Consider the following 57,671-nt stretch of genomic DNA (forward strand, 5'->3'; position numbering starts at 1 on the left):
TTCTCGAACCAGGCTCGCTCGTCTGCCCGCTCTTCTTCAGCCATCTCGCTCGCGCAATGACTATAACGCGTGCCAGGTTACCAGGTTTCGTGGCTGAAATGTGGGTAATCACAAGGTGGGTTGGCCGATTACTAGATGTCGCCGAAGGGCCGTTGATCGTCGGCAACGCAGAGATCATTCAGATCTTCAATCCGATTCTCGCGACGGTAAACAGCCAGCCGCAATGATCCGCTGTAGCAAAGGGTAAGTCGGTCGTCATTGTGATGCGGTAAAACGTGAGGCCCTTGCTAACGATATTGCGCTTTAATGAACACATGTTCGATCACTGACTTCACTTCAATTCTTCCGCGCTTGCGCGCCTCGCTGAGCGTGAATGGGCGGCCGTGTATGCACCATTCGGCCTGACGCAGCGCAAGGATTTGTCCTGCGGGTGGTGCTTGCATCGCCCGGTTGCCTGAGCAGTCAGGTCGCGGAGACATTAGGCATCGCCCGTTCCACCGCCACCAGACTTATCGACAATCTCTCTGAAAAGCGATTAGTCGAACGCCGTCAAGCTGAATCGGATGGCAGGGAGTGGTGCGTTTACCCAACGCGTTCAGGCAAAGCGCTTGGCCGACCGATAAATGACGCCAGTGCAGAGATCGCTAAAGCGCTGCGCGCGAAAGTTGGGCCGGAACTATTCGAATCAGCTGTCTCCAGCATGCACGGAATCAGGAAGGCGCGTACATAAGGCTCGGCTTTTCATCTCCAATGATTGTTTTGCTAATTAATGCAGAAAAAATAATGAGAAACGTACAGACACAAGTTCCTGCTATCCGGCGCTCGTTGCAGCGAGGACGGCCGAAGCCCGGGGATGGAGTGCGATCGACGGTGGGTATCGCGATAGCAGTAGCGGCGATCGCATTGCTGCTCGCTTGAACGCGGTCTTCGTACGAGTACATGGACGACGCCCAAGTAGTCCAACATTTCGTCCGTACCCCCCGCGGGTCAGGATTTCGTGCAATCAACAAGCAAATTCATTGCTGACGCCATCAGCCCACCGGATGTCGGGAATCATTCGCCCGAGCGACCAGCAACCATTCGCTGAACAACTGCGCTACTCCGCTGGAAACGATTGGACGGCGCTCAACGTCTCCCCTCCCGCCACGAAAAGTTTGCGTAGGCCTTCGTCCAGCAGCCTGAGCGACAGCCGCGAGCCCGGTTTCGACAAGATGCCCCGCCTGTTCAACGCCCAACCCCCGTCGCACCGCGTCCACTGATAGATGAACAGTGTCGGCAGCGGCGGGATGATCGCCGTCGTTCAAGAGCGCTTGCAGCACGACGACCGGCGCACATCGTTTTCATTTTAGGTCATGCCGGCGCGCGCATCCTCGGTCTGTCGTTCAACGCTGCTGCAAGAGCTGCCTTACGTGTCCACCCGCCTTTTAACAGCCGACACGTCCCGCATTCATTGCGTTCGTCGGAAATGCGGGGACCACGCCCTGCAATCCAGCCAGTTTTCATTAACTATCCTTCACGTTCGGGATGCGTAAGCGCGGCGATCGGCTAGATATCGTGATGGCACGCACTCACGTCGTCGCACACCGGTTTCTTACGGTCAACAACGGCGGTTTGTGATTTCTTCAAATCTCTCAAACCAGGAGCCCACATGAAAGGTCGATTCAAGATGGCCTCGGTCATCGCCTTGATGATAGTTAGCGTATCCGTTAACGCTGCGGAGAAATTGTCGGCAAAGGAATGTCAGTCGTATCCCTTTGTAGCGGCCAATGGCGGGATCACACATGGCGACCTCATTCGGGAATTGTCGGAGCTTGAATCGGTGGGGTATGAGCCGGCCCGGAACGATCCGCAATATCCGGCGGGTCTTAGGCGGGCGGAGAAGCGCCTGCATGCAAAGTTCATTACCGATTGCGGGCCGACATCGCAAGAGTCCGCGAAGGGTAGCGCAGATGCCCGGGTCAGTTCCTAACCGGTTGGCACCGCCTACGCCCGCGTGAACTGCTCGGGGCATCAGGGCTCCGCATATCACAGCGTCGTCGCCTGCCGTCATGTTCGACGGGCTCATTAACCCAGATCTGAAAGGAGCATCGAATTGGTAACCCAGGAAAAAAAATTTGACGTCACCGCGGATGATCCCGATCGCTCCCGAAGGAAGCTACTAGTTAGCGGCGGCGCGGCCACGGCTGCTGTACTGCTATCAGGCGTCGCGCAGGCCCGGAAGTCGCCCAGCGGTGCGCCGACTATGGATGGGCTGCCGGTGCCAGTGCCGCCGCCTGGCAAGACGGCGGGACCGATCATCGCTGGCCGGGATTCCAAGCTGGAGGGACGCGTTGCGGTCGTTACCGGGGCAGCTCGCGGAATCGGCCGCGCCATTGCGGTCGAGTTGGCAGCAAATGGAGCGGACGTCATTGCGCTCGACATTTCAGGACCGGTCAGCACAGCCTCTGATGCAGCGGCCGCCACGCCGCAAGAGCTTGCCAAGACAGTCAGCATGATCGAGGCGTATGGGCGCCGCGCCGAAGGTATTCGCGCGGACATCCGGGACATCGGCGCCTTGCGCGCCGCGGCCAATCGCATCGAACAGCGTTACGGAAAAATCGACATCGTCGTCGCCAACGCAGCCATTCAGTACTGGAAGCCACTTCTGGACCTTCAGGACACAGAGTGGACGGACGTCATCGACAATAACCTGAACGGTACCGCAAATACTATTCGAGCATTTGCACCAATGATGGTGACCCGCAACTATGGCCGCATCATCGTGGTTTCTTCGATGCAGGGACGGCACGGTACCAAGGACGCTGCAAGTTATGCGGCGTCCAAGTGGGGCATCTTTGGTCTGATGAAGTCGGCGGCACTCGAACTCGGTCGCTACAACATTACAGTCAACGCCATAGTACCAGGGCTCGTCGCCACCGCTTTGACGCTGTATGAAAAGCGACTGACGGAAAGCGTCGGTGAAACCGGCTACCACAAACCGAACGGCCTGCTGACGCCGCAGGAAGCGTGGGACCGCCGCGCGGCAACGATGCCGCTTGGCGTCGGATGGGTGCAGCCGGAAGACGTCTCGCCTGCGGCGGTGTTTCTCGCTTCGGATGCCGCTGCAATGATCACCGGCTCGGAAATCGAAGTGACGGGCGGCGATAGCGCGAAAAGTCTATAGAGGCCTTTTCCCAGATTCAATAGAGTGGCACGCGCCAGTCACAGTCTACGGTGCCAGTCGCTGCACTGCGATGCAGAGCCACAACAATCATCAACCACGATGACGGCGGCATCAGATTTTGCGACGCAATCGTCATGGACAGCGCGTCAGGCTGCATCACGACCAATGACCACATTCAAGGAATTAGCGTGGGGAACGGTAGAACTCAGACAAGTGCTGATCGCCCATCTAAAGGCGCGAGTGCTTGATGTAACCCGGAGGAAAATCCGGGTTACATCTGAGAGATCCTCGATGTCAGTGCTGCCACGCTCGCCATTCGGCCGAGGCGGCCGACGCGTTTGACGTTTCCGTTGGAGCCACGCACCGATATCGGCGCAGTCTGAAGAGTGAGATGAAATCTAGAATTGCGAGACATAGAACAATTCAAGCTCCGTTCCCATGTCAAACAATTGCCAAAGAAAACTCCTCTCGAATAATGGAATGCAGGAGATGAATAAACACTTTTGTTTTTCTTGCAATCGCCCTCTCGACTATGTCCACAGCGTATGCACAAGGAACCGTCATTAAAGGAATGGATTTCGGTCCCTTAGCCAAGCTCGCCGGCACCTGGAAAACCATCGCGACCGGTGGCGTGGATGTGGCGCCCGGACAGGTAGGATCCAAAGTAGGCACAGGCAATCCCGCGATAGAACCTTATTACGAGCAGTTAACCTTTGAACCCGCAGCGGACGCGACGAACGCCAGTGATCAATACCTGGTGGCAATGGCCTACACGCTTCAGGTCTTCAGTAAAAGGGACAACAAACAGTTCCATGACCAACGCGGCTATCTGATTTACGACAAGAAGAAACAGATTGTCTATGACTCGTTTTGTATTCCCAGGGCTGTCTGTGTCGTGGCGGAAGGAAAAGCCGGGGATAAGATGACCTTAACGTCACAATCCAAAGGCATAGCTGAATCTCAGTACATGGCAAAAAACGACGCAACAAGCGTTTTCTCGATCACGTTCGAGCTGACGGGAGATACATTGAGATACGCGCAAAAAACGCAACTACATGTCTACGGCAAGTCGTTCGCGCACATTGACTCAAGCGCCCTCAGCAAGGCAAGCTAGCAGCTTGAGGTGCGCGCCCTCGCCACGCACTCGCCGCGACCTTCCGCAGCATCGCGATCCGGCCCATTGCATTGTCAGTGTACATAAAGATAACTTCATGTCCGGCAGCTGAATATTTAGGCTGTACGCGCTACATTGGCTCATCCGCGAACCTTGTTCGGCTGCGAACGACGGCGACAGGGTGTGGGCAAGAGAGGCGATTGGTCGGAAGCTTCTTTCCCGATCTGCCCGCCTTCAACATCACTCCGATCCCCTCCCCGGCTAGTGATCGATTGCGTCTGCCTGGCTCGGTCAGACAAATGGCATGCCGTTTCGATCGTGTTCCCAGCTCCAGGGCGGCTTGAACGACTGCCCACCGGAGTCACACTGCGGCGCATCGAAATCATGAAAAACATCAGACTAAGCTATCTGCTTTTGCTGACAGGGCTCACCTTGCTCTGGCTAGTTGCCGAGAGCTCATCGCCCGGCTCGCGTGGATTCCGCGCGTTGCAACTGTCGATGATCAATTTGACCGGCATTCTTGCGATCGGATGCATGAGCGCGGCACTCTTTATGGCAATCCGCCCGAACAGCATCGAGCGCTTTCTCGGCGGCCTCGACAAGATGTACCGTCTTCACAAATGGCTGGGTATAAGCGCACTGGTGCTTTCGACCGTTCACTGGCTGTGCGCAAAATCTCCAAACTGGCTGATCGGCCTGGGGTGGATGCAAAGGCCGTTGCGCGAGCGCGGCTCGTCAGGCGCGGTCGGCCCTTCAGCGCTCGTCCGGATTCTAGCCGCGCAGCATGGGCTCGCGAAAGGGATTGGCGAGTGGGCATTCTACGCAACGGTCGCAATCGTTGTCATTGCGCTGCTAAAAGCCTTCCCCTACCGCCAATTCTTTAAGATACATCGACTGCTAGCAGTTGTGTATCCGTTGTTGGCGTTCCATGCAGTGGTGCTCATGAACCGTAGTTACTGGACCACAGCACTTGGTCCGACAATAGCACTGCTCATTTTCATGGCCATGCTGGCTACGGCCGTCTCGCTGTTGCGCCGCGTTGGCCGAACGCGACGAGCAGTCGGACATATCGAGAAACTCGTGCATTACCAGGACATGCAGGTACTAAGCATCGTCATCAAACTGAAGAACCGCTGGTTGGGCCATGCCGCCGGGCAATTTGCCTTCGTTACGTTCGACAAGGACGAGGGTGCGCATCCCTTCACAATTTCCTCGGCATGGCACGACGACGGCAAGATACGCTTTCATATCAAGAACATTGGCGATTACACAAGGCAGTTGCCGGCCGTTCTAAAAGCCGGCGACCAGGCCAGCGTTGAAGGGCCGTATGGCCGCTTCGACTTTCGTAGCGACAAACAAAGACAGATATGGATCGCTGGCGGCATCGGGATAACCCCGTTTCTCGCGCGAATGCAGGCGCGAGAGCGGCATTTCGATCTGCGCGCGGTAGACCTGTTTCTCTGCACTAACGCAATGGACGAAGAGTTCGTTCGTGAGGTCGGTCAACTAGCAATCGGCGCGAGCGTACGCCTCCACCTGCTGATTAGCGGCAGGGATGACCGTCTGACAGGTCAGCGCCTCCGTGAGATCGTACCAGACTGGACGTCCTCCGACGTGTGGTTCTGCGGGCCGGCAAGTTTTGGCCGAAGCTTGCGGCAGGATCTGATTGCGCATGGATTAGCGCATCAAGACTTCCATCAGGAACTGTTCGACATGCGGTAATCCAGATCCGCCACCACATGGGAAAGCGACTGTGAGACTAGGGTCACTGAACAGACTGGGATTCGCCCGCTGAAGACAGACGCACAGACGCCGGTTTATGCCGGCACAAAGCCAAGGTGCCGACAAATGAGCACGCCGCCGCAAGGCTCAACCACCACGCTGGTGCCGCATTGTCGTGGGTTATATGGATGATTGCTGTGGAAATTGCCGGCGTGAAGCCGCCGAATAGCGCAGTGGCAACACTGTAAGCGAGCGAGAAACCCGCAACACGCACCTCTGGTGGCATCACTTCCTCAAGGGACACGACCATGGCACCGTTGTACATGCTGTAGAGAAAGGAAAGCCAAAGAAGCACCGCTAGCATTTTGCCGAAGGTCGGCGCGTCGGCCAGAAATGAAAGCGCGGGGTACGCGGTGACAACCGCTAGCACAGTCGTCGACAGTAGCAGCGGGCGACGCCCTATCCTGTCTGACAATGCGCCGCTAACCGGCAGCCAGAAAAAGTTGGAAAGGCCGACATAGACGGTCACGAGCAGGCTGTCCGCCGTGCCCAGGCGCAAGGCAGTTTTGCCGAAGGTTGGCGCATAGACCGTAATGAGGTAAAAGCTGGTCGTGGTCATGGCTACCTGCATGGCTCCAGCCACGACAATCTTCCAGTTGACGGCCAGCGTGCGGATCACGTCGCGCATTGCCGGTCGATTCTGTCGGCTCTTGAATTGCTTTGTTTCCTCGAGCTTGTATCGGAGCTTGAATACCAACGGCACAGCCAGGCAACCGACGAAGAATGGAACACGCCATCCCCATGCTGCGACTGATGCGGCATCCATCAGCCCATTTAGCGCGAACCCGAGACTCGCCGCGACGACGATCGACAACTGCTGACTGGCTGATTGCCAACTGGTAAAGAACCCTTTCCTTCCTGGCGACGCCAATTCCGCCAGGTAAACAGAAACCCCGCCGAGTTCTGCGCCCGCCGCGAAGCCTTGCAGCAAGCGGCCAATCAGCACGAGAGCAGGCGCCAGCAGCCCAATTGTCGAGTACCGAGGCACGAAGGTTATCAATAAGGTACCGCTGGCCATGAGCCCGAGCGTCATGATAAGGCCCTTGCGTCGACCGACATCATCGATATAGGCGCCCAGAAATACCGCGCCAAGCGGGCGCATGAGGAACCCGGCGCCAAACACGGCAAAAGTGGAGATTAGGGAAGCAAACTCGTTATGCAGAGGAAAGAAGGCGGCGGCGATCTGCGTGGCGTAAAAGCCGAAGAGAAAAAAATCGAACTGCTCAAGAAAATTGCCGGCTGTCACGCGGAAGACGGCAATAATCGGCGAGCGCCGGCGGTGGGAGTCTGTTGAACTGGGCAGCATGGATTGTCTCCAAGGAATTGCGATCTCCTGTTTGTTGGCGTTTTTCAGATGCCGGCTATCATCGTTCGGGCACCGAACAAAGGCAGCGAATCGCCGTAGTTGCGATATGACGATCACGACGTTCATCCTGACTTGCCGGGCAAGGCAGTTAGCCGACCGCTTGGGTACTAAACGCGCAAAGAGGCTGCTAACCAGCGTAGTCTGCTGCCCGTATCAGTTCGCTACCCAAACGATGAAGATTAGTTAATCTCTTTGCACGTCGAATCTGTCGCGGGCCGCTGGTCGGTGATAGCGTGCCGTCGTTAACGCAAGAGGCGCGTCAACCGCGCGCGCCTGTCGTGCGCGGCCCGGATTACATGCAGCCTTGACCTCATGCATCAGACGTTCACTATCGTCGAGCGTACGGTTGACGACGGTCACCGGCGGTCACCGGCGTCGTTTCTAGAAGATGGCAGACGGCCCGACATATCGCCTCCGGGGCCAGCACGTTGAAACATGCGCGTGGTAAGCCGCCACCGTGGTCGGCGCCGCATTAAATTTATTTAATGTCGGGGAGAAGGCCCCGAAATGCCACCGCGACTAAGCTGGCGACAAGCCTTTTGCACGACGGAAATTATGGGATCGTCTCGTGCTTAAACAAAGTTTCATCAAAGCAGTGCGCTCCTTCAGATTACTGGGTTTTCTGCGCGCAATAATGGCCACGGACAATCTATCCGAGGAGCACGCAATGCCGCAAGCAATGAGCCTGGAAGTCGTCAACGAATACGGGAAACCTGCGATACGCATGGCTATTGAAAATGCAGCCGTGCTGCTCGACGCAGAGGACATCGACGAATTGATTCACCATCTGAGTTACCTGCGTGCAGGGATGCGCCCCGACGTTCCCATGCAGCCACCCGCGCGGCAGCAGTTTGTACTCGAGATGGACCCGTGCTGGCATACCGAAAAGCATCCGTTGTATGACGGTGTGGTACTGATCCTTCGGCATAGCGGGTTGGGATGGGCCGGATTCGCGCTGCCAACGCACAGCCTTGCAGAACTTCGCGAAGCGATAAACCAGCATCTGGCGGCCCTCGACCATGAGCATTGCATGCCGAACTAGCGCATAGCGCGCGATCGCCCTGTCGACCCAGATCCAAACGCAGATCCAGGAAAAATGATGTCAAGAGTCTTGACCATAGAAGACGATGAGACGACCGCACGCGAAATCGTGCGAGAGCTAAACGATCGCGGCTTCACCGTCGATTGGGTTGCGGACGGCCGCGAGGGAATGGCGCGCGCTTTCAGCGACGAGTACGATGTAATTACGCTCGATCGCATGCTACCGGGCGCTGACGGCCTGACGATACTGAGGACAATGCGAGGTATCGGCATTCAGACGCCGGTGCTCATGTTGAGCGCGCTGGGCGATGTCGACGAACGCATTCGCGGCTTGCGCGCCGGCGGCGACGACTACCTCACAAAACCATTCGACGCCGACGAGATGGCAGCACGCCTGGAAGTATTGTTGCGCCGCCGGCAGGTGCAACCGGCACAATCCGAGGTGGCTTTGCGAGTCGGTCCTCTCGAGCTCGATCTGGTCGCACGCACGGTCAAACGCGACGGCAAAGAGATCGTGCTGCTACCTACCGAATACCGTGTGCTCCAATACATGATGCGCCATGCAGGTCAGACAATCACCCGCACGATGCTGTTCGAAGCAGTATGGGGTTATCACTTCGACCCGGGCACCAACCTGATAGACGTCCATATGGGACGCCTGCGCAAGAAAATCGATCCGCCGGACATGCAACCCTTAATCCAGACCGTACGCGGGTCAGGATATTTACTTGGCTAGCGGCGTCGTGACTGACCACGCGTTTCCATCGCGGCCGGTGCCGGGCGGCAGTTGGCATTCAACGACCTTGCGCATAGTGACGGTCTACGCTGTGATCTTCTCCGTCTCACTTATGCTGCTTTTAGTGCTGGTCGAGCGTTCGGTCACGTTCGTAATGAACCGTGAAACGGATGCCGTCCTGCACTGGCAATTGATCTATTTCGATACTACTTCCGTCGACCGTCTCGCCGACGCCGTTCGCCGGCGTTCTGAACACGAACGCATGCACCCCAACTTTTACGGCCTGTTCTCTTCCGACGGACAGCACCTAGCTGGTGACATACTCGTCCGTCCACCTGGTGTTACCGTTGATCGCGTGGGTATCACACTCGAAGATAAGCTCGTACTCGGAGGCAATGAAACAGCCCCTGTAGTTCGCATCATGGCCGCCCAGCGCGCAAACGGTGACACACTGGTGATCGCGAGAGATCTCACCCATGTCTTACGCATACGGGCCGCCACGATCACCGCGCTGATCGGCGGTGGCCTTTTGTGTCTTAGTGCAGGCGTCATTGCCGGACTGGCACTCAGTGTCAGACAGCTTCGCCGCCTGAAAGCAATTCGGCGGGTGACCCAGTGTATTGCGCAACGCGGCGACCTCACACAACGCCTGCCGACTGAGGGCCACGATGAAATCGGTATGCTTGCTCAACTCGTCAACCACATGCTTGCCGAAGTCGAGAGGCTGATGAACGAGGTTAAGGGGACCTGTGATGGAATCGCTCACGATCTCAGAACGCCCCTCGGCCATATACGTACATCTCTGCTGCACATTGACGAGCGAATAGCCGAGCCACCGGACAGAGAACTGAAGAAGCTAGTCAATGACGCGCGGCGCGACACTGATGCGCTATTGGAGCGCTTTCGTGCAATGCTGCGCATCTCGGAAATTGGAAGCCTGCAACGTCGCGGCGGCTTCGAGGAGATGCAACTGGCACCGCTTCTAACGGAAGTGGGCGAGCTCTTTGAACCGCTGGCCGAGAGCCGGTCGATCCGCCTCCTTACGCAAATTGCCAGTGTGGGCACGACGCATGCCGACCGCGCGCTTATCTTCGAAGCTCTCACCAACCTTCTTGACAACGCCGTCAAGTTCACGCCGGACGGAGGCACCGTCATGCTCAAACTCACACGTACACCGCGGGGCCCGCAAATCGACATCACCGATAGCGGTCCCGGCATTCCGGTCGATGAGCGAAAGGCGGTCCTGCAGCGCTTCTATCGCAGCGACCGGACACGGCATTTGCCCGGGTCGGGTCTCGGGCTGAGCATCGTGTCGGCAGTCGTGAATGTGCACGACTACTCAATGCAGATCAGCGATGGAAACCCGGGCACGCGCGTGACGATTCAGTGCTGGACAAAAACATTGATATGACTGATTTCCTCAATCAGCCTTTTTGGCCCAACAGATCATGCGTGTACTACTAGTTACCGGTACGCAACCCGAGGCGGCCTGGCTTCAGAATGCCTTGATCGAGAGTGCACACAGCCTTGAGCGCGTCCACGATTTGAAGGATGCGATCTTCCTGGCAGGGCAAGAGCTCTTTGACGCAGTAATCGTCATGGCGACGGAGACTCCGCCGCATGCCTGCCTGCTAGCTGCGCTGCCCAAGCTCGCGAGCGAAAGCCGAGGCGCACCTATTATCGTAACGCTGGGTGCAGCTCACGCGAAAGAAAGGACGCAGGTGTTGCGAGCCGGTGGTGACGCCTGTTTTTGCCAGCCGTGGTCCTTCATTGAATTGCACGAGCGCATGCAAGCATTGCGGCGTTTTAACCCTGTGGCGGTCCAACGCATAGGACAGGTGTCCGTTTTTCCGGGATTGGAGAGTGGGACGCGGGAGTTGGTCTGCGGAGAGAGGCGACTGCAGTTAACGCGGCGGGAATACATGCTACTCGAGCGTCTGCTGCGCCAGCCGAACGCGCCTGTTTCGCGATCGGACCTGATTCGCTATGCGTGGCCTGATCATGATGACGTAGCTGCGTCGAGCGTCAACCTTGTTATATCGCGTCTGCGTCGCAAGCTCGCGCCGAATTGCCCGGACGTGAACATCGACACATTAAAACGCTACGGCTATCAGCTCACACTGACGAACGCTTGAGACAATCGGGGTAGTCTGCGGCTAGACGCTCTCTGCTCTTCGCATTCGCATCTGGCTCACCGCACGCTTCCCGATCAAGGGAAGCGTGCCATTTATGATCCACCAAAATATACGTTGCAATAGCTTGGTGGGCCCACACATTGATCTGCAGTCTTCGTCGCGTCCGACGCACAGCCGGACAGAAGACCGCTAGCGATGGCCGCCAGGATCAAGGCCATGTGAAACTTCGCGAATCGGCTTGTCTTCATCTCGTTTCCAAATTGCGAGTGCCTATAGGCACCGGTGCCGGCCGGCGACGTCCTAACGCCGCCGGTAGCCGCGGCGATTGAATATCTCAGGGATGCGCATAGATCGTCGAGTTCAGATAAGCGAGCTGCCCATCCTGTTCGGCGTGCACCAGTTCCTGATAGACCTGTGCGCGCGTCTTTGGCGCCACTGGTTGACCATATGGCGGCACCCACTGGCCGCCGGTCGGGCCTGCTGATGTGGCGCCTGATGCGACCTGAGTCGCGTCGGTGGTCCGCTGCGTGCCAGAAGGGGAAGCTGCGGGAGCCGACTGCGCAAAGGCTGACGCGGCCGACAGCGTTCCAGCGAAAATGAGTGCAATTGCCATCCGTTTCATATTCTCGTCCTCAACATTCAGGTTAAATTTGCCGGCCCTGGAGCGTCACGCTTTGCGAGGGCCGGTTATGGAGAGAATAGCGAGCCACCTTTATCGGATGGCTACCGCGACGGTGAAAATTAGTTTATCGAATTAAGTCGCTGTCTTGCCACCGATTGCGTGACGGAAGCAGTTCGGCAGATCAAAAATTCTTCATCTGACCGATGACTATTTTTCATCTGCAGCCGATGGTGTCCGAATACATTCGCGCCAGTCACTCGCCTCGAGGCACGAACTCGTGCCCGAAAGCGTGGCAGACAAACCTATCTCTCAGGAAAAACACATGAATAAAGCATTGGTAACAGCCTGCGCCGCGCTGACCGCGACGCTCGCGTCAGTCGCACACGCGCAAAGCAATGTCACTCTGTACGGAACGCTTGATACGGGTATCGACTATGTCAGTAACCAGAAGACAGCCAACGGTCAGGGACACAACAACTGGATGATGGAAAGCGGCAACCTGAACGGGGACCGTTGGGGGTTGCGTGGCACCGAAGACCTAGGCGGGGGCTTGCACACGGTGTTCGATGTCGAAAACGGATTTAACATTGCCAACGGCAAACTGGCTAATGGTGGAGACGTCTTCGGTCGGCAGGCGTGGGTGGGATTGTCGAGTAGCGCATGGGGCACAGTGACCATGGGGCGCCAATACGACTTCCTCGTCGACTTTGTCGCGCCCTTGTCGGCAACCGGATCGGGCTTCGGCGGAAATATCGCGGATCACCCGTTCGACAATGACAACCTTGCTAACGACTTCCGCATGAACAACGCGGTCAAGTACCGGAGCCCGGACTACCACGGGTTCAAATTCGGCTGGGCTTACGCATTCAGCAATGCGGCTGGCGGCTTCAGCAACAACAACGCATTCAGCGCCGGCGCAGCATGGTCGGGCGGCCCGGCTAGCCTGGCAGTCGGATACTTTCAGGGCAATCATCCGGGCGGCGTCGACGCGCCCTCAAATACAGGTGGTGCTATCAGTAGCAGTGACGGCGACGCGATGCTGACCGGCGCGCGTCAACGCATCCTCGGCGCAGCGGGCCGTTATGCCTTCGGGCCCGCCACTGTCGGCCTGGTAGTCACTCGGACCATCATGGACGACCCAGCTCAAGTCGCGCAAGGCGGTACGTACGTCGCTCTGAAAGGGGACCTCTTGACGTTCACCAACTACGAACTGAACGCGCGATATGCGCTTACGCCGGCACTGAGTCTAGGCGGCTCTTATACCTTCACCGACGGTCACTTTAGCAGCGCGAGTGGCGTCGCATCGCCGAAATGGAATCAGGTGATGCTGCAAGCCGACTATGCGCTGTCGCACCGTACGGATGTCTACCTCGAAGGGGTCTATCAGCATGTGTCCGGCGCCAGCGGTATATCGGCGCTCGGAAACGCCTCCATCTTTACGCTCGCGCCGTCAGCAGGCAATCAGCAGACCGTGGTCGCAATGGGCTTGCGCCACCGCTTCTAGACGTCACCCTAAGCTCACGCTTTAAACGACGAGCAGGACGCCTGGCGTTGAACCGCTGCGAGGCATCCTGCTCTCCGAAACCCGACCGTTCACTTCGTGGTTATAGACATGGCTGCGTCGGCAGGTTCGTTGGTCCACCCACCTCCTAACGCCTCTATCAGCGCAGCGGAGGCGATCAACTTGCGAGTTTGCAAATCCAGCAGCAAGGTTTGCGTTTCGAGTTCCATTGTCTGCGCAGTGACGACATCCAGATAGCTCACGACGCCATCGCGGTAACGCGACATGGATAGCTCGAGCGTACGCTGAGCGGCCGCGAGCGCGAGTCCCTCCTTCGTAGACTCGTTGCCGAGGTAATGCAGTTGCGAAAGCTGATCTTCGACCTGCTGTACTGCCAGCAGCACCGCCGCCTTGTACTTCTCGCCGTTTTCCGCCAGCTTTGCCTGCGCCTGCCTCGTGACAGCCGCTCGCCGGCCGCCGTCGAACAAGGTCATCAGCAGGTTCGGACCGATCGCCCACATCTCGTTCGGTGCCGCCAGCCAAGGCGACAAAGTGGTGCTTTGATAACCGCCGTCAAGACCTAGCGAGACATCCGGAAAAAATGCCGCTTTGGCGACGCCAATCTGTGCGTTCGCCTGCGCGACGCGGCGCTCGGCAGCCGCAACATCCGCTCGACGTTGCAGCAGCGCGAGAGGCATTCCCGCCGGAATCGATGGCAGGTACGTCGCGTCGACGGTCGGCGCAAGCGAAAACTTCGACGCCGGTTTGCCCGTAATGGTCGCGATCGCATGTTCGTACAATGCCCTTCGCGCCGATACGTCTTCGACCGACGCGCGTGCCGATTCGAGCTGGGTCTGAGCACGCGACACATCCAGATCGGATGCAATGCCGCCGACGTGCCGGCTTTCAGTCAACTGCAATGCATGCTCATAGGCATGAACGGTATCCGCCAGCAATTGGTGCTGTTGATCGAGGCCACGCAGACGGAAATACGCCTCGGCGAGCTTTGCCTGCAAACTCAATCGCAATGACTCGATGTCGTACTGGCTCGCCTGCTCCGCCGCCTTGCCCGCGACAACCTCGTTGCGCACCTTTCCCCAGAGATCGAGGTCGTAGTTGAAGCCGGCGTCGACAGTCGCCGAATTATAGAGCGCCGGTTGATTCGCGCCCCGCAATGGCCGGTTGTCGGACTGACGCGAGCGTGACAACTGCGCGTAAGCGCCGATGGTGGGAAAGAGGCCAGCGCGAGCCTGGTCCAGATATGCTTGCGCTTCGTCGTGGCGGGCAATCGCCGCGGCCACGTCGGGGTTGGCGCTCGCCACCCGGCTTTCCAGTTCGTCGAGAACCGGATCGCGATAAACGGTCCACCATGCACCGCGCGGCATACGGTCGGCAGGCTGCGCGAGTTCCCATCCCCGTGCCTCCTTGAACGTGCTCGGCATGGCCGACGACGGTACCTTATACGGCGGCGCGAACGAACAGGCGCTAACGAGCGCAGCGGCAGTCAGGACCGTGCATACGCCACGCCTAACCATGACTGGGCTCCACTTCATTGTGCTGTGTCAGCGCTGTCGTCGCGGATGTCGAAGTAAATTGCACTGGATCGCCGTTTGCCAGTGAGTCAGGTGGGTTGTCGATCACGCGGTCGGTGGCAGTCAAACCCGATGCAATTACAACCTTCGTACCGAGGTCGGTAGCGACGCTCACCTGCTTCAGCACTGCGCGATTGCCAGGACCGACCACCGCCACTTGCAAACCGCTTTCCCGGAACATCAGCGCACTAGCAGGAATTGTCATTGCATGGTTGTCCGTGGGCAGATCGAAATGAACTTCGGTGTATTCGCCCGGAATCAGCACGCCGCCAGAATTGTCGACGGCCAATTGCACCAACAGCGTCCCGGAAGAAGGCGTGATGGAGTCGTCAGTATCGACGAGCTTTGCGGAGAACTGCATGCCGGGGCGTTCGGGCACGGTCAGACTCGCGATCAGTCCGGGCCGGATTACGGCAGCTTCGTTTTGCGGCACGCTGACGTACACGCGCAGCCGCCGCGCGTCCGAGACGGTGAACAACTCCGGTCCACTGCCGCCGCCCGCGCTGATCAGCGCGCCGACGTCGGTCTTACGCGCTGTCACGACGCCATCAAAAGGTGCGGTGATCCGTTTGAACGATTCAAGGGCCTCAAGCCGCGCAACATTCGCCTGGTTCGCTGCGACCATTGCCCGCTTTGCCGCAAGGTCGCCGGTCTTTTCGTCTGTTTCCTGCTGTGATACGGAGTCCTGCTGCAGCATCTCGGTCCACCGGCGCGACGTGGATGCCGCGAGCGTTTCGTTCGCCTGCGAGGTACGCAGATCCGCACGTGCCTGGGCGAGTTGCTGATCGAGATCGGGTGTATCGATTTCGCCTAGCAACTGTCCGGCCTTTACGTGCGCGCCAATGTCCGCATACCACGCATGCAGATACCCGGAGACGCGCGCATAGATCGGCGCCTTCACATAGGCGGACAATTGACCTGGCAAGACCAGAGCCTGCGCAGAGCTGTCATGCAACGGTGGGTTGGCGACGACCGTCGGTATCGCCCGCGCGGCCGACCAGCTGGCCATCTGCTCCTTCGCATGGATGCGCGTCGCGATACCCGTTGCTGCAACGCCTGCCGCAGCCAGCAGAGCGACGATACCTGCGAGTTTGAGGGGCCGTAGCCGCCGCGGCGCTGCTACTTCGATGTCAGTTGACATGGATGACTCCAGGTTCGGAAGATGAATGATCGTGTGAGTCGTGTTCAGGTTCGCCCGGCCCAGCGTGAGGTGGGGCGGCATCGCGCCGATGCACGAGACTGAAGACGACCGGAACGAACAGCAAGGTGGCGCAGGTTGCGCAGATCAGGCCGCCGATAACGGCTCGTCCGAGCGGCGCGTTCTGCTCACCGCCGTCGCCGAGACCCAGCGCCATCGGAGCCATGCCGATGATCATCGAGAGTGCCGTCATTAACACAGGACGAAACCGTGAGAAGCCCGCTTCGAAGGCCGCCCGCAGGGCGTCGTGAGTCACCGCGAGCCGTTCGCGTGCAAAGCTGACAACTAGTACGCTATTTGCAGTTGCCACACCCATGCAAAGAATCGCGCCAGTGAGAGCCGGCACCGACAGCGGCGTGTGCGTCGCAAACAGCATCCACACGATGCCAGCCAGCGCCGCAGGCAACGCTGAGACGATCACAAAGGCGTCGCCCCACGAATGGAAGTTGACGACGATCAGCAGATAGATGAGCGCGATCGCACCGACGAGGCCAAACAGCAGCCCGGTGAATGCGCTATTCATGGTCTGCACCTGACCTCGCAGCGTTACCGTCGAGCCTTTGGGTACATCTTTCGCTGTTGCATGCACGATACCGTCGATGTCGCTCGCGACCGCACCCAGATCGCGGCCCTGCGGAGTGGCGTAAATATCAAACAGCGGCTCGATGTTGTAGTGCGATACCACCGCGCTGCCGACGCCGCGCGTGATACTGGCGACACCGCCGAGCAATTGCGAGCGGCCACTTGCGTCTGTTACCGGGAGATTCTCGAGACTGGACAGCGATGCCATCCAGTATTCGGGGGTTTGCGCGACGATCGGGTACGAAACCCCGTTCGTTGGATTGAGCCAGTACGCGGGCGCCACCTGGCTCGTACCGGCGAGCGTTGCTACGACGGAGTTCGTCACATCCTCCTCGCTAATGCCCAGTCGTCCCGCGTGAGAGCGGTTCACCGCGATGGTGAACTGCGGATAAGTGACCGCCTGCTGGATACGGCTATCGGCAATACCGGAGACCATCCGCACACGTCGCAACAGTTCGTTCGCGTACCGATGATTCCCGGCCTGGTCCGGCCCCGCGACTTGCAGATCGATCGGTGCCGGTGCGCCGAAATTCAGGATCTGGCTAACGATGTCCGCGGGCAGGAAAGAGAAGGTCGTACCTGGAAACTCTACGGGTAGCACTTCGCGCAGCCTTTTCACATATCGCGCCGTTGGCTCGTGATTCTCACGAAGCGAGATCATGATGTCGCCATCCTGTGAGCCGATGGTGCCGCTGTTGTTGTATGTCAGGTTGATACCGCTGACTGGCAGGCCAATATTGTCCACCACGCTGCCAAGTTGACCCGGCGGAATAACCTGGCGAATGGTGTTTTCAACGTGATCGAAAATAGTTGCCGTATTTTCGATGCGTGTCCCAACCGGCGCGCGCACATGCAAGGCGATCTCACCCGCGTCGATGTCGGGAAAGAAGTTCCGTCCGAGCCACGGTGAAAGTAGGAAAGACACGCATACGACGGCCAGTACGCCGACCACAAAGCGCTTCGGGTGCGTCAGCACAAGGCCGAGAAGCACACGGTACACACCTCGCACGCGTTCAAAGCATTGCTCGAAGCCGCGCTGGAAGCGCACGAACGGATTGCGCGACGTTGGACGTGTGGACATGCTGCCGTGAGAGTCGATTATCGCCGCGAGTTCACCGCTTGCATGCCCACCCGACGCATGCGGCGCGAGCAGGTACTGCGCCATCATCGGCACAAACGTTCGCGACAGAATGAACGAAGCGATCATCGCAAACATCACGGCTTCGGCCATCGGCACGAAAAGGAACCGCGCAATGCCGTCGAGCAACAGCATCGGAACGAACACGATGCAGATGCACAGCAATGAAACCAGTGCTGGCGTGACGATCTGCTGCGCGCCGTCCATGATCGCCCGCTGCACATCTTTCCCCTGTTCCAGGTGCCAGTTGATGTTCTCAATGGTGACCGTGGCGTCGTCGACAAGTATTCCTACTGCGAGCGCGAGCCCGCCTAGCGTCATCACGTTCAGCGTCTCGCCCATCGCGGAAAGCGCCGCCACTGCCGCGAGCAAGGCTAGCGGAATCGACGCCGCGATGATAAGCGTGGAGCGCCAACTGCCGAGGAAGAGCAGGATCATGGCGGACGTGAGGGCCGCTGCAATGACGCCTTCACGCACCACGCCGCTCACGGCACCCTTGACGAACTTTGACTGGTCGCCCATCGTGACCAGCTTCAATTGCGGGGGAAGCGAAGCTTCGACGAGCGGCAGTTTCGCCTTGACGCCAGAAATGATGTCGAGTGTCGAAGCGGACCCGTTCTTCAGGATACTCATTAGCACCGCGCGGCGGCCGTCCACCCGGACAATATTGGTTTGCGGCGGATATCCGTCCCGTACATGCGCGACATCGCGAATGTAGATTGTCGCGTCGCCGTCCACTTTCACAGGTAGCGCATTCAACTCGTCGAGGTCTACTGGACTATTATTCAGCTTGACGTTGTACTGGAATGCGCCAACCTTCTGCGTGCCGGCAGGGATGATCTGGTTCTGCCGGGCAAGCGCCGCGGCGACGTCTTCTGCCGACAGCTTTCTCGCCTGCAACGCTTTGGGATCGAGGTCAATCTGCACCTCTCGCGTCTTTCCGCCGTATGGCGTCGGAATAGCGACCCCCGGCACACTCAGCAATTGCGGGCGAATCGCGTTTGTCGCATAGTCAGCCAGTTGCTGCTCGTCGAGTGTGTCGCTTGTCAACGCTAACTGCAATACCGGAACAGTCGATGCGTTGTAGTTGAGAATCTGCGGCGGAGTCGTGCCGGGTGGCATCTGCTTGAGCACAGTCTGCGAGATCGATGTGACCTGGGCCGTCGCGGTACGGATGTCGACCGTTGGCTGAAAAAATATCTTGACGATGCCGTATCCCGTGAACGACTGCGATTCAATATGCGCAACATCGTTCACTGTCGTACCGAGCGTGCGCTCGTAGTAAGTAACGATTCGACCCGCCATGTCGTCAGGCTGTAGCCCCGTATAGCTCCATACGACGCTGATCACCGGAATGCGGATGTCGGGAAAAATGTCCGTCGGTGTGCGCAATGCCGATAAAGGGCCCAAAAGTAAAATCAGCATCGCGAGCACGATGAATGTATAGGGCCGCGTCAACGCCAGCCTGACCAGTTTCAACATCGGAACAGCTCCATTCAGGAAAGCGCATGGTCATCGCGCGCATGCATCGGTATACGATCGAGGCATGAAACGCCTGTTTATGAGGGGATTCTGAACGCGGAGCGCTAACAGAGTCCTACCTCGAACATTAAGGAAGTTTTAGTTCACGAGACTCGTATGAACCGGAGCTGGAGATAAAGCTTAGAGGTCTGGGACGCTTCTATGCATTGCCGCCGCTGGAGAGCGTGCGACTGCCGCTCTCCAGCCGCCCCATGTACAGTGTTCGGCGTGGTGGCACTACGAACAGACAGCCGCGTAGCGCTTAAAGCGCGGCTCGGCGACATCCGAATTGCCGCGAAGAACTGATGCCCGTTACGCACCAGGCTACGTCAGCAGCTATCAGGTGCTGCACGGAGGGTGCGACGAAGCCCCATCAAAACGACGGCCTCCAGTTCACGCGACGGCCTTAAGGAACGACGCACCATCGATAATGCGATAGTGGTCCACCGCAAAGTCTACGAAACTCCGCACCCTTCTTGACAATAGCCCGGGCGACGAATACAACGCGCACAGATTTCTCGCGCCGCTGCCGACATTGAATTCTTTAAACAGCTTGACCAGTGCCCCGCTTTGCAATTCCGGTTCAACTATCGAACTTGGTAACAAAGCGATTCCCAGGTCGTGCATGCATGCGGACTTCAGCATCGCATAGCTGGAAGACGCGATCCCGGCAGATGCGGTGACGCGTGAGACCCGGTTGCGATCCAGGAATTCCCAGCAACGAGCCCCGGTCCCTGACCGGTATAACAGCGTGTGCCGGGTGAGATCCGATGGGAGATTCGGCGTGTCGTGGCTGGACAGGTACTGGGGCGACGCGACGACAACTTGCGGAATGCGCAGCAGTGGACGGCAGACGAGCGCTGAACTGAATCGCCCAGGATCGTCCGAGAAGCAGACGTCAAAACCACCTTCGACCATATCGATATGGACATCGAAAGTAGTCACCTCGAAAGAGACGCCGGGATGCAAGTCCCGGTAGGACGCAACCAGTCGTACGAGCCCGCCGTCAGCGAACGTTGCGACGCTCGCAATCCGCAGTGCCCCGCGCAACTCCCGGGTCGACTGAACCAGGGACGTCTCCATTTCGTCCAACTGTTCGATGATTGCGCGACAACCCTCAAGGTAATCGCGACCGGCCTCCGTTAGCGAGAGCGTGCGGGTGGTCCGGTTGATCAAGCGGGTGTGCAGATGAGCTTCCAGTAAACCAATGCTGCGTGTGACCGATGCAGCTGATAGGCCCAGTTGTCTCGCGGCCAGATTGAAGCTGCCGAGGCCGACCACCCGGGTGAAGACACGCATCGCCTGAAGCTGATTCATGATGCAATGGTCCATGGTTGAACAATGGATACATCATTGCTTACTCCCCTTAAAGTGCTCGCTCCACGTTTGTGAAGCCTTTTTTAGTTTTGCCTCGCCATCACCAACAAAAATAGTAAGTCAAGCGGGGGGTAGCCAAATACAACGGCTCGCGCTGCCGCATCACGCCTGGATCCGGGCACTTTCCGCGCCTGGAAAAGTTCACGCGCTTTGTTCGACTTTCCTGAATGCTCGGTTTCATTTTCTTGTGAACGACAGTCAATTCTCGCTACCTAGACTTGCTTGCCTTTCAAGGCGAGTGGCCGAAATTGCGTAGGCAATTTTTCGGTCGATCGTCTGCGGCTCCCTGGCAAATATCATACGGACAACTCTTAAATTGCGAGCGAAAATGAAAAAGACGAACTTGACGTGGGCAGCTTTGGCCTCCTTGATGCTGGTCACCGGCGTAGCGCACGCACAATCAAGTGTGACGCTCTATGGGCTTCTTGATGAGGGTCTCAACTTCACGAGCAACGCAAACGGACACGGCACCTATCAAATGAAAAGCGGTGACACGTACGGCAGCCGTTGGGGCTTGCGAGGCAATGAAGATCTCGGTGGGGGCCTGAAGGCGGTATTCAAGCTGGAAAGCGGCTTCGATACGAACAGTGGACAGGCGAGCCAGGGTGGCCGTCTGTTCGGCCGCCAGGCATACGTCGGATTGTCGTCCGATCAGTACGGTACCCTCACCTTCGGTCGTCAGTACGATACCAGCGTCGATGACCTCGGCTTCGCCGGGCTTACCGCAGCCGGAAATTATGCTGGCGATGTCAACTCGCATCCGTTCGACAACGACAACGCAGACTGGGATTTCCGCGTGAACAACGTTGTCAAGTATGTGAGCCCGACATACCGTGGCCTGACTGGCGAAGCGATGTACGGTTTTAGCAACCAGGCGGGCGGGTTCGCGAACAATCGCACATGGGGCGCGACGTTGAATTACAAGAACGGTGGTTTGACGATGGCGGCGTCCTATCTCAAGCTCGACAACCCCGGCGCGAACTCAAACTCAAGCGGTTCCGTTACCACCGACGCGGTGTTTGCCGGTTCGTCGCAGCAGGATATCGGCGTGGCTGCTTCTTACCGCTTTGCCCATTCGCTGGCCGCACTCGCCTATTCGCATGTCGACGTGTATGACCCGACTTCCAACCCTTATATCGGGTCATCAAGTGGGCCCTCGGGCGGCACATGGAACTCGTGGAAATTCGACAACTTCGAAGCGAATGAGCAGTACTTCTTCCGACCGGACCTGTGGCTCGGCGCAGCATACACGTTCACGGTCGCCCACCTTCACTCGACGAGCGGTTCCTTTACCCCCAAATGGCACCAGGTCGGTCTCACGCTTGACTACGATCTGAGCAAGAGCACGTCAGTCTATGTGCAAGGCGCCTACCAACACGTCGTCAGCGCGCACACCGGCACTAACTTTGACTATGCTTTTATCCCCGCCGCGGCCGCCATGTCTACCAGTGAGAACCAGATGGTCTATCGCGTCGCCATGATTCATCGCTTCTGACGTGGTACGCCACCGCGTGCTCTGCGAATGATGAAGTTCGGCCCAGCGCTCCACGGAGCGCTGGGCCGAGTATCGTGCCCGCAGTTCGCTGCCGGTAAGCGGGGATCGACCGCCTGGGCCCCGTCCAGTTCGACCGGCGCGTCCGCATCATGCGGATCTCTATTGTCCCGGCGTGCCACCGCGTTCAGCTGCGCCGCAACGCCACCGCCGCTTGCCAACCGGTGCGCGCTTCGACCCACTCCGCCAGCATCAGCAAATCCAGGTCGCCGTGAGCGGCGCCCACTAGTTGTGCGCCAAGCGGCAAGCCCGCAGGTCCGAAGCCCACCGGCACAGTCACGGCCGGCACCCCGAGAAAGGTCCACGGCGCGCAGAACGCCGCGTCGCCCGTATAGTCGAGACCGCGCGGCGGTTCGCCCGAGGCTGGCGCGACCAGCAGCGCATCTAGCGCCATCGCACGGGTGAGCCAGTCGTGAAAGCGATGCGCCATCGGCATCTGCGCCGCCTTGATGCCGGCGTAGGCGGTCGCGGGCAGTTTGCGCCCTTCTTCGACGAGACCGCGCATTGCCTGACTCACGAGTTCGGGCGTGCGGTCGACAAGTTCGCCGTGCGTGATGGCAGCTTCCACCGACATCAGTTTCAACGCATGCGCGGGCGTGTCGAAAATCTCCGCCGGCAGATCGACCGTGACAATCTCGGCGCCGTCTCGCGCGAGCTGGGCCGCGAGCCTGTCGAGCGCGGCTTGTTGCGCGGGCTCGATCTCGCCGCCGGCCTGTTTCGACAGCACGCCGAAGCGCGGCGTCCCAGTGCCTCGCGCGGTCGCAGCAGAAAGCGGAACATGCGAGACATGCGGATCAGCTGCGTGCGCGCCAGTGACGAGCGCGAATGCGTAAGCCACATCCGCGACGCTCGCCGCGAACATGCCGACATGGTCGAGCGAGCACGCCAGCGGCAACACGCCCGTACGTGCGATCGCGCCGTAAGTCGGCTTGAAACCGACGATGCCGCAGTACGCCGCCGGCCGGATCACCGAGCCCTGCGTCTGCGTACCGAGTGCGAGCGGCACGATACCCGCCGCCACCGCCGCCGCGGACCCGCTCGACGAACCGCCCGGCGTGAACTCGCCATTCCACGGATTGACGGTCGCGCCCGGCTGACGCCACGCGAATTCGGTGGTCACGGTCTTGCCGATAATCGACGCGCCCGCCGCACGCAAACGCGCGACCACCCACGCATCGTGCTCAGGGCGCCGTCCCTTGTAGGCGGGCGAATTGAATTCGGTCGGCATGTCGGCGGTATCGATAACGTCCTTCACGGCGACCGGCACGCCCGCCAGCGGCGAAGCGACATCGACGGCATTAACGGGCGCGGCGTCCGGTAAATAGCAGAACGCATGCAACGACGCCTGCGATTCGTACGCCGCATGGTAGGCGTGCGACACATACTGCTCGAGCCCGGCCTCGCCCGACGCAACCTCGGCGCGAATCCGGGCGATGGTGGGAATCGGCGCGATGTTGGAAGAAGCAGAGAACATGGTCATGGAAGAGTCGGCAAACGGTGCCATTTCGCGGCAAGCGCCGGCTGGATGTAGCTCTGAACGATGAATCTGTCGTAGTTGGGCTGCTGCTTCAGGTTGCCGAGCGCGATCTGCGTATCCATCGCAACAGTCAGCGCTTTCGGCGTGATCCTGACGTCCTTCGGATACACGCCTTCGTCCAGCATGCGCTTCACGGCTGCGTCGACTACCGCGGGATCGAGCGTCGGGAATTCCTTGCGCGCAATCGCTGCAGTTTCCGCGGGGTGGCTCTGCATGTACAGCAGCGCGTTTTGCAGCCCCTTTACGAAACGCGCGGCCGCGTCGGGATCGACGCTGCGTTTGGCGGAGATCGAAGAGAACGCATATTCGCCATAGAGCTTCGGAAACCCGAGCGCGACTTTCATGCCCTTCGCGACAGCCTGATCGAGACCCGGCTCATACATCACCGCGATCTTCGCCTGGCCGGCAACGAGCGGGCCGATCTCCGAGCCGAGCGGCACCTGAACCAGCTTGACGTCGCTTTGCGACATGCCGTTCTCCTTCAACAGCTTGAAGAACAGCGACGTGCTCGTAGTTGGCATCTGTCCCGACACAACCACCTGATCCTTCACGTCCTTGATGCCGCTAAACCTTGCACCCGGCGCAACCGCGATCCACACTGCCGCGCCGTTTACGACATTGGCAATCACATCGACATCGGCGCCCTTCTCGGCGGCCACGGCCGTCCACTCCGGTCCGTGCAGCGAGAAATCGGCGCTCCCCGACAGCACCGCGGAGAGCGCAGCACTCGGGCTGCCGGCGGTCTGCTTGTTCACGTCGAGTCCCTGCTTTTCGAAAAAGCCGCCGTCGATCGCCACATAGAGCGGCAGATACAGCATCGACTGGAACGCCTGCGAAATAGTCACTTTCTTGTCCGCGGCAAGTGCCGGTGTCGAAACGGCTGCAACGGTCAGTGCCAAAGCGGTACTCAGCGCGGTCAGCGCTCTTCTTGCGGTTAGTGCCATCGTCTGTCCCTGGGTAAAGTGGTTGGAGTGCCGGAAACGCGTTAAACCTTGAGGGTGGTGGTATTCGACGCCTGCCGCCACGGCAGCAGCTTGCGCTCGACCATATCGATAAGGAAGTAAAGGACGAAGCCGATCGCCATTAGCACGAACAGGCCCTCCCACACGGTATTGAGGTCGTACAGGCTCGACGCTGTAAAGATCATGTGTCCGAGGCCTTTCTCAGATGAGATGAACTCGCCCACCACCGCGCCCACCAGACCGAAGCCGACGTTGATCCGAAACGTCGAGATCACGTAGGGCAGCGTGAACGGCACCACCACTTTCATGAACACGTCATTCTTGTTCGCGCCGAGCGTGACGAGCAGCGCCTGCAGGTCTGGATCGGCGTCTTTCGCCGCCTCATAGGCGGCAATCAGCGCGACGATTGCGGTCAGCGAAATAGCCAGCGCGACCTTCGAGATGAGCCCGGTGCCGAACCACAGAATCACGATCGGCGCAAAAGCGATCTTCGGCACACTGTTGATCGCGACGATGAACGGCTCGATCAGCCGCGCGACGAACGGCGAATACCACAGCGCGAGTCCGCACACCGAACCGGCTGCCGTGCCGAACACGAAGCCGAGAATGGCTTCGAAGAGCGTATAGCCTGTGTCGATGAAAAGCTGATGCGATTGCATGTCGCGTAGTAGCGCGGCGAAAATTTTCGACGGCGAACCGACGAGAAAATTCGATACCCAGCCCAGGCGCGCAGCGCCTTCCCATACCGCGAAGAACGCGATTACTGCCGCCAGTTGCAACAGCGAACGGCCCCAGCCGCTGTCGAGCACGAACCGCACTGGAGCTTTCGGCGAGCGCTGGGCCGGCGCGGTTTTGTCCATGGAAGCGGATTGGGTCATGCTGCCTTCACCTCCGTCTGAATATCGAGTTCGCCACACAACGCGTGGAAGTAACCCGCAAAGTTAGGATCACTGCGAGCGCCAATCGGCGAGCGCGCGGCGATGTCGATGTCGTAGATCTTCTTCACCTGCGAAGGCCGGCCGCCAAGTACGACGACGCGCTTCGATAAAGCCACCGCTTCGTCGATGTCGTGCGTGACCAGCACCACTGTCTTGTGAAACGTTTCGACCGCTTCCATCAACACGCCTTCCAGATACAGACGCGTCTGGTAGTCGAGCGCCGAAAACGGCTCGTCGAGCAGGATGATGTCGGGATCGTTGATGAGCGTGCGGATCAACGCCACGCGCTGACGCATGCCGCCCGACAGCATGCGCGGATAGGCATTCTCGAAGCCCGCGAGGCCATACGTATTGAGGTATTCCATCGCCATGTCGCGTGCCTGCGCGGCAGGCATCTTCGAGAGTTCCGGTCCGATCAGCACGTTTTGCAGCACGGTGCGCCACGGCAGCAGCAGGTCGCGCTGCATCATGTAGCCGACCTTGCCACGTAAGCCATCGACGCTTTGCCCGCGATAGACGATATCGCCGCTATCTGCTTCGAGCAGGCCGGCGATCACGTTGAACACCGTAGTTTTGCCGCAGCCCGAAGGCCCGATGATGCTGACGAAATCGCGCTCATGGATATCGAAGGTCAGACCGCCGAGCACGTCGACGGAGCCGAGTTTGTTCGAAAACGATTTACGGATGTTGCGTAACGCAAGTTGAATTGGCATGTGTTCCTCGACGACGTTTCGGAATGCATTTGCGGCACACGGCGAATGGAATCACGTGCCCCGCTGTGCGGCCAGGAAGCGCCGGCGCATCGGCTTGAGCACGGCAATGGCGAGCAGCGCGGTAACGATGTCGAGCGTGATCGCCGTCGAGAACACCGGCACCCAGCCTCCCGCGTGCTGGTGCATCAATGCGGCGAGGGGGCCGCCAAAGATCGAGCCGATCCCTTGCGAGATATACAGCCAGCCGTAGTTCTCGGTGGCGTGCCGCGTGCCGAAAGTGTCCGTGAGCGTCGACGGAAACAGCGAGAAGATTTCTCCCCAGCCGAAGAACACGACGCCCGACAGCAGGACGAACAACACGGCGTTATCGCGCGTGAGCAGCCACAGCGCCATGGCCATGCCTTCGAGCGCGAACGCGAAAAACATCGTGTTCTCGCGTCCCACCTTGTCCGACACCCAGCCGAACAGCGGCCGCGTGAGCCCGTTCGTAAAGCGGTCGATCGTCAACGCCAGCGGCAACGCGGCCATGCCGAAGACGAGCACTTTGGTCACGCCGAAGTCGGCGGCGAAGGTGGCCATCTGCGAGGTGACCATCAGGCCCGACGTGGACATCATGGTCATCATCGCGAACATCAGCCAGAAGAGTGGCGTCTTTAACGTCTGCGAAGGACGAAAATTCATGACCGTCGGCGCGCAAACCGAACCGGCGGAATCGGACGGAGCGGCGGCGTCGTGCGAAGGCGGCACCCGCAAACCTTGCGAAGCCAGCAGACCGACCACCGCGAACGCGATGCCGAACATCCACAGCGTGGCGTCGATGCCGCGCGCCTGTAGCGACGAGGCGATCGGAAATGTGGTGACGATCGCGCCCATGCCATAGCCGGCGGCGACCGCGCCCGCCGCGAAGCCACGATTGGCCGGGAACCAGCGCACCATCAGCCCCACCACGCCCACATATACGATGCCTGTGCCCAGCCCGCCGACCACACCGTAGGTCAGATAGAGCATCGGCGCGCTATGAACCTGCGAGGCCAGCACCCAGCTCAAGCCCGACATTACCGTGCCGATCGAGATCAGCATGCGCGGCCCGAAGCGGTCGATCAGCTTGCCCTGAAACGGCGAGAAAAACGTCTGCAAAATGATCAGCAGCGAAAACGTGACTTGCAGTTCAGGTAGCGCAACGCCGAGCTTCGCGGCGAGCGGTTTGGTCATCAGTGTCCATACATATTGCGGACTCGAAATCGCCATCATGCAGACGAGACCCAGCGCGAGCTGAAGCCAGCGGTTATGCGTCCTGCCCGACGAAGTGGCGCCGAGTTCCGCCGATGCGATAGGTTGCAACGAAGATTGCAAGCGTGTGGTCATGGTGACTCCATTTACTGAGCGAATGCCTGCCGGCGACCGGCAGACGTGCAGCGTCCTCCGGGCCTCGAAGGCCGGACCTGCAATCTGATTGAAAAAAGCGCGCGTGTGCGTCTACCAGCCCGCGGCTGCCCCGTCACTGCGCGGGTCGTAGCCCGCTTCGATCGATCCATCGGGATACCGAACGATTGCGCCGGCATGCCCCATTGCTTCGTCATAGACCTGCATCGTCTCGACTTCATGGCCGAGCGCCTCGAGCCGCGCGACGGTGCCCGGCGCGAAACGCGCTTCGAGCTTGAGCGTGTCGGTCGACTGGCCCCAGGTACGGCCCAGCAGCCAACGCGGCGCGTCGATCGCGGCTTGCGGATTCCAGCCGAACGTCGCGATACGCGAGAACACCGCGCTTTGAGATTGCGGCTGACCGTCGCCGCCCATGTTGCCGTAGACCATCGTGCGGCCGTCGGCAAAACGTGCGAGCGCCGGGTTCAGCGTATGAAAAGGCCGGCGCAGCGGCATCAGCGGATTTCGCGCGCGCTCGTCGAGCGAGAAGCTGCACCCGCGGTTCTGCCAGTTGATGCCCGACTTCGCCAGCACGATCCCGCTGCCGAACTCGTGATAGATACTCTGGATGAAGCTCACCGCGACGCCGTTGCTGTCGGTCACGCCGAGCCACACGGTATCGCCCGGCCCGCGGCCGGTGCCCCACGGCGCGGCTTGCGTGAGCGACACTTGCGCGGCCATTGCGTCGAGCACGGCCGGCTTCAACAGTTCACGCGGATCGACGCGCATGTGATCCGGATCGGTGATCTCGGCATCTCGTACGGCGAACGCGAGCTTGGTTGCTTCGACGCACGCATGCACGAATTCGGGACCCAGCGGGTCCATGTCCTTCGTCAGCACGCGATCGAGAATGCCTAAAATAAGCAGCGACACCAGCCCTTGCGTCGGCGGCGGCATGTTGTAGATCGTACCCAGCGAGTGCTCAAGCGCTAGCGGCGTTCGCAGGCGCGCCTCGTGCCGTTCAAGATCCGGGAGACTTAGCAGCGAGCCGGCCGCCTGAAGATCGCTCGCGATGCTACGTGCGAGGTCGCCGCGATAGAAGTCGTCAAAGCCTGCGTCGGCCAGACGTTCGAGCGTGGCGGCAAGACGCGGGGAAACGAAGCGCTCGCCGGTGAGGGGCACGCGAGCGCCGTGCAGAAAGGTCTCGGTGAAACCCGCGACCGGCCGCAGTTCGCCCAGGCGGCTTTCGACACACTGCGAGTGGCTTCGCGTGACCGGCACGCCCTGCTTCGCGTAATGGATCGCGTCTTCAAGCAGGCGTTTGACCGGCAGCCTGCCGCCGAGCGTTTCAGCCGACCAGCGATACGCGCGCTGCCAGCCAGACACCGTGCCGGCCACCGTATTGGCTGCGAGTGGGCCGCGCACCGGAATGGCCGACAGCCCGCGCGAACGGTATTCGTCGATGGTCGCGGCCAGCGCCGCCGCGCCACACGCTTCGATGCCGACCGGCTCTGCGCCGGGACGCGAGATCAGCCAGAAGCCATCTCCGCCAATGCTGTTCATGTGCGGATAGACGACCGCAATCGTCGCGGCCGCGGTAATCATCGCTTCGACGGCGTTGCCGCCCTCACGCATGATCGCGAGAGCGCTCTGTGCGGCGAGTGCGTGAGGCGCGACCGCCATGCCGCGGGTTCCGCGGCTCGGGCTTAGGAATTCGGAAGGCATCGGATGCGCGGGGCTTTTGCTTGTATACATGGCCAGTGTATATGCGAATACCATGCCAACGTGCAGAGTCCCCGCAAAGGCCGAGTGCGGAGGGCGCTTAAGAAATGCGGACTCCCGAATGCGTGTTACTAGATGGTGCCCCGCAACCTCGGTGGTGCATACGGGGCACTGTGAGGCTCCGATGCGGTGCGGGCGCGTTGCAGGCGCTCGGTGGTCAGTGTCCGCACCTCTGCCCTGCTTCCTTCTATGTGCCGGCCCAACAACTCGACAGCACGGTCGGCGGCAAGATCGCGGATGGCGGCGAGAATCGCAATGTGTTCGTCGTAGGTGTCGTTGATGCAGTCGCCGTATACGAGGTCGAGCCGCCGCACCACGCGGATGCGGTCGGTCACGCGCTGCATTGCGGCGCTCAACTCTGCATTGCCGGCGGCGACGACAAGCGCCTGGTGGAAGGCTTCGTCGAGCGCCACCATCTCCCGGCCGTCGCGAACGCGCTGCGCGTGAGGGACGCTCCAGATGCGGTCGAGCCGCTCCAGCATCTGCGACGCCGTGGCGGACAGAGCGCCGTCCGCGTCAAAGAGCCGGGTCACAGAAAACGTTTCTATCAGCTTGCGCATTTCGTATAGATCGTCAAAGCGCTTGAAGTCGATCGGCACGACTTCCCAGCCGCCGCGCACATAGCCGCGCATCAAACCATCGCTTTGAAGACGTTGCAGCGCCTCGCGTGCCGGTGTGCGCGAAACGCCGAAGCGATCGGCGATGCTGCCTTCGGTCATACGATCGCCAGGAAGCAGGCGCATGTCGAAGATATCGTCCCGCACGCTGAAGTAAACATGGTCAGCGCGCGATGAGGGTGAGCGGGTTGTGTCTTTCACGCGGGAGCCTGGAATTAACAGATCTTTCGGCAGTGACTATCGGTCACCGTCAAAACATCCGTCAACAGAAATTTAGCTTGCCGGCGTCACTGGCGAACCCGCCATGCCAAGGATCCACATGCTGGTCTCACGTGTCACGGCTCCCCCGTTGCTTACAGTTTTCCACGATCGGCAGCCAGAATGGGAATCATGTTCCAGCTGTTCGCGATAACCTGATCGGCTGCACCGAAATGGGTCTCAAGGTGGACCTCATCCACCCGGTCGATCACCGGCTATCTGCCAGTTGACTTTGCGCAGGTTTGAACAGACTGATCTCGCAACCGACGTCTGGGTCGTGGAAAGACAGGATCATGCCGTGCATGCCGGCCACGGCGGTCGCAAGACTGAGCCCCAGGCCGCTGCCGGGCGTATGACGGCTCGCCTCTCCACGATAGAAACGGCGCAGGACGGCATCGCGCTCGCTCGGTGCGATGCCGGGTCCATCATCGCGTACGGTCACGCCGGATCCTCGTTCGTCGTGCCACAGCGTCACCTGCACGGCTCCGCCATGCGGTGCAAACTTGACGGCGTTCTCCACCAGATTGGCCAGCGCCTCGAATAGCAGATTCGGATCTCCCTGGATTTCCAGCGGGCCGGACACAGTGCGCGCGAGTTTAAATGCGATCTGCTTGTCTTCGGCAGTCGGTTCGTAGAATTCGAAAACGTCATCGGCGATAGCGGCCAGATCGACCGCAGTGAAACCCGCGCGGCGCACTCCGCTTTCAATTTCAGATATCCGCATCAACGCATTGAAGGTGCGCAAAAGGCCGGCGGTTTCAAGAATGGCTTCCTCGATCGCCGCGCGATATTCCGGCTCCGTTGTGGCGCGCCGTTGTGCCCGTTCGAGGCCGCCCAGCATGCGTGTAAGCGGCGTACGCAGATCGTGCGCGATCGCATCGCACACCCCTTTGACCTCGCTCATCAGGCGCTCGATTTCGTCGAGCATCCTGTTCACCACGCCAACGAGACGATCCACGTCGTCGCGTTTCGAATGCACTGGCAAACGCCTGCTGAGGTTGCCGGCGACGATTTCCTCGATCGATGCGGTCACCGCATCCAGGCGCCGCATCGCCGAGATGCCAATCAGGCTCGCGCCGATCAGGCCGATCACAAGCGTGATCATTGCGGTGGAAAGCAGCGCTTGCACCAGTTCGTCGTCGAAGTGGTCGACCTCGAGGGTGTCCTGGCATTGCAAAGCGATGCGGCTATCAGCCACGTGCGCGGCGATGCATCGGCCGGGCGGGTGACCCGCCACATTTGCGAGGCTCATCGAAAAAGGCTTGTCGAATACGGGGATCGCCGGCCGATCGCCCGCATAGCCGCCGGCAAGATGTTTGCCGCTGGCTTCGAAGAGGCCGAAGGGACGCTGGTGGCGCGGATCGAACCGGTTCTGATGTTCGAATCGGGCGGCCAGCTCATCGGGCGCTTCACGCTTCAACTCTGCGTGCTCACGAATCAGCCAGTCGTCGATGCGTTCCTGTTCAAAGCCGGTGATCTCGCGATACAGGTACCCGAACAGCAGCATTGCGATCACGCCGAACAGCACGAGAAACAGTGTGGCGAGGCGAAAGCCGGTGGTGCGGTGCAGTTCAGTCAGGCGCATGTAGCATGTACCCTGAACCGCGCACTGTGTCGATCATCGGAGCCGTCCCGTCCGGGTCGAGCTTCTTTCTGAGGCGGCTGATGTGCACGTCGATCACGTTGGTGCGCTCGTCGAGCCTGTAGTCCCATACCGCTTCGAACAGCATGGTGCGGCTCACCACCTGGCCTTCGTGCTGCATCAGGTATTCGAGCAGCCGGTACTCGCGCGGCAGCAGCGGTACGGGGCGGCCAGCGCGGGTCACCTCGCGTTTAAGCGGATCGAGGCGCAGCCCGCCGACCAGGTACTCGTGCACACCGGGGGCCGTCTCGCGACGGCGCATCAACGCATCGAGCCGCGCGGTCAGTTCGATGAACTCAAACGGCTTGGTCAGATAGTCGTCTCCGCCGGCGCGCAAACCGCGTACACGTTCGTCGACCGCGGACAGCGCGCTCAGGATCAGCACCGGCGTCAGCACGCCGGCGCTGCGCAATGCCGACAGCATGCCGAGCCCTTCGAGGCCGCCCGGCAACATACGATCGAGCACGATAGCGTCATAACTGTTGGCGACCGCAAGCATCAAACCGTCGCGGCCGGTGCTCGCGGTTTCAACGTTGCAGCCGTGATCGGTGAGCGCTTCAACGATCTCCGCGAGAGTGTGCTCGTCGTCCTCGACGACCAAAACTTTCGACATGCCTTTTTTCCAGAAATAAGAGAGCGTCGAACCTTCGTTAGCCGGCCGTTTTACACTACGCTCGTACCTACGATGTCTGTAGTATGCCGTGCGAAGCGGTACAGGCGTTTCGCGCAAACATGAAAAAAATTTAATGTAAGCCTCGATTGCGCATGCGAATCCTGCTGATCGAAGACGATATGCGCGCCAGCCGCTTTCTGGCGCGTGGCCTGACCGAGAGCGGTCTGATTGTCGACACGGTGGCCGACGGCGCGACCGGGCTCGCCTATGGGCGCGAGGGCATCTATGACGTCATCGTCACTGATCGGCGCTTGCCGGCGCTCGACGGCCTGGTCCTCGTCCAGCAGTTGCGCGCCGGTGGGGATACGACGCCAGTGCTGATGCTGTCGGCCGTCGGCGGTCTGAACGACCGCGTAGAGGCGATTCGCGCCGGTTGCGACGACTATCTCGTGAAGCCGTATGCCTTCATCGAAGCGCTGGCAAGAATCGAGGCGCTCGCGCGGCGCGCCGATCGTACCAGGATCAGCGATCGGCTCGAATGTGCTGACCTGGTGCTCGATACTCGGGCGCGCACTGCAAGCCGCTGCGGACGCGATCTGCGCGTGCAGCATCGCGAATTCCTGTTGCTCGAGTGTCTCGCGCGCCGCGCGGGGCAGGTCGTCACCCGAAGCATGTTGCTCGAAGCCGCATGGCATTACGATTTCGAGCCGCGCGGCAACATCATCGATATGCACATGCATCGGCTGCGGGCGAAGGTCGATCGTGATTTTCCCGTGGCGCTGATTCAAACGGTGGTCGGCGCGGGATATATGCTGAACCCGGCGCCCTGACACGCGCTGCAAGCCAGGAAGCCCCGGCCGCGCGCCCCGCCGTGGCATGTTGTACTGCATTAAATTATTTTAACCAATGGGCGAAAGCGCCGACAGGACGGGCCAGCTAAGCTGGCGACATATCCTTGTTAGGGTTTCTTCCATGTCAGGGCTGTCCCGTTCCACACGGTTGGCGCGCACCGTGAGTCCTCTTCCGTGCCTTTCCTGGGTGCGCGCCGCGTTATGCGCGCTCGGCCTCGCGGTGCTCGCCGGCTGCTCGCTTGTGCCTGCCTATCGACGGCCGGGTGCACCGCTCACGCAATCCTTCGACGGGGCGGCCGGTGGGTCGCTCGGCGCTACGGTGCCAGTCAGAAGCGGCTGGTGGCGCGAGTATCAGGACCCCGCGCTCGACGCGCTCGTCGATCGCAGCATTCGCAATAACTTCACGCTGGCGTCCGCGATTGCTAGCGTCGAACAGGCTCGGGGCAACGCCGAAATAGCCGGTGCGCCGCAGTATCCGTCGCTGTCGCTCGGCGGCGCGTTCGATCGCAGCCATCAGGGACGTGGCTCGACCACGAAAACCCAGAGCCTGTTCGCCGAAGCGAGTTACGAGGTGGACTTCTGGGGCTTCCACGCCGCCAATGCCAGCGCCGCGGACCTGCTCGCGCGCGCGTCCGCGTTCGACCGCGACACGGTCGCGCTGACGCTGACCGCATCGGTCACCGACACCTATTTTCAGGTGCAGAGCCTGCGCCGCCGGCTCGCGCTTGCGCGTTCGATATCCGACGACGCTGCGCACATTCTGCAATTGCTGCTCGCACAGCAGCAGGCGGGCGTCGCGACCGAATTGCAGGTGCAGCAGCAGCGCAACGCGCTCGCCACTTTCCAGGCGGCTGAGCCGGCGCTGCAACAGCAGCTCGACACCAACATTCATGCGCTTGCGGTGCTTGTGGGCACTGCCCCTGAACAATTTACCGTCAGCGATGCCGCGCTCGCCGACATTCCGATTCCCCAACCGCGCCCCAATCTGCCCGCGAGCCTGCTGGAAACGCGCCCCGACATCCGTTCGAAGGAAGCGCAGTTGCAGTCGGCGAATCAGAGTGTCGGCGCGGCGCGCGCGGCCTTTCTGCCGAACATCTTACTGACCGCGGACGGCGGGCTCAGCAGCAGGTCACTGTCGCATTTCCTGTCGAGCCCGTTTGCCAGTCTCGCCACTTCGCTGGCGGCGCCAATCCTGGATGGCGGCGCGCTGCGTGGCCAGTTGCACGTGACCCAGGCGAGCGAAGCGAAGGGCGTCGCGGATTACAGGCAAGCCGTCATAACCGCGCTGGAGGACGTGGAGGACTCACTCACGGCGGCGCAACAGCAGCAGCTCGCCGAAGCCGCAGACCAGGACGCCGCCGACGCCGCCCGCAAAGCCGCCACGCTCGCGCAAGCCCAGTACAAGCTCGGCACTGTCGACTTCCTGACCGTGCTCGACGCCCAACGCGCGCTGTATCAGTCCGAAGACACGCTGGTGCAGGCGCGGCTCGCGCGCCTGCAAGCGTCCGTAAGCCTTTTTCGCGCGTTCGGCGGCGGCTTCGGCGTGACCGACGATAGCGATAGCAGCGCCGCCTCCACCTCTACGTCATCCCGCTCATGAAATCTGCAGACCTTCCGAACCACGAGGCGCCCCGCGGACGCGGCCGCGCGCCGCTCATCCTGGCGTTCGCCGTCTTCGTCGCGCTGCTGGGGGTGTGGTTGTGGCCGCGGCACCCGGCCGTCAAGGCGGCACCGGCCGTGCCTGTCAACGCCGGTCATCCCGTGAGCCGCAACTTTCCGATTCGCGTCGCCGCGGTAGGCACGGTGCTCGCGCTCAATTCCGTGGACGTCAAAGTGCGTGTCGATGGGCAATTGCAGCGCATCGCCTTCACCGAAGGACAAGACGTGAAAGCCGGCCAGTTACTCGCACAACTCGATCAGGGGCCTCTCGCCGCCCGGTTGCATCAGGCGCAAGCGGCGCAGCGCAAGGACCAGGCATCGCTCGATAACGCGCGGCTCGATCTCGCGCGCTACTCGAGGCTTGTCGGCATCGGCGCGGCGACGACCCAGGCGGTGGACACCGCGAAGGCGCAAGTCGAGGCCCTCGCCGCGACGGTCGCAGCGGACGCCGCGCTGGTTCAGAGCGACCGGTTGCAACTGAGCTTCACCGCGCTCACGGCGCCGTTCACCGGACGCGTCGGCGCACGCGAAGCCGATATCGGCGCGATAGTGCATCCGGCTGACACGACCGGTATCGTCACCGTCACGCAGATGGAGCCGATCACCGTGCTGTTCTCCGTGCCGCAGGACGTGCTGCCCGAACTGCTCGCGAATCAGGCGAAAGCGCCGCTGGCGGTGAACGTGACCACACGTTCCGGCAGCACGCCGCTCGCCGACGGCACGCTGGTGTTCATCGACAGCACGGTCGACCCCACGACCGGCCAGATCAGGCTTAAGGCTTCGTTCACCAACCGGGACCGCAAGCTGTGGCCCGGCGAGCTGGTGAATGCGCGCGTTCTGGTGCGCACCGATACACAGCGGCTCGCAGTGCCGAGCCGCGCAGTGGTGAACTCGCAGAACGGCACGCAACTGTACGTAATCACCGCGAACGGTACGGCGCAGATGCGCCCGGTGCAAACGGGCGTCACCGTCGACGGTATGACGGAGATTCGCAGCGGCGTCGCTCGCACGGATCTGGTGGCGTTCGATGGACAAAGCCGGTTGAACCCGGGCGTGCGTGTGGCGGCGACCACCGTTCCCGCCACTGCCGAAGCGCCGTCCAACGCCAACCCGGCAGACAGCCAGGCTAACCAGGACAATCCGTCATGAGCCTCATGGAATTGTTCATCACGCGACGCATCGCGACAAGTTTTCTGGCGATCGCGGTGCTGCTGATCGGCGCGGTGGCGTATTTTCTGCTGCCGGTCGCGCCGCTGCCGCAGGTCGACTTTCCGACCATCCAGATCGTTGCGCAACTGCCTGGTGCCAGCGCGGAGACCATGGCGACGTCGGTGGCGACGCCATTGGAGCGGCAACTTTCGCTGATCGCGGGCGTGACGCAGATGACGTCGTCGAGTTCGCTTGGCAACACCAGCATTGTCGTGCAATTCGATCTCTCGCGCGACATCGATGGCGCGGCGCAGGATGTGCAGACGGCGATCAACGCAGCCGGCGGCACATTGCCGAAGAACCTGCCGAACCCGCCGACCTATCAGAAGGTCAATCCGGCCGACTTTACGTTGTTATCACTGGCGCTGACTTCGCCATCGCTCACGCTCACCCAACTCGACAGCTACGCCGAAGACTATCTCGCGCAACAGATCTCGCAGCTGCCCGGCGTCGGTCTGGTTGATTTCCACGGCCAGCAGCGTCCCGCAGTACGTATTCAGCTTGATCCGGACAAGCTCACCGCACGTGGCCTGACGCTGGAAGACGTGCGTTCGATCGTCGGTGTGCAGACGGTCAATGCACCGAAAGGCAGCCTGAACGGCCCGGACCGCTCGGTGATCTTCAACGCCACCGACCAGATCACCACCGCCTCTCAGTATCGCGATCTGGTGGTTGCGTACAAGAATGGCGCGCCGATTCACGTGTCCGATCTCGGCACGGTGTTGAACGCCGCAGAAGACAATCAGCAGGCCGCATGGCTCCAGAACGAACGCGCGATCATTCTCGACATTCACAAGCAGCCTGGCTACAACGTCGTGCAGACGATCGCCAACATCAAGGCGAAGTTGCCCGCGCTCGAAGCGATACTGCCCGCGGCCGCGCATCTGCATGTGGTGGGCGATCGCACACAGACCATCAATGCGTCGGTGCACGACGTACAGTTCACGTTGATGCTGACGATCGCACTTGTTGTGATGGTGATCTTCTCATTTCTGCGCAACCTGTGGGCGACCATCATTCCGAGTCTGACGATTCCGCTGTCGCTGGTCGCCACGTTCGGCGTCATGTATCTGCTCGGCTATAGCCTCGACAATCTGTCGCTGATGGGCTTGACTATCGCGGTAGGCTTCGTGGTGGACGATGCGATCGTCGTGATTGAAAACGTCATGCGGCATATCGAAGAGGGCGTGCCGAGAATGAAGGCGGCCTTGCTCGGCGCGATGGAAGTGCGCTTCACCATCATTTCGATGACGATCTCGCTGATCGCCGTTTTCATCCCAATCCTGTTGATGGGCGGCATCGTCGGCAGGTTGTTCCGCGAATTCGCAGTGACGGTGAGCGCCGCGATAGTGATGTCGGCGCTGGTCTCGCTGACGGTTACGCCGATGCTGTGCGGCTGGCTGATCCGTTTGCCTGACCCGGATGGCGGTGGCCGGATGCGCAGGCTCGAAGCCGGGCTTGAAGCGGTCTTCGCCGCGGTGGAACGGCGCTACGAGCGCGGCCTCGATTGGGTCCTGGACCGCCAGAAGCTGATGCTGGCTGTCACGGTGGCGACGATTTTCGCGACCGGCGCGTTGTTCGTCGCAATTCCGAAGGGATTTTTCCCGCAGGAGGACTCCGGTCTGATCATGGGCGTCGCCCAAGCCGCGCCGGATATTTCGCCGCGCTCGATGTCGCAGAAGATGCAGCAGGTGGGCCATATCATCGAGGCGGACCCGGCCGTCGACAACGTTTACTACTGGATGGGCCCTAACCCGACCGTGAGCCAGGGGCGCGTCATGATCAACCTGAAACCGTTCGCTCAGCGCAAGGACAGTGCTGCGCAGGTGCTCAATCGTTTGAAGCCGCAGTTGGCGAAAGTCATGGGCATTTCCTTGTCGATGCAGGTCCGGCAGGATATTCAGGTGGGCGGCCGTATCAGCGCTGCGCAGTATCAGTACACGTTGCAGGACCCTGACATCAACGAATTGAATCACTGGGCGGGCGTGCTGACCGATCGCCTGTCGAAGCTGCCGCAACTGGCAGACGTCACGTCCGATCAGCAGGCCGCCGCTACCAGCGCGACTCTCGTGATCGACCGCAACACGGCTTCGCGTTTTGGCATCACGGCGCAAGCCATCGACGACACGCTCTACGATGCATTCGGCCAGCGGCAGATTGCGACGCTCTTCACGCAATTAAATCAGTACCACGTCGTCGAAGAAGTCGATCCGCGCTTTCAATTGACGACGGATGCACTGGCGCATCTCTATGTGCGCTCGCCGCTCACGAACGAACTGGTGCCGCTCGACACGCTCGTCAGGATCGAAAACAATGTGTCGCCAATCTCGATCAATCACCAGGGCTTGTTCCCGGCCGTGACGATCTCGTTCAATCTGGCGGCGGGTCAGTCGCTTGGCAACGCGGTGGCAGCGATTCGCCAGGCCGAAGTCGCGGCAGGCAAGCCAGATAGTCTGACGGGCTCGTTTCAAGGCACGGCGCAGGCGTTCCAGGCGTCGCTTGCGAGTGAGCCGTATCTGATCGCCGCGGCGCTCGTGGTCGTCTATCTGATCCTCGGCATCCTGTACGAAAGCGCCATTCATCCGCTCACCATCATTTCGACGCTGCCCTCGGCGGGCGTGGGCGCATTGCTCGCGTTGATGCTGTGCGGTCAGGACCTGTCGATCATGGGCATGATCGGCATCATCCTGCTAATTGGTATCGTCAAGAAGAACGCGATCATGATGATCGACTTCGCGCTGGTGGCCGAGCGCGAGCAGGGTATGTCGCCGCGAGAAGCGATCCGGCAGGCCTGTCTTCTGCGCTTCCGTCCGATCATGATGACAACGCTCGCCGCGCTGTTCGGCGCGCTGCCGCTTGCGCTCGGGCATGGCGCGGGTGCGGAATTGCGTGTGCCGCTCGGCATCGCGATCGTCGGTGGACTGATTGTTTCGCAAATGCTGACGTTGTTCACGACGCCGGTTGTGCACCTCTGGTTTGACCGTCTGTCGCATTGGCTCGCTGATCGGCGCGCGACTAGCAGTGTGGTCGAGCGGCAGACCGTCGGTTGATCGCCTTCAGTCTGCTAGGGCCCTCCTTCTTGATCGCGTGGGCGCGGCTGATCCTGCGCGGGGGCCATACGCTGAATTTCCTGACCTTAATACGCTTTGGCTGCGTCGTTTAATGTGCGGTTCCGAACGAATGGCTGTTAGCAGATGATAGCTTTGAGTTCATGCTATCGGCGTACGCCCACATACGATTGATCGCCGAGCCGAGCCGCGGCGACAGCACCCGATCGGTCGCTGGTGGTGCCGCGAGAATGATCGCCACCTGAGCCAGCGCGGGAAAACGCTTCTGAGGCGTCGGTAGAAAGGTAGCCGTGTAATTGAGGAATGCGGTACACCGCCGACGCCTTCATCGACACAGATCTCATGGATCGACTCACGGGTACCAGGGATCAATCTACCGCCCTCTAATATAAACGCACACTCTCGACAAGCGGCTTTTCCAGGCAACTGGGGATATACACAGGGGCGCGTTGCGACGACACGTAGACCATGGGCTGCGACGCGTCGCGTGCGGAAGGCCCGTTGGAGGAACCGCAAGCCGCGAGAGTGGCGATCGCTACGGCGCTGAGCTGGCGCTTGCGCTGGTCAGTTGAAACACTGCAAAAAGCCGGGCAAGGATGAAATCAGTTTCATTTTCCTGACGCCGCTCCGGTAGGTCGCCTCGACTAGCCTGATGCCATCCCGCTGCATTGTTCGCGGGACGACTCGAACCTTCTCGTCGATGGAATCAAAATGTGGCTTACAACGAAACCCCTGATTACCACCCTTCTTCTGATCGCTAGCGCATCGGCAATGGCCTCCCCGGGACTGACACAACACCAATGCAACGACTACCCGTTCGAGCAGTTGAAAGGCGAAGTGACGCACAAGCAATTGATGCAAGAATTGAATGAGTTGGAAGCGGTCGGTTACAACCCCGACGACGCCAACACCTACCCGGACGATCTAGACCATGCACGACAGAAGTTGCAAGCCGAGTATCGCGCGGACTGTATCCCGGCCGCAGGGCAGCACTCCGCCAGCGCACCGCAGACGTCGGCCGGCGCAGCACCCGCGCAAGCGGCGGATCAGCCGGCTGGTTGACGCGCGTTCGATACCGGGGCGCACGTCGGGTAATTCAACAATATGATGGAGCGGGCTATGAAAAACGTAACGGGCAGTATCTGGGTGTCGATGTCGGCGGTCGTGGCAGCGCTAATGATCGGTGCCGTGGGCGTTGTTCATGCTCAGCAGCCAGGCGACACCGGGGGCAGCATGAGCGGCGCGGGCGCCGCGGCGGGAACCAGGGTAGGCACGGGGGCCGGCGCTAACCCAATTTCGGGCGCGGAAACCTCGCTCGCCGCAACAAGAGGCATCGGCGCGGGGCCGGCGCTTAATAACATGCGGGCAAACGGCACAAGCCTGTATATGAATCCCGACCCACGCGCGCCCAATGTGACCGGCAGGGCAGCACCGAATCGATAGGCTCGGTCCGGCTTGGCGATGCAGTTTGTCGGCGGGTTGTAGAATTCGCAGAACAAGTATCCATCTATGGCGCCCGCGATCTGGTCTCAGCCGCCGCAGCGCGTACCTCTTCGGAGCCGTGACGGTGCGAAACTATCTGCTCGAGATGATGGCTGCACAAACCAGCCGGCGCGTGAACATCGCGTGGTGGCTGCCCACATGGCAGCGGGGGTTCTTGTGCAAATAGGAAATGTGTTGATATGGCTTATTTATGCAGGACAACTTATCGATCGAAAAAAGCAGCCGTCCATACGGCGGGTGCGGCGGGTGCGGCGGCACGCAGGCCTGAGAGAGGGTGAAAAAGTCCGTAACTTTAGGAAACTGAAGTCTGGTACGCTGCGCCCTTTGCAACAGCTTGCATTCGACTCGATGGAAACCCCTTTCAACGATCGCGGCGTGTCGGTCACCCGCAACGCGCTCTCATCCGCTGGCCAGGTCTTTCCGCTGCGTGACATCGTCAGCGTTGAGGTCGTCACCGTGCAGAAAAACAAGGTACTGCCCATTACCATTTCGCTGCTGGGTCTCGTCGGCGCGATTGTCGGCGGGACATTACGCTCTCCTGCGGGCTTGGTGTGCGGCGTGATGCTCGTGGTTGTGGGCTGGCTCACATGGGCGACACAGGACATCACGCATCGTCTGATGGTGCAAACGGCCAACGGCGAACGCGAGGCGCTTTCAAGCGTCGATCGCGAATTCGTCGAACGCGTCGGCGCGGCCGTGAACGAAGCCAAGGGCGCAGCCGCTTCCACTTCCGCCGCGCAGAAAGCTTGAGTAAGCCGATGCGAGCCCGCGCCCGCGGGCTCGTGCAAATCGCCGCCCGCAACGCTCGCTCGTTATCGCCATCGACGCAAAGCGACGCGAGTGGTCGCACCTCCGCTGCACGTCGAGCCGCGCCGCTAGCCTTCACACATCTTCACAAGTGCTTGCCGATGCGCAGGTAGAGTCGCCGCTTCTGTTATCGCGCGTTCCCTTAGCAGGCGTCGCGATGCGGCGCGGCCCGCGGCATCGCGGCATCTTGGTAAGCGGCATTCGGTCCGCTGGGCGGCAACCGCGTATGAGCCAGTGCCTTCGCTGGCGCATTGTTCTCGCGCCAGCGCCGCCGTCTCTTTCCGTATAGCCGCATACATCGCCTTCGCCAGGGACCGCCTTTTTCGAGCGTGCGCCATGTCCTTGCTTATCGTTGATGCCGCGTGCCGGCATCTGCATCGTCACTTTTCCCGTTTCACAGCTGCTGCGGTGGTCGCCGCCGGCGCGCTCGCAACCTTGAGCGGCTGCTCGGTCACCTTCCCGACACCTACGCCGCCCGCCCCGGCTGTTTCACTGATCAACGGCGGCAAGGACGGCGTGCTGATCCCTCTGCATGTCGAACGCGCCGACGAAGATCACGCGCGTCTCGGCCTGCCGGTCGAACTCGACGGCAAACCGGTCTACGTCGCGCTGGATACCGGCACGCAAGGCGTGCGCGTATTGAAATCGGTGCTGCCGGGTTCGGACTATCCACGCGCGGCGCCGGCCAGCACCCTTCTGCTCGCGAACGGCGCGCAGGTTTCCGGCGCGGCCGTGAAATTGCCGCTGAGCGTCGCGGGATCGAAGACGATACAGGTCGAAGCGCAAGTGGTCGATAGCGTCAGCTGCCAGGCCGCCTCCAGACACTGCGTTGCGATGGACGGCTACAGCGGCGAATTCGGCTGGGCGTTCTCTGGGCTTTTCGGCGTTGGCGCCGCGCAGCCGGACGACACCTGTTGCACGCAGCCTTTGCGCGCATTGGTCGGCCACGTCGGCGAGCGCTATCTGGTGCACTCGAACTTTGCGAAGCCATATCTGCTGCTGAGCCCGTCGAGCGCGATCACGAAGGACTACACGATGGTGCCGATGACCGTATCGAAAGACGGCACGATGCAATGGCCGCGAGGCTGCATCAAAGTCGGCGACAAGACGACCTTCTGCGCTCCGCTGGTGTTCGCCACGGCCACGACCAGCATGATTCGCATCGAAACCGACACCGCGCCCGACTGGACCGGCGACGACAGCCCCGGCAAGGTGCTCATTCAGGGCAACTACCACGCGGCCGTCGGCTCGGGCAACTGGGTGCATCACTACGACGACGCGCAAGTCACCATCGTCAAGGCGCAGCCCGGCGCGAACCGCATCGTGATCGGTCTGATGGGCATGCAGAATATCGACGTGCTGTTCGATTTCCCGCGCGCTCAATTGGGCCTCTACGCGAGCCAGGCAGTCGAGAAGCTCACGCCATAAACGAAGGCTCAAAACGGAAAGGCCGCGCGTCGTTCAACACACGCACGGCCTTTCTGCTCGCCGCATGCGGAAAATCACGTCAGGTCCGCAGCGAAACAACGCACTAGCTCAGCCCAGGCTGAGCGGATTCACACGCCAGATCTCGCGGGCATATTCGCTGATCGTCCGATCCGACGAAAACTGGCCCATGCCTGCCACATTGTCGATCGCGCTTTGAGTCCACGCGTGCTTGTCGACGAAACGCGCATCCACCTCATTTTGCGCCTTCGCAAACGCGGCGAAATCGGCAAGCACCATGTAGTGATCGCCCCAGTCCACCAGCGTGTGGAAAATATCGGAGAAGCGCAACGGATCGTCGGGCGAGAAATAGCCGCTGCGGATCTGGTCGAGCGCCATGCGCAGTTCGGCGTTTTCCTCGTAAACTTGCCGCGGGCGGTAGCCGCTCGCGCGCAGGTCGTCCACTTCGTCCGCCGTATGACCGAAGATGAAAATATTCTCGCGGCCCACGGCGTCGCAGATTTCGATGTTCGCACCGTCCATCGTGCCGATCGTCAACGCACCGTTGAGCGCGAGCTTCATGTTGCCGGTGCCCGAGGCTTCAGTGCCGGCCATCGAAATCTGCTCGGACAGATCGGCGGCAGGAATAATCAGTTCCGCTACGCTCACGCCGTAGTTCGGCACGAACACCACTTTCAGGCGGTCGCCGATCAGCGGGTCGTGATTGACCTTCTGGCTCACATCGCCGATCAGTTTGATGATCGTCTTCGCCATCCGGTAAGCGGATGCGGCCTTGCCGGCGAACATCACGACGCGCGGCACCCAGTCGCGCTCCGGGTTCGCGCGAATCTGGTTGTAGCGCACGATCACATGCAGCACGTTCAGCAACTGCCGCTTGTATTCATGGATGCGCTTCACCTGCAAATCGAACAGTGCATCGGGATTGAAATGCAGCTTCGTGTGATGCGCAAGCCGCTGCACTAGCCGCAACTTGTTTTGCCGCTTCGCTTCACGGAATGCCTCGACGAATCCGCTGTCATCGCGCAATTCGCGCAATTGCTCCAACTCGAACAGATTGCCCCGCCAATGCGTGCCGATCCGCTGATCGATCAGCGACGACAACGAAGGACTCGCTTGCGAAAGCCAGCGCCGCGGCGTAATGCCGTTCGTCACATTCGTGAAGCGGTCGGGATAGATGCGCGCGAAATCCGCGAAGATGTCGCGCGTCATCAGTTGCGAATGCAGCTTCGACACGCCGTTCACCTTGTGGCTCGCGACAATCGCCAGATACGCCATGCGCACGCGCCGCTGACCGTATTCGTCGACAAGAGAAATGCGGCGGATCATGTCGGCGTCGTGGCCCGAATGCTCGCTCACATGCTTGAGAAATCCGGCATTGATTTCGAAGATGATCTCCAGGTGCCGCGGCAACAGCCGCGACAGCATCTCCACGTCCCATGTTTCGAGCGCTTCGGGCATTAGCGTGTGATTCGTGTACGAGAAGATCTGCGTGACGTGTTTCCATGCCTTGTCCCACGGCAAATGGTGCACGTCCACGAGCAAACGCATTAACTCCGGTATCGCCAGCACGGGGTGCGTATCGTTCAGATGCACCGCCACTTTTTCGGAGAAGCGCCCGAACGTGCTGTGCGTGCGCTGATAGCGGCGAATCAGATCCTGCATGGTCGCCGAAACGAAAAAGTACTCCTGACGCAACCGCAGTTCGCGGCCCGCCGGCGTCGAGTCGTCCGGATATAGCAAGCGCGACACGTTCTCCGACATGTTCTTCGTGTCCACCGCATTGCGATAGTCGCCGCGGTTGAACGCGCCGAGGTCGAGTTCATCGGTCGCGCGCGCGGACCACAGGCGCAGCGTGTTGGTCGCGTCCGTCGCGTAGCCCGGAATCACCGTGTCATAAGCGGTCGCGTTCACATGCTCCGTATCGATCCATTCGACCTGGTCGCCCCGCTGCACGGTGCGCCCGCCGAAGTGCACCGTGTACTTGATTTCGGGCCTAGGAAATTCCCACGGATTGCCCGCGCGCAACCAGTAGTCCGGCGCCTCGACCTGCTCGCCGTTGACGATCTCCTGACGGAACATGCCGTATTCATAACGGATGCCGTAGCCGAAGCCGGGAATGCCGAGCGTCGCCATCGAATCGAGAAAACACGCGGCTAGCCGGCCCAGACCGCCATTGCCGAGTGCGGCGTCGGGTTCGATGTCGATGAGCGCTTCCATGTCGACGCCGAGACTCGCCAACGCTTCCTTCATCTGATCGTGGATGCCCAGCGCGAGCAACGCGTTCGTAAAGGTACGGCCGATCAGGAATTCCATCGACAGGTAGTAGACGCGCTTCACGTCCTGCTCGTATTGCAGGCGGGTGGTTTTCATCCAGCGCGCGACGAGCCGGTCGCGCACGGCAAGCGCCGCGGCGTGCAGCCAGTCATGCGGATGCGCGGTGACGGCGTCCTTGCCGACGCCGTACATCATGCGATTGGAAATTGAGCGCCGTAGCGCGTCGACGGTACTGTTGAGCTGGTCGAATTCCAGATCGACGGCGGTCATCGAAGCCTCCGGGGTAAAACGCTGCGGCATGCGCGAACCGCACAGATGACGGACGGGAGGCGCGTGCCGGTCAGGCGGGTTAAGAATCAGAGTAGGACATTTTACGACGCCCGGTTGCCCGGGAGCGCGGGTGCTGGTCACGCACATGCCATGCCCGCTTGTCTGCGCGGCCACGTACAGAGACGGCAGCTTTTGCGCACGCGCGCGGTGCACGGCGCACGTAGCCGGCACTGCGCGCGTGCATCGCGTTCTCACGAGACATAGATATCAAAGTGTGAAGGCGTGAGGTGCGAGCGTGACACGGTGCGACGCGAATCGCGTGACACCATGCAATTATTTTTTCGGCGCATGACGTTCGCATGACCGGAGCAAGTGATTGGATGGAGGCTTTATCTGCCTGACGCCTGCCGATGCGCGCATCCAGCGAACAAGAGCAAGGATGCCGCGTGCGCAGTCGACGGTGGCGGCGCACATCAACTCGAGCACAGGTCGCGGGGCTGACAGTTAGTTGCATACGCATGCAATTTCATTGTCCTTACAGCGCGCGCGTGCGATGCAGGATTTCCGCGCCTCTGTAACAATCGCTACATTCGCCGCGCGGCGGCCTGCTGTTCGCTCACAGGCCCGCGCTCCTGCAATTCGCATAACCTTGCCACTCGCGCGCCGCGTATCCATCAAGCGGCGCGTGGACCCGCATACACTCGACGAGCCACGCCTTGTCCGACAAGCTCAGCGCCGCCTCCGCGCCCCCCTTTCCCGCGGACGTCCCCATGTCCGCCGCCAACCGCCGCGCGATGGCCGCGATCATGCTCGCTGTCGCGCTTGCCACGCTCGACACCGCGATCGCCAATACCGCGCTGCCCGCCATCGCCACCGATCTGCACGCGGCGCCGGCAGCGTCGGTGTGGATCATCAACGCTTATCAGCTCGCGATGGTCGCGACGCTGCTGCCGCTTGCAGCGCTCGGCGACATCGTCGGGCATCGGCGGATTTATATCGGCGGCATTGCGCTCTTTACGGTCGCGTCGCTCGCCTGCTCGATGGCGCCGACCTTGCCGATGCTGGCCGGCGCGCGCGTGCTGCAAGGCCTCGGAGCGAGCGCGATCATGAGCGTCAATACCGCGCTGATCCGCTTCCTCTATCCGCCGCACCGGCTCGGACGCGGGCTCGGCACCAACGCGCTGATCGTCGGCGTGTCCTTCGCGGTGGGACCGACGGTGGCATCGCTGATCCTCTCCGTGGCGTCGTGGCCGTGGCTGTTCGCGGTCAATGTGCCGCTCGGTGTGCTGGCGCTGGCTTTTGCATGGCCCGCGCTGCCGCACACGGAGCGCGGCACGCACAACTTCGATCCGCTCGCCGCGCTGCTCAACGTGGTGACGTTCGCCGCGCTGATCTTTGCGCTCGGTGAAGCAGCCCAGCGCGCGTCGACGCAACTCGTGCTGAGCGCCGCGGCGGTTGCCCTGATCTTCGGCCTGCTGCTGGTCCGGCGCGAAGCCGGCCACCCGGCGCCGATGCTGCCGGTCGATCTCTTCAAGCGGCCGGTGTTCGCACTGTCGGCGGTGACCGCCGTGTGTTCGTTCGCCGCGCAAGGCCTGGCGTTCGTCTCCCTGCCGTTCTATTTCGAGGATGTGCTGCATCGCAGCCAGGTCGAAACCGGCTTTCTGATGACCCCGTGGCCGGTCGTCGTCGCATTGGCCGCGCCGCTGGCAGGCAGTCTGTCCGATCGCTATCCGCCTGGCCTGCTCGGCGCGGTCGGCCTCGCGGTGATGTCGGCGGGCATGGCCTCGCTCGCATTATTGCCGGCACATCCGCATGTGCTCGATATCGGCATTCGCATGGCGATCTGCGGCGCGGGTTTTGGCTTTTTCCAATCACCGAATCTCAAAGCGCTGATGGCGAGCGCGCCCCCCGAGCGCAGCGGCGGCGCGAGCGGCATCGTCGCGACGGCCCGGCTGCTCGGCCAGACGACCGGCGCGGCGCTGGTCGCGTTGAGCTTCGGGATCGCGGGCCGGCATGGACCGACGCTTGCGCTCGGCGCCGGCGCGTTCTTCGCAGGCGCGGCGAGTCTCGCGAGCGGCCTGCGGCTCTTTGCGCCGTCGCATCGCGCGGGCGTGCATGCGAAGGCGTTGGTGAAATGAAAACGGGCGCGCTGTTGGACAGCGCGCCCGTTCTCCTCGCTTGATTTCAGTTCTTGCCGTTCGCTTGCCGCTTGATTTCAGTTTGATTGCCGCTCGTTTGCCGCTCGTTTGCCGCTCGTTTGCCGCTTGATCGCCGCTCGATCTCCGCTCGATCGCCAGCCTGAGCACGACGGGACGGGCACCGCGCGATGCCGCTCCGCTGCGGCGATCAACGTGTCGCGGTGCTCTGCGCGCGACACCTCCTGCTCTCTGGCCGCCGGAGCACCACTCGATCAACGCGCGGCGAAATAGCCCTTCACTGCCGCGATAAACGTGTCGATGTCCGCGCGCGACACGTCCTTATGCGTGACGAACCGTGACGCATACAGCATCTGCGTGAGGATGCCGCGCTCCTGAAGCCATGCTTCGAGCGGCGCGCAGTGCTGTTGCGCAAACTGCGCGAACACCATGTTGGTCGCAACCGACTGCACCTTGACCTGCTCGATGGCTTCCAGACCCGCCGCCAGATGCGCGGCGTTCGCGTGGTCGTCGGCGAGACGCTCGACGTTGTGATCGAGCGCGTACAGGCAAGCCGCCGCGAGCACGCCCGCCTGGCGCATGCCGCCGCCGAGCACCTTGCGCCAGCGGTGCGCGACCTCGATCAGCGCGCGGCTGCCGACCAGCACCGAACCGACCGGCGCGCCCAGGCCTTTCGAAAAGCAGATCGAAACCGAATCGAACGGCGCGCATAAGGCCGCAACCGGCTTGCCCGACGCGACCGCCGCGTTGTAGACGCGCGCGCCGTCGAGGTGAGCCGACAAGCCCCGTTCGCGCGCAAGCTGCACCGCCTCGGCGACATAAGCCTCGGGCAGCACTTTGCCGCCGATGGTGTTTTCCAGCGCCAGCAGCCGCGTGCGCGCAAAGTGGTTGTCGATCGGTTTGATCGCGGCCGCGATCTTCTCGAGCGGGATCGAACCGTCAGCGGCATTTTCGAGCGGTTGCGGCTGGATGCTGCCGAGCACCGCCGCGCCGCCGCCTTCGTATTTGTATGTGTGGGCCAACTGGCCGACGATGTATTCGTCGCCGCGCGCGCAATGCGCCATCAGCGCCGCGAGATTGCTTTGCGTGCCGCTCGGAAAGAACAGCCCGGCCTCCTTGCCGGTGCGTTCGGCGAGCGTCGACTGCAAACGCAGCACGGTCGGGTCGTCGCCCCAGACGTCGTCGCCCACTTCGGCGGCGGACATGGCCGCGAGCATCGCCGGGGTCGGACGGGTTACGGTATCGCTGCGCAAATCGATCATTGTGTGTCCCTGTGCGTCTTTCGTGTGAGAGGCCATGAGGATCGGGCGGCTCGCCGCGTCCGCTTGCAACAGCGGCAACGACAGCAGTGGCGCCGGCTCGTGAGCCACACAGTGTATTCAATTCGCGCGACCCTCGCAGGGCGGCGTCACAGTACTTTCAACGGCGCCGCCGGAGTTAACCGCGGCTCGACTTGGGCTCAACTTGAGCTTAGCCCAGGCTTTAAACTGGGGCTCAACGCTCGCTTAACTCAAGCTCGACGGCGCTGAGTCCGCGTCCGACCCCGTTCAAGCCAAGCTCACCCCCCGTTCAAACCGGACTCAGGCTCCCGTTCAAACCGGGCTCGCTTCCCCTTCAGGCCGGCTCACTCCCCGTTCAAGCCACGCTCAGCCGCCCGGCTTCGGTAGCCACGCGAGCGGATCCACCGGCTGGCCGTTCTGGCGGACCTCGAACTGGATCGACGCGACGCCGCGGCTATCCACGCCCACTTCCCCGATAGTCTGCCCTTGCGCTACCGCATCGCCTTCCTTGACGAGCAACGTGCTGTTCTGCCCGTAAGCGGTGATCAGCGAGTCGTCGTGCTTGATGATGATGAGCGGGCCGTATGCCTCGATGCCCGACCCCGCGTAGACCACGCGGCCGGTGGCGGCTGCCTTGACTGGATCGCCTGGACGCCCGCCGATCACGATGCCGTTCGACTTGCCTGCGACGAACGTCTTCAGAATCGGCCCTCGCAACGGCCATTGCAGCACGCCCTGTTGCGGTGCGGCGGACGCCGTGGGCGCGCCCGGCGCTGTCGGCGCATTCGGCGTCACGCCGACAGGCGGCGCGACAACGCTGCCGGACGCCATCGGCGGAGAAACGCGCAGCACCTGTCCGGGAGCGACGGCTGCGTTGACTGGCAGGCCGTTCCAGGTCGCGATGTCCTGCGGCTTGTGTCCATATGCCGATGCAATTCCGGGGAGCGTATCGCCTGGATTCACGCGATAAAAACCGGCCGGCACCGGCACCGTGCTGAGCGTGGTCGGCCGCGACTGCGTGTTGCCGTAAAACGGCGTGTTGTCCCACGGCATGCTGGTGCAGCCGTTCAGTATCATGCCTAGCGCGGCAGTCGCCAGCACACGGGGCCCCGTCAGTTGCCACGGTCTCGTCATGTGATTTCCCTCGACATTTTTTGGATTCAATCTTCTCATTCGATCGTCTTCAATCGATGCCCTAGCACTTGCCGTGCCGCTGCCGGTACAGCAAGCCGCGGCCCGACACATTATCAGCCGCGCGTAACTCAGACACTGCCCTCGGCTTCGACGACGAGAATGCGCGCCGCGCCGATCGGATGCGCCACGTGCTCAGTGCCCACGGATGCGTAGAACACATCGCCGGTTTCCAGAATAGCCGCCTGCTCGACGCCATCTTCGCGATAGCGCATCTCGACGCGACCGTCCAGCACGGCAAACACTTCCTCGCCGTCGTTCACGTGCCACTTGTACGGTTGATCGGTCCAATGCAGACGCGTCGTGATGCCGCCCATGTTGGCGATCTCGAGCGCGCCCCAGGCGCGCGTCGCGGTAAAGCCCTTACTGCGAATGATCTTCATGGTTCCAGGACACTTGTAAAGACGGCGCTGCCTGGCGGCTGCCGCTATTTGAACCGTACGCGGCGCCCACGAAGGGCTCGCCGCGCCGACGCTTCGAGCGCCCATTATAAGTCGCGACTCAAGCGGCACCTGTGGCGCGGCCCTTGCTCACGCAGGGGCGTTTGCGCAATGGTGTGAGCATTGAAACCTTTGGACGCTCGCCTATACTCAACCTTGCTGCGCCCAGGCGGTGCGGACTAAAACGACCGGATCCCGCAAGGAGTCGTCGATGAATAAAGCCACATTTCTGGCCGTGCAACTGAACGTCGACGACGTGGCCGGGTCGCCCGGACTGGCCGAATTGTTGAACACGCACCTGATTTTTGCCGCCGATGTTGCCGAAGCCGCCGACGCGCTCGTGCAGCTCGCCAGCATCGCGGGACTGTCGGGCGGCGTCGAGGCGCGCGTCGAGATTCCCGCGGTAGCCCTCGAGCGGCTGCGCGAGGCGCTCGACATTCTGAGCGGCTACGACGAATCGTGGCTGCTTGCGCTCGAACCGAGCCGCGCGCTATTCGACGACATCGGCAGGCATCGCACCCTGCATTGAGGCTGCGCTCGCAGACGATATCCGCAGGCATGTGCAGCCCCGGCGCAACGCGGCACCTGTTCGCACGCGCCGTCGAGCCTTCGCTTTTCGCTCACCGCCCAAGCCGCCAGTTAGCCGGAACGCTTCATTGCCGGCGCCGTCTGGCCGTTCCGGGCAGTCAACCGGAGGAACCGCCGTGAAAAGTCTCCTGAACCGCCGTAGCGTGCTGGCAGGCCCATCGCATGTCGTCAGGGTCGCGCAGGACAATGCCAACGCTTCAGTCTCGCCTGATGATGCCGATGATGCGTCGCCGGGCATGGCGTCCGAAGCGTCGTCTGACGGTGCGTCCCGTCTTGCGTCCGGTCTTGCGGCTGGCCTCGGGTCCGCCGGCTCGACGCAGGCCGCGGTGGCCCGCGGCGCCGCGCGTCCCGTGCTGACCTTGCGGCCCGTGCAGGCAGTGCCGTCGCAGGTCAGCGCGCGTGGCGTGCAGATCGCGAATACCGCCGAAGTCGAATGGCTTGCCGAAGAAGAGGCGCTCACGCCGTTTCGCGTGTTCCGCAGCTTCGCGTACTCGGTGAGCCTGCTGTTTCACGCGAAGGAGCTCGTGTACTACATCGCGCTATATCAGGACGGCGCGCTATGGCGCGCGCTGAAGGCGGCCGACCTCGAAGCGGCCGAGGCGGCCTTTCATCATTTCGAAGACCAGGCGACCCGGCTCTCGGACTGCGAAACCCGCCGCGCGCAACTCGAGGCGCAAAACGAGCAGTTGGCCCGCATGATCGCGCGTTCGGAAGCGCAAGCCGAACGGCTGCGCAGCGACTTGCAGCGGCGCGGCGCTCAGGAGCAGGCGGCGTCGAACCGGCAGCATCAGGTGCGCAAGGAAGTCGCACAACTCGAGGCCCAGCGCGTGGCCGCGCAAGCGCATCTGAACAAGGCGCATCGGCAGATGCAGCAGCTCAGTCTGGCCAGCAACGAAGCAATTCCGCACCTGCCGACCCGTTGATTCGCACGGATGCCCACGCGAGGCGGACGCGTTGCGTGGCATGCCCGCCTCCCGCTAGACGTTGTCAAACCGTAAACGGCAAACGCCGCCAAGGCGAAACCTTGGCGGCGTTTTTCGTATCGGCAGCGACCTGTCAGTCAGATGGCGCTTTTGATCTACTTCGGCGCGACCGGTTGTCCGATCGCTTGCTTAGCCAATTGCCGAATTAGTTGCCGAAATAGACCGAGTTACGGTCGGTGCTGAGCGCACGGCCTGCTTGCGAGGTGCCGGCGATCGGTGCGCCGTAGCCGCTGTCCGCCACTTGGGCTGCGGCTTGCGTGGTGCCGTTCTGTGCGTCGACGCGGGTTTGAGCGGCTTGCAGGCTGGCGGGGTAATCGACATGGTCGCCGACCGGGTTGTAGCCTGCCTTTTCGAGCTGGACCAGTTCGGCGCGAACTTGAGCGCGCGTGACAGGCTGGTTCGATTGAGCAAACGAAGCAACCGGAGCGGCCAGAGCGGCGGCGACTACAACGGCAGAGATAAGAGTCTTCATGATGTATAACCTCCAGAACTTGTTGTGATTCGCTTCGGGCTTTGTTGTCCCTAGCGCTTGAACAGAAGTTTAGGAGCGAGAACATCTAGGGGAAACCCCTAAAACGACGAAACTCTATTCCGCAAATTGCAATAGTCCGCGTCTGAAGCAGGCTCGTGTCTGCGCCGCGTCTAGTCCGCGGCAATAATGGCAGCCCCAGAGCGTTTCAATCGCCACAGCGCCGCGCGCGCCTTGCTTCAAGCACGCGCCGCGGCGGCGGTTCAAACGTTTCAGCTCCAGTTCGCGTGGAAGCTGCCGGGCTTGTCGGTGCGCTCGAACGTGTGCGCGCCGAAGAAGTCGCGTTGCGCCTGCACGAGGTTCGCGGGCAGCCGCTCGGAGCGGTAGGCGTCGAAATATGCAACCGCCGACGCGAACGCCGGCACCGGCACGCCGGCATTGATCGCGGCGACCACCACTTCGCGCAATGCCGACTGATAGTTGCTCGCAATATCGCGGAAGTACGGGTCGAGCAGCAGATTCGCGATCGCTTTGTTCTTCGTGTAGGCGTCGGTGATCTTCTGCAGGAAGCGGGCGCGGATGATACAGCCGGCGCGGAAAATCTTCGCGATCGTGCCGAAATCGAGATCCCACTTGTATTCCTCCGACGCCGCGCGCAGTTGCCCGAAGCCCTGCGCGTACGAGATGACCTTGCTGAAGTACAGCGCGCGGCGCACCGACTCGATGAACGCGTCGCGCTCGGCGCCGAGCGGCTGGGCCTTCGGTCCGTCGAGCACCTTGCTTGCAGCCACGCGCTGGTCCTTCAGCGACGACAGCACGCGCGCGAACACCGCTTCGGTAATCAGCGGCAGCGGCGCGCCGAGATCGAGCGCGTTCTGGCTCGTCCACTTGCCGGTGCCCTTCTGCGCCGCGCGATCCAGAATCACGTCGACCAGATCCTTGCCGGTTTCCTCGTCTTTCTTGCTAAAGATCTTTGAGGTGATTTCGATCAGATAGCTGTCGAGCTCGCCCTGATTCCACTCCGTGTAGACCTTGCCAAGCTCTTCGTTCGACAGACCGGCGACCTGCTTGAGCACCGCGTAGCTTTCCGCGATCAGTTGCATGTCGCCGTATTCGATGCCGTTGTGCACCATCTTCACGAAATGGCCCGCGCCGTCCGGGCCCATGTAGGCGACGCACGGTTCGCCGTCCGGCGCTTTGGCGGCGATCTCGGTGAGGATCGGTGCGACCAGGTCATACGCGTCGCGCTGTCCGCCCGGCATGATCGACGGACCTTTCAGCGCGCCTTCCTCGCCGCCCGACACGCCCGTGCCGATAAAGTGCAGGCCAGCTTTCGCCAGTTCCTGGTTGCGGCGGATCGTGTCGGTGAAATGCGTGTTGCCGCCGTCGATCAGAATGTCGCCCTTTTCCAGCAGCGGCTTGAGCGATGCGATAGTCGCGTCGGTCGGCTCGCCGGCCTTGACCATGAGCAGAATGCGGCGCGGCTTTTCCAGCGATTCCACGAACTCTTCCAGCGTGAACGCCGGCACGAGCTTCCTGTCCGGATATTCGGCGATGAGTTCATCGGTCTTCTCGCGGCTACGGTTGTAGACCGACACCGCGTGGCCGCGGCTCTCGATGTTGAGCGCCAGATTGCGGCCCATGACCGCTAGCCCCACCACGCCGATTGCCTGTTTGCCCATGTGAATTCTCCAGTGTCCAAAAATGTCGTGACGCCGCGCCGGAAGGAACGTCGGCCGGACGTCGAGGGTGAAAGCATAAAAGAAATGCCGGTTTGCCGCTTGTTATCGGGCAAGTTAAACGGCTTTCGCACGGTTGCCCGCAGTCGCTACGCCGTGGCTTCGCGCTTTCGGAACACGAGGCTGAAATTGTTGGCCGGCATCGCGACCGGCTCGTCGCACGCGAATCCCGCCGATGCCGCAAGCGCCATGACCGCTTCCATGTTGCGCACGCCCCATGCAGCTTCGCGGCTCTGCAATTGCCGATCGAACGCCTCGTTGCTCGGCGCGGTATGCGCGCCGCAGCGCTTGTACGGACCGTACAGATACAGTACACCGCCATCCGCGAGATGGCGGCTCGCGCCCGCGAACAGCGCTTGCGCCGCGCTCCACGGCGCAATGTGAATCATGTTGATGCAAACCACCGCATCGAGTGCGCCCACGCCCCAATCGGCTTGATGGACGTCGAGCGCGAGCGGCGCGCGCACGTTTGGCAATGCGTCGTGCGCGATCCATGCGGCAATCGACTCACGCGCTTGCGCGTCGGCGTCGCTCGGCTGCCAGTCGAGTCCGGGCATGGCGGCGGCGAAGCACATCGCGTGCTGACCGGTGCCGCTTGCGATTTCGAGTACGCGGCCCGTGACCGGCAGCACGGCGCGCAAGACGGCGAGTATCGGTTCGCGGTTGCGTTCGGCTGAGGGCGAATGCTGGCGCATCGACGGAACAGGGTCGGTCATGGTGAGGTGGTCTGCGTTGGGTTGGCTTAGTCGGAGAAAGGCGCGCCGTTCAATCTACCGCGAGACGGCCGGCCAAGGCGGTCAGCATATCGGCGCATGGCGCCGCTATCTTCAGCGACAGCAGCGGATCGGCGCGCGTGCGTCCGAGATTGACCGCTGCGATCGGCTTGCGCTGCTTGTGCGCCCACACGCAGAAGCGATAGCCGGAGTACACCATCAGCGAGGAGCCCACCACCAGCACGGCATCCGCGGCATCGAGCGCATGCGACGCCGCCTCGACACGCTCGCGCGGCACGCTCTCGCCGAAAAACACCACCGCCGGCTTAAGCAGGCCGCCGCAGTTCGCGCACGCCGGCACGCGAAACGCTTCGAGAGCATGCCATTCGAGATGCGCGTCGCCGTCGGCGGCCGTTTCGGCGCTCGCGTTCAGCAGCGCGGGATTTTCCGCTTCGAGCGTCTGCTGGATCGACGCACGTGAATGCTGCGTGCCGCAGTCGAGACAAACGACGCCGTCGATGCCACCGTGCAGTTCGATCACGTCGCGGCTGCCTGCACGCTGATGCAAACCGTCGACGTTCTGTGTGACGAGCGTCGGCACATGGCCAGCGACCTGAAGGCGTGCCAGCGCCGTATGCGCGGCGTTCGGCTGCGCCTGTGCGACGACCGGCCAGCCGACCATGCTGCGCGCCCAGTAACGCCTGCGCATTGCGTCGGTACCGAGGAATTCCTGCAGCGTGATGGGCGGCGAGCGCTTCCATTCGCCGTTGTCGTCGCGATAGCCGGGAATGCCGGAGTCCGTGCTGATGCCCGCGCCGGTCAGCACAAAGAGACGCGGATAGCGCGCTACGAAGTCGTGCAGATCGTCGAGTGTGTGCGATTCGTTGAAGGGTTCGACAGGCGCGGAATGAAGGTCGGTCATGACGGGATGAGTGTTGACTGCGGCGCGGGGCAGAAGTTTGCGACGGCGTTTCAACGACGCTTGCGCGCGTTGCGCTTCTCCGGCACGGTAGCCGCGCGTTGTGCTTGCCGCGCTTGCCATTCGGCCAGCGCGATCTCGTAACGCTCCACCGCCTCGTCATACAGGTCGAACACGCACGGACTACAGCCGCTGTGGCAACAATCGTCGAGATCGGGCCGCACTGGCGGTACGGGCCTTGGATCGTCGATGGAGGTAGCTTGGGGCACGGCTGATGACGTCACGTGAACATGCTGGAAACGCGCCGCGATGCGTGGCTCAAAAAAAGCCAGGCGGCAAAGACGAACCGCAAAGCGAAGAAGGAAAGCATTCAGTATAAGTTGATCTACCGCACGGCGCCTCGCGCGGGCAGCCGTCAGCCGCGTCCTACGAACGGCATCTTGCTTGCCATGATGGTCATGAACTGAACGTTCGCCGACAGCGGCAATTGCGCCATATGCAGCACGGCGTCGGCGACATGCTGCACGTCCATCAACGGTTCGACGGCGATCTCGCCGTTCGCCTGCGGCACACCGCGCGCCATGCGCTCGGCCATCTCCGTTGCCGCGTTGCCGATGTCGATCTGTCCGCACACGATGTCGTATTTGCGGCCGTCGAGCGACACGGCTTTCGTGATGCCAGTGATCGCGTGCTTGGTCGCCGTGTAAGCAATGCTGTTCGGCCGCGGCGCATGGGCCGAAATCGAACCGTTATTGATAATGCGCCCGCCGCGCGGATTTTGCGTTTTCATCAGACCGAACGCGGCGCGCGTGCAGAGAAACACGCCGGTAAGATTGGTGTCGACCACCGAGCGCCATTCATCAATATCGAGTTCGTCGATGTCGACCGGCGAGCCGCTGCGGCCCGCGTTGTTGAACAGCAGGTCGAGCCGTCCATAGCGTTCGCGGATCGTGTCGAACAGCGCGCCGACGCTCGCCGCGTCCGTCACGTCGCACGGCACGGCCAACGCTTCGCCGCCAACGGCGCGCGCCTGTTCGACGACGGCGTCGAGCGCCGCCTGACGACGGCCCGCGAGCACCACGCTATAGCCATGTTCCGCAAGACGCAGCGCACACGCGCGGCCTATGCCGCTTCCCGCGCCCGTTACCAAAGCCACTTTTCGGATTCCCGTTACCGTCACCGCATATCTCCTTGCTTCCATGTTTGTACGCCCGCCTTGCAGCAGCGTTGCACACCCTGCTTCGCACGATACCGCAGCGGAC

Annotated in this window: 48 protein-coding genes; 23 read left to right on the top strand and 25 right to left on the bottom strand. The window is 61.3% G+C overall.

What is annotated here, in order from left to right; translation table 11 throughout:
- The 6 genes from F759_RS43655 to F759_RS0116465 form a co-directional block, all read left to right on the top strand.
- Positions 1-227, top strand: a 227-nt coding sequence (locus F759_RS43655) for a hypothetical protein (protein WP_036024584.1), incomplete at its 5' end; no start/stop codon positions are given.
- A gap of 146 nt (positions 228-373) precedes the next feature.
- On the top strand, positions 374-730 hold the full coding sequence (locus tag F759_RS40900) for a MarR family winged helix-turn-helix transcriptional regulator (RefSeq protein WP_244438847.1): 357 nt from the start codon (positions 374-376) through the stop codon (positions 728-730).
- A gap of 918 nt (positions 731-1,648) precedes the next feature.
- Positions 1,649-1,969, top strand: coding sequence for a DUF4148 domain-containing protein (locus F759_RS0116445; protein ID WP_027800829.1), 321 nt, complete (start codon positions 1,649-1,651; stop codon positions 1,967-1,969).
- A gap of 123 nt (positions 1,970-2,092) precedes the next feature.
- Positions 2,093-3,163, top strand: coding sequence for an SDR family NAD(P)-dependent oxidoreductase (locus F759_RS0116450; RefSeq protein WP_027800830.1), 1,071 nt, complete (start codon positions 2,093-2,095; stop codon positions 3,161-3,163).
- A gap of 571 nt (positions 3,164-3,734) precedes the next feature.
- On the top strand, positions 3,735-4,277 hold the full coding sequence (locus F759_RS0116460) for a heme-binding beta-barrel domain-containing protein (protein WP_244438848.1): 543 nt from the start codon (positions 3,735-3,737) through the stop codon (positions 4,275-4,277).
- 384 nt (positions 4,278-4,661) lie between these two features.
- On the top strand, positions 4,662-5,999 hold the full coding sequence (locus F759_RS0116465; protein WP_027800832.1) for a ferredoxin reductase family protein: 1,338 nt from the start codon (positions 4,662-4,664) through the stop codon (positions 5,997-5,999).
- A gap of 43 nt (positions 6,000-6,042) precedes the next feature.
- Here F759_RS0116465 and tcuC read toward each other — a convergent pair whose 3' ends face one another.
- Positions 6,043-7,365, bottom strand: coding sequence for an MFS transporter (gene tcuC / locus F759_RS0116470; protein WP_027800833.1), 1,323 nt, complete (start codon positions 7,363-7,365; stop codon positions 6,043-6,045).
- A 727-nt stretch (positions 7,366-8,092) separates the two neighbouring features.
- Here tcuC and F759_RS0116475 point away from each other — a divergent pair.
- The 4 genes from F759_RS0116475 to F759_RS0116490 are packed head-to-tail and all read left to right on the top strand — an operon-like array spanning position 8,093 to position 11,337.
- A complete protein-coding gene (locus tag F759_RS0116475; RefSeq protein ID WP_027800834.1) occupies positions 8,093-8,467 on the top strand; it encodes a hypothetical protein in 375 nt (124 codons plus the stop codon).
- Between the two features lie 57 nt (positions 8,468-8,524).
- Positions 8,525-9,202 carry a response regulator transcription factor gene (locus F759_RS0116480; protein WP_027800835.1) on the top strand — a complete coding sequence of 226 codons (678 nt, stop codon included), beginning with the start codon at positions 8,525-8,527 and terminating at the stop codon, positions 9,200-9,202.
- Between the two features lie 7 nt (positions 9,203-9,209).
- Positions 9,210-10,613 (top strand): sensor histidine kinase, encoded by a 1,404-nt coding sequence (locus F759_RS0116485; protein WP_407668539.1) that lies wholly within the window; start codon positions 9,210-9,212, stop codon positions 10,611-10,613.
- A gap of 22 nt (positions 10,614-10,635) precedes the next feature.
- On the top strand, positions 10,636-11,337 hold the full coding sequence (locus F759_RS0116490; RefSeq protein ID WP_322787091.1) for a response regulator transcription factor: 702 nt from the start codon (positions 10,636-10,638) through the stop codon (positions 11,335-11,337).
- Positions 11,338-11,671: 334 nt separating this feature from the next.
- Here F759_RS0116490 and F759_RS0116495 read toward each other — a convergent pair whose 3' ends face one another.
- Positions 11,672-11,959, bottom strand: coding sequence for a DUF4148 domain-containing protein (locus F759_RS0116495; RefSeq protein WP_027800838.1), 288 nt, complete (start codon positions 11,957-11,959; stop codon positions 11,672-11,674).
- A gap of 322 nt (positions 11,960-12,281) precedes the next feature.
- On the opposite strand from F759_RS0116495, the gene F759_RS0116500 reads away from it, so the two are divergent.
- The gene (locus F759_RS0116500; RefSeq protein WP_027800839.1) at positions 12,282-13,463 is read left to right on the top strand and encodes a porin; all 1,182 of its coding nucleotides are present in this window, start codon (positions 12,282-12,284) and stop codon (positions 13,461-13,463) included.
- A gap of 89 nt (positions 13,464-13,552) precedes the next feature.
- Here F759_RS0116500 and F759_RS0116505 read toward each other — a convergent pair whose 3' ends face one another.
- From F759_RS0116505 to F759_RS0116520, 4 genes are all read right to left on the bottom strand, one after another.
- Positions 13,553-14,995 carry an efflux transporter outer membrane subunit gene (locus tag F759_RS0116505; RefSeq protein WP_027800840.1) on the bottom strand — a complete coding sequence of 481 codons (1,443 nt, stop codon included), beginning with the start codon at positions 14,993-14,995 and terminating at the stop codon, positions 13,553-13,555.
- Positions 14,988-16,193 carry an efflux RND transporter periplasmic adaptor subunit gene (locus F759_RS0116510; RefSeq protein ID WP_027800841.1) on the bottom strand — a complete coding sequence of 402 codons (1,206 nt, stop codon included), beginning with the start codon at positions 16,191-16,193 and terminating at the stop codon, positions 14,988-14,990. Before F759_RS0116510 ends, F759_RS0116505 begins: the two co-directional genes overlap by 8 nt.
- Positions 16,183-19,452 carry an efflux RND transporter permease subunit gene (locus F759_RS0116515; protein WP_027800842.1) on the bottom strand — a complete coding sequence of 1,090 codons (3,270 nt, stop codon included), beginning with the start codon at positions 19,450-19,452 and terminating at the stop codon, positions 16,183-16,185. Before F759_RS0116515 ends, F759_RS0116510 begins: the two co-directional genes overlap by 11 nt.
- 432 nt (positions 19,453-19,884) lie before the next feature.
- Complete coding sequence (locus tag F759_RS0116520) at positions 19,885-20,808, bottom strand: LysR family transcriptional regulator (RefSeq protein ID WP_027800843.1); 924 nt, start codon at positions 20,806-20,808, stop codon at positions 19,885-19,887.
- 388 nt (positions 20,809-21,196) lie between these two features.
- Between F759_RS0116520 and F759_RS0116525 the strand changes: the two genes are divergently transcribed.
- The gene (locus F759_RS0116525) at positions 21,197-22,363 is read left to right on the top strand and encodes a porin (RefSeq protein WP_027800844.1); all 1,167 of its coding nucleotides are present in this window, start codon (positions 21,197-21,199) and stop codon (positions 22,361-22,363) included.
- A gap of 184 nt (positions 22,364-22,547) precedes the next feature.
- Here the strand turns inward: F759_RS0116525 and F759_RS0116530 are convergent, their stop codons facing one another.
- The 9 genes from F759_RS0116530 to F759_RS0116575 all read right to left on the bottom strand — a co-directional run bounded on the left by F759_RS0116530 (position 22,548) and on the right by F759_RS0116575 (position 32,844).
- Positions 22,548-23,900: an amidase gene (locus tag F759_RS0116530; RefSeq protein WP_027800845.1), complete on the bottom strand. Its 1,353-nt coding sequence runs from the start codon at positions 23,898-23,900 to the stop codon at positions 22,548-22,550.
- Positions 23,897-24,901 (bottom strand): ABC transporter substrate-binding protein, encoded by a 1,005-nt coding sequence (locus F759_RS0116535; RefSeq protein ID WP_027800846.1) that lies wholly within the window; start codon positions 24,899-24,901, stop codon positions 23,897-23,899. The genes F759_RS0116530 and F759_RS0116535 overlap by 4 nt, the downstream gene beginning before the upstream one ends.
- A 41-nt stretch (positions 24,902-24,942) precedes the next feature.
- A complete protein-coding gene (locus F759_RS0116540) occupies positions 24,943-25,797 on the bottom strand; it encodes an ABC transporter permease (RefSeq protein WP_027800847.1) in 855 nt (284 codons plus the stop codon).
- Complete coding sequence (locus F759_RS0116545) at positions 25,794-26,570, bottom strand: ABC transporter ATP-binding protein (protein WP_027800848.1); 777 nt, start codon at positions 26,568-26,570, stop codon at positions 25,794-25,796. The genes F759_RS0116540 and F759_RS0116545 overlap by 4 nt, the downstream gene beginning before the upstream one ends.
- A 51-nt stretch (positions 26,571-26,621) precedes the next feature.
- Positions 26,622-27,935, bottom strand: a complete 1,314-nt coding sequence (gene oxlT, locus F759_RS0116550) for an oxalate/formate MFS antiporter (RefSeq protein WP_027800849.1) — start codon at positions 27,933-27,935, stop codon at positions 26,622-26,624.
- Positions 27,936-28,046: 111 nt separating this feature from the next.
- Positions 28,047-29,657, bottom strand: coding sequence for a gamma-glutamyltransferase family protein (locus tag F759_RS0116555; protein ID WP_027800850.1), 1,611 nt, complete (start codon positions 29,655-29,657; stop codon positions 28,047-28,049).
- Positions 29,658-29,785: 128 nt separating this feature from the next.
- Positions 29,786-30,457 carry a GntR family transcriptional regulator gene (locus F759_RS0116560; RefSeq protein WP_244438849.1) on the bottom strand — a complete coding sequence of 224 codons (672 nt, stop codon included), beginning with the start codon at positions 30,455-30,457 and terminating at the stop codon, positions 29,786-29,788.
- 340 nt (positions 30,458-30,797) lie between these two features.
- Entirely contained in the window at positions 30,798-32,174 is a 1,377-nt protein-coding gene (locus F759_RS0116570) for a sensor histidine kinase (protein WP_027800852.1), read from the bottom strand.
- Complete coding sequence (locus F759_RS0116575; protein WP_027800853.1) at positions 32,161-32,844, bottom strand: response regulator transcription factor; 684 nt, start codon at positions 32,842-32,844, stop codon at positions 32,161-32,163. The genes F759_RS0116570 and F759_RS0116575 overlap by 14 nt, the downstream gene beginning before the upstream one ends.
- A gap of 152 nt (positions 32,845-32,996) precedes the next feature.
- On the opposite strand from F759_RS0116575, the gene F759_RS0116580 reads away from it, so the two are divergent.
- The 8 genes from F759_RS0116580 (at position 32,997) to F759_RS0116625 (ending at position 43,369) form a co-directional block, all read left to right on the top strand.
- Positions 32,997-33,674, top strand: a complete 678-nt coding sequence (locus F759_RS0116580; RefSeq protein ID WP_027800854.1) for a response regulator transcription factor — start codon at positions 32,997-32,999, stop codon at positions 33,672-33,674.
- Between the two features lie 181 nt (positions 33,675-33,855).
- Positions 33,856-35,295 carry an efflux transporter outer membrane subunit gene (locus tag F759_RS37885; RefSeq protein ID WP_161633320.1) on the top strand — a complete coding sequence of 480 codons (1,440 nt, stop codon included), beginning with the start codon at positions 33,856-33,858 and terminating at the stop codon, positions 35,293-35,295.
- Positions 35,292-36,503 (top strand): efflux RND transporter periplasmic adaptor subunit, encoded by a 1,212-nt coding sequence (locus F759_RS37890; protein WP_051377316.1) that lies wholly within the window; start codon positions 35,292-35,294, stop codon positions 36,501-36,503. Before F759_RS37885 ends, F759_RS37890 begins: the two co-directional genes overlap by 4 nt.
- Complete coding sequence (locus tag F759_RS0116595) at positions 36,500-39,613, top strand: efflux RND transporter permease subunit (protein WP_027800855.1); 3,114 nt, start codon at positions 36,500-36,502, stop codon at positions 39,611-39,613. Before F759_RS37890 ends, F759_RS0116595 begins: the two co-directional genes overlap by 4 nt.
- A gap of 729 nt (positions 39,614-40,342) precedes the next feature.
- A complete protein-coding gene (locus F759_RS37895; RefSeq protein WP_051377318.1) occupies positions 40,343-40,693 on the top strand; it encodes a DUF4148 domain-containing protein in 351 nt (116 codons plus the stop codon).
- 57 nt (positions 40,694-40,750) lie between these two features.
- Entirely contained in the window at positions 40,751-41,074 is a 324-nt protein-coding gene (locus tag F759_RS0116610) for a hypothetical protein (RefSeq protein ID WP_027800856.1), read from the top strand.
- 408 nt (positions 41,075-41,482) lie between these two features.
- On the top strand, positions 41,483-41,884 hold the full coding sequence (locus tag F759_RS0116615; RefSeq protein WP_027800857.1) for a DUF6232 family protein: 402 nt from the start codon (positions 41,483-41,485) through the stop codon (positions 41,882-41,884).
- A gap of 393 nt (positions 41,885-42,277) precedes the next feature.
- Positions 42,278-43,369: a hypothetical protein gene (locus F759_RS0116625; protein WP_027800858.1), complete on the top strand. Its 1,092-nt coding sequence runs from the start codon at positions 42,278-42,280 to the stop codon at positions 43,367-43,369.
- A gap of 108 nt (positions 43,370-43,477) precedes the next feature.
- On the opposite strand, the gene F759_RS0116630 is transcribed toward F759_RS0116625, so the two are convergent.
- Positions 43,478-45,931 (bottom strand): glycogen/starch/alpha-glucan phosphorylase, encoded by a 2,454-nt coding sequence (locus F759_RS0116630; RefSeq protein WP_027800859.1) that lies wholly within the window; start codon positions 45,929-45,931, stop codon positions 43,478-43,480.
- 770 nt (positions 45,932-46,701) lie between these two features.
- On the opposite strand from F759_RS0116630, the gene F759_RS0116640 reads away from it, so the two are divergent.
- A complete protein-coding gene (locus F759_RS0116640) occupies positions 46,702-48,069 on the top strand; it encodes an MFS transporter (RefSeq protein WP_027800860.1) in 1,368 nt (455 codons plus the stop codon).
- Positions 48,070-48,341: 272 nt separating this feature from the next.
- Here the strand turns inward: F759_RS0116640 and ltaE are convergent, their stop codons facing one another.
- The 3 genes from ltaE to F759_RS0116655 all read right to left on the bottom strand — a co-directional run bounded on the left by ltaE (position 48,342) and on the right by F759_RS0116655 (position 50,941).
- On the bottom strand, positions 48,342-49,349 hold the full coding sequence (gene ltaE / locus F759_RS0116645) for a low-specificity L-threonine aldolase (RefSeq protein ID WP_027800861.1): 1,008 nt from the start codon (positions 49,347-49,349) through the stop codon (positions 48,342-48,344).
- 384 nt (positions 49,350-49,733) lie between these two features.
- Entirely contained in the window at positions 49,734-50,501 is a 768-nt protein-coding gene (locus F759_RS0116650; RefSeq protein WP_027800862.1) for a peptidoglycan DD-metalloendopeptidase family protein, read from the bottom strand.
- Positions 50,502-50,629: 128 nt separating this feature from the next.
- Complete coding sequence (locus F759_RS0116655) at positions 50,630-50,941, bottom strand: cupin domain-containing protein (protein ID WP_027800863.1); 312 nt, start codon at positions 50,939-50,941, stop codon at positions 50,630-50,632.
- 268 nt (positions 50,942-51,209) lie between these two features.
- On the opposite strand from F759_RS0116655, the gene F759_RS0116660 reads away from it, so the two are divergent.
- Entirely contained in the window at positions 51,210-51,527 is a 318-nt protein-coding gene (locus F759_RS0116660) for a hypothetical protein (RefSeq protein WP_027800864.1), read from the top strand.
- Positions 51,528-51,702: 175 nt separating this feature from the next.
- Positions 51,703-52,509 carry a DUF2968 domain-containing protein gene (locus F759_RS0116665; protein WP_027800865.1) on the top strand — a complete coding sequence of 269 codons (807 nt, stop codon included), beginning with the start codon at positions 51,703-51,705 and terminating at the stop codon, positions 52,507-52,509.
- 205 nt (positions 52,510-52,714) lie between these two features.
- Here the strand turns inward: F759_RS0116665 and F759_RS0116670 are convergent, their stop codons facing one another.
- The 6 genes from F759_RS0116670 to F759_RS0116695 form a co-directional block, all read right to left on the bottom strand.
- Entirely contained in the window at positions 52,715-53,041 is a 327-nt protein-coding gene (locus F759_RS0116670) for a DUF4148 domain-containing protein (protein WP_027800866.1), read from the bottom strand.
- A gap of 269 nt (positions 53,042-53,310) precedes the next feature.
- Positions 53,311-54,720: an NADP-dependent phosphogluconate dehydrogenase gene (gndA, locus tag F759_RS0116675; RefSeq protein WP_027800867.1), complete on the bottom strand. Its 1,410-nt coding sequence runs from the start codon at positions 54,718-54,720 to the stop codon at positions 53,311-53,313.
- A 146-nt stretch (positions 54,721-54,866) separates the two neighbouring features.
- Positions 54,867-55,493: a DUF938 domain-containing protein gene (locus F759_RS0116680; protein WP_027800868.1), complete on the bottom strand. Its 627-nt coding sequence runs from the start codon at positions 55,491-55,493 to the stop codon at positions 54,867-54,869.
- Positions 55,494-55,542: 49 nt separating this feature from the next.
- Complete coding sequence (locus F759_RS0116685) at positions 55,543-56,412, bottom strand: NAD-dependent protein deacetylase (protein ID WP_027800869.1); 870 nt, start codon at positions 56,410-56,412, stop codon at positions 55,543-55,545.
- 50 nt (positions 56,413-56,462) lie between these two features.
- A complete protein-coding gene (locus F759_RS40905; protein WP_244438850.1) occupies positions 56,463-56,693 on the bottom strand; it encodes an oxidoreductase-like domain-containing protein in 231 nt (76 codons plus the stop codon).
- A gap of 131 nt (positions 56,694-56,824) precedes the next feature.
- On the bottom strand, positions 56,825-57,610 hold the full coding sequence (locus F759_RS0116695) for an SDR family oxidoreductase (RefSeq protein ID WP_051377319.1): 786 nt from the start codon (positions 57,608-57,610) through the stop codon (positions 56,825-56,827).
- Positions 57,611-57,671 lie beyond the last annotated feature (61 nt).

The sequence above is a fragment of the Paraburkholderia dilworthii genome, from assembly GCF_000472525.1.
In the GTDB taxonomy this organism is placed as follows: Bacteria; Pseudomonadota; Gammaproteobacteria; order Burkholderiales; family Burkholderiaceae; genus Paraburkholderia; species Paraburkholderia dilworthii.

Bases quoted from the DNA above. Each gene is read 5' to 3' on its own strand.
- F759_RS40900 (WP_244438847.1), top strand. From the start codon at position 374: ATGGGCGGCCGTGTATGCACCATTCGGCCTGACGCAGCGCAAGGATTT.
- F759_RS0116445 (WP_027800829.1), top strand. From the start codon at position 1,649: ATGAAAGGTCGATTCAAGATGGCCTCGGTCATCGCCTTGATGATAGTT.
- F759_RS0116460 (WP_244438848.1), top strand. From the start codon at position 3,735: ATGGATTTCGGTCCCTTAGCCAAGCTCGCCGGCACCTGGAAAACCATC.
- F759_RS0116465 (WP_027800832.1), top strand. From the start codon at position 4,662: ATGAAAAACATCAGACTAAGCTATCTGCTTTTGCTGACAGGGCTCACC.
- tcuC (WP_027800833.1), bottom strand. From the start codon at position 7,365: ATGCTGCCCAGTTCAACAGACTCCCACCGCCGGCGCTCGCCGATTATT.
- F759_RS0116475 (WP_027800834.1), top strand. From the start codon at position 8,093: ATGCCGCAAGCAATGAGCCTGGAAGTCGTCAACGAATACGGGAAACCT.
- F759_RS0116480 (WP_027800835.1), top strand. From the start codon at position 8,525: ATGTCAAGAGTCTTGACCATAGAAGACGATGAGACGACCGCACGCGAA.
- F759_RS0116495 (WP_027800838.1), bottom strand. From the start codon at position 11,959: ATGAAACGGATGGCAATTGCACTCATTTTCGCTGGAACGCTGTCGGCC.
- F759_RS0116500 (WP_027800839.1), top strand. From the start codon at position 12,282: ATGAATAAAGCATTGGTAACAGCCTGCGCCGCGCTGACCGCGACGCTC.
- F759_RS0116505 (WP_027800840.1), bottom strand. From the start codon at position 14,995: ATGGTTAGGCGTGGCGTATGCACGGTCCTGACTGCCGCTGCGCTCGTT.
- F759_RS0116510 (WP_027800841.1), bottom strand. From the start codon at position 16,193: ATGTCAACTGACATCGAAGTAGCAGCGCCGCGGCGGCTACGGCCCCTC.
- F759_RS0116515 (WP_027800842.1), bottom strand. From the start codon at position 19,452: ATGTTGAAACTGGTCAGGCTGGCGTTGACGCGGCCCTATACATTCATC.
- F759_RS0116520 (WP_027800843.1), bottom strand. From the start codon at position 20,808: ATGAATCAGCTTCAGGCGATGCGTGTCTTCACCCGGGTGGTCGGCCTC.
- F759_RS0116525 (WP_027800844.1), top strand. From the start codon at position 21,197: ATGAAAAAGACGAACTTGACGTGGGCAGCTTTGGCCTCCTTGATGCTG.
- F759_RS0116530 (WP_027800845.1), bottom strand. From the start codon at position 23,900: ATGACCATGTTCTCTGCTTCTTCCAACATCGCGCCGATTCCCACCATC.
- F759_RS0116535 (WP_027800846.1), bottom strand. From the start codon at position 24,901: ATGGCACTAACCGCAAGAAGAGCGCTGACCGCGCTGAGTACCGCTTTG.
- F759_RS0116540 (WP_027800847.1), bottom strand. From the start codon at position 25,797: ATGACCCAATCCGCTTCCATGGACAAAACCGCGCCGGCCCAGCGCTCG.
- F759_RS0116545 (WP_027800848.1), bottom strand. From the start codon at position 26,570: ATGCCAATTCAACTTGCGTTACGCAACATCCGTAAATCGTTTTCGAAC.
- oxlT (WP_027800849.1), bottom strand. From the start codon at position 27,935: ATGACCACACGCTTGCAATCTTCGTTGCAACCTATCGCATCGGCGGAA.
- F759_RS0116555 (WP_027800850.1), bottom strand. From the start codon at position 29,657: ATGCCTTCCGAATTCCTAAGCCCGAGCCGCGGAACCCGCGGCATGGCG.
- F759_RS0116560 (WP_244438849.1), bottom strand. From the start codon at position 30,457: ATGCGCCTGCTTCCTGGCGATCGTATGACCGAAGGCAGCATCGCCGAT.
- F759_RS0116570 (WP_027800852.1), bottom strand. From the start codon at position 32,174: ATGCGCCTGACTGAACTGCACCGCACCACCGGCTTTCGCCTCGCCACA.
- F759_RS0116575 (WP_027800853.1), bottom strand. From the start codon at position 32,844: ATGTCGAAAGTTTTGGTCGTCGAGGACGACGAGCACACTCTCGCGGAG.
- F759_RS0116580 (WP_027800854.1), top strand. From the start codon at position 32,997: ATGCGAATCCTGCTGATCGAAGACGATATGCGCGCCAGCCGCTTTCTG.
- F759_RS37890 (WP_051377316.1), top strand. From the start codon at position 35,292: ATGAAATCTGCAGACCTTCCGAACCACGAGGCGCCCCGCGGACGCGGC.
- F759_RS0116595 (WP_027800855.1), top strand. From the start codon at position 36,500: ATGAGCCTCATGGAATTGTTCATCACGCGACGCATCGCGACAAGTTTT.
- F759_RS37895 (WP_051377318.1), top strand. From the start codon at position 40,343: ATGTGGCTTACAACGAAACCCCTGATTACCACCCTTCTTCTGATCGCT.
- F759_RS0116610 (WP_027800856.1), top strand. From the start codon at position 40,751: ATGAAAAACGTAACGGGCAGTATCTGGGTGTCGATGTCGGCGGTCGTG.
- F759_RS0116615 (WP_027800857.1), top strand. From the start codon at position 41,483: ATGGAAACCCCTTTCAACGATCGCGGCGTGTCGGTCACCCGCAACGCG.
- F759_RS0116625 (WP_027800858.1), top strand. From the start codon at position 42,278: ATGTCCTTGCTTATCGTTGATGCCGCGTGCCGGCATCTGCATCGTCAC.
- F759_RS0116630 (WP_027800859.1), bottom strand. From the start codon at position 45,931: ATGACCGCCGTCGATCTGGAATTCGACCAGCTCAACAGTACCGTCGAC.
- F759_RS0116640 (WP_027800860.1), top strand. From the start codon at position 46,702: ATGTCCGCCGCCAACCGCCGCGCGATGGCCGCGATCATGCTCGCTGTC.
- ltaE (WP_027800861.1), bottom strand. From the start codon at position 49,349: ATGATCGATTTGCGCAGCGATACCGTAACCCGTCCGACCCCGGCGATG.
- F759_RS0116650 (WP_027800862.1), bottom strand. From the start codon at position 50,501: ATGACGAGACCGTGGCAACTGACGGGGCCCCGTGTGCTGGCGACTGCC.
- F759_RS0116655 (WP_027800863.1), bottom strand. From the start codon at position 50,941: ATGAAGATCATTCGCAGTAAGGGCTTTACCGCGACGCGCGCCTGGGGC.
- F759_RS0116660 (WP_027800864.1), top strand. From the start codon at position 51,210: ATGAATAAAGCCACATTTCTGGCCGTGCAACTGAACGTCGACGACGTG.
- F759_RS0116670 (WP_027800866.1), bottom strand. From the start codon at position 53,041: ATGAAGACTCTTATCTCTGCCGTTGTAGTCGCCGCCGCTCTGGCCGCT.
- gndA (WP_027800867.1), bottom strand. From the start codon at position 54,720: ATGGGCAAACAGGCAATCGGCGTGGTGGGGCTAGCGGTCATGGGCCGC.
- F759_RS0116680 (WP_027800868.1), bottom strand. From the start codon at position 55,493: ATGACCGACCCTGTTCCGTCGATGCGCCAGCATTCGCCCTCAGCCGAA.
- F759_RS0116685 (WP_027800869.1), bottom strand. From the start codon at position 56,412: ATGACCGACCTTCATTCCGCGCCTGTCGAACCCTTCAACGAATCGCAC.
- F759_RS0116695 (WP_051377319.1), bottom strand. From the start codon at position 57,610: ATGGAAGCAAGGAGATATGCGGTGACGGTAACGGGAATCCGAAAAGTG.